Below are 55173 nucleotides of genomic sequence, written 5' to 3' on the forward strand. Positions count from 1 at the left end.
GTCGGTTGTCGGCAGTCGGCAGTCGGCGGTCGGCGGTCGGCAGTCGGCAGTCGGCGGTCGGCAGTCGGCGGTCGGCGGTCGGCGATCGGCAGTCGGCGGTCGCCAGTCGGCGGTCGGCGGTTGGAGCCGACAGCCTGCTCCGCCCCCGACTGCCCAGCGGCCCGCAGGGCCGCGAACTGCCGACTGCCGACTGCCTCCTACTCCGCCTTTCGCTCCGCCGCCCGCCCCAGAAGCGTGATCGACAAGAAGCCGCCGATCCACGATCCGGCCGCGGCGAACAGGACATAGGCCCAGTTGGAGGTGTAGCTGATGACGGCGAAGGCCGACAGCAGGTACCATGCGCTGCTCCAGGTCGCCGCGGCGAATCGCCGGCGCGCGGCGACATTGGCGGTGAACATCACGTAGACCGCGTCGGTCAGCGCCGTCGAGACGACGACGCCGGCGGCGATCAGCGGATCGAGGCTCGGCAGAATCATGGATCCTCCCTTCGGGCGGCAGAGCGCCCCGGCGAGGGCGGGGCCCATGGTCATGGTAGCCGATCGGGCCGGGAAGTCCGCCGCCCAGCGCCGGCGACGGGGGCTTGCGTCGCCGACGGCGGCGCGGGAAAACCAACGCGGACGCTGTGTGCGACGAGGCGGAAGGGAGGAGCGCCATGAACCTCGATCCGCGGCGAGACTGCGAAGCGCCGCTCGATGTGCTGATCGTCGGCGCCGGCCTCTCCGGCGTCGGGCTCGCCTGCACGCTGGCCCGGGACGCGCCGCACAAGACCTATGCGATCGTCGAGACCAGGGCCGCGCTCGGCGGCACCTGGGATCTGTTCCGCTACCCGGGCGTGCGCTCCGATTCCGACCTGTTCACCTTCGCCTACGACTTCAAACCGTGGAAAAGCCGCAAGGCGATCGCCAGCGGCGGCGAGATCCTCGCCTACATCCAGGAGGCCGCGGCGGAGCACGGGGTTCTCGACCATATCCGCTTCCGCTGCACGGTCGTCGCCGCCGACTGGGACGGCGCCTCGGCGCTCTGGTCGGTGCGGGTGCGTCCTGCGGACGGCGCCGAGACGATCGTCCGCTGCCGCTGGTTGTTCGGCGCGACCGGCTATTACGACTATGATCAGGGTTATCGCCCCCGCTTTCCCGGCGAGGAGACCTTTGCCGGCCCGATCCTGCATCCGCAGGCGTGGCCCGACGATTTCGACCCCGCGGGCAAGCGGATCGCGGTGATCGGCAGCGGCGCGACGGCGGTGACGCTGGTCCCGGCGCTGGCCGAAGCCGGGGCCGAGGTCACGCAGATCCAGCGCACGCCGGGCTACGTCCTGCCGATCCCGTCGGGGGACGCGATCGCCGACTTCCTGCGCCGCTGGCTGTCGGCGAAGCGCGCGCATGCGCTCGCGCGGCGCAAGAACGTCCTGCGCCAGAAGTGGGTCTACGCCCTGTGTCGGCGCTATCCCAAGACCGCGCGCCGCCTGATCCGCTGGGTCAACCGCAAGGCGTTGCCGGAAGCCTATCCGGTCGACGTGCATTTCAACCCGCCCTACGACCCGTGGGACCAGCGGCTGTGCGTCGTGCCCGACGGCGACCTGTTCAAGGCGATCGCCAACGGCCGGGTCGCGATCGTGACCGGCGCGATCGAGCGCTTGACCGCGACCGGCGTCCGGATGGCCTCGGGCGAGGACATCGCCGCAGACGCGATCGTCACCGCGACCGGGCTCCGGCTGAAGATGTTCGGCGGGATCCGCCTGACGGTCGACGGCGCCCGCGTCGACCCGGCGCAAAAAATCGTGTTCAAGGGGACGATGCTCGACGGCGTGCCGAACTTCTGCTTCGCCGTCGGCTACACCAACTCGTCGTGGACCCTGAAGGTCGGCCTCTTGTGCCGGTGGTTCTGCCGCCTGCTGAACGAACTCGACGCCCGCGGCATGGCGGTGTGCGTAGCCGAGCGGCCGAAGGGCGAGACCGGCGCCCGCCCGCTGCTCGACTTCGGGGCCGGCTACATCAAACGCGCGCTGCACGAACTGCCGCGGCAGGGCTCGGGCTATCCCTGGGTGATGACCTTCGACTACGTCTCCGACGAGAGGCTGCTCACCCGCGGCGCGGTGGTCGATCCGGCGATGCGGCTGACTCCCGCCCCCTCTGCCGCGCGCGCCGTCGCCGTCGGCGAGGCCCCGGCGACCGTCGCGGGCCGCGCATGAGCCCGCTCTCCCGCAAGGCCGCCGTCGCCGGGGCGGGCTCGGGCATCGGGCGGGCTCGCCGCGCGCGGCGCGCGTCGTTCTGGACGGCGTCGGGCGCGGGCGAACCGGCATCGTGGTCACCGCCAGGGCGGTCTGGCTCGACCGCCGATCCGGCTGTTCCCCGCCGCCTGTGTGCGCGGCGTCCCACGGCGGTTCAGACCTTCGGGGGCGAGCGCCGTCGGCATGGCGAAATTGCGATTGCGAGCGCGCACAGGCGGCTTATGTAAGGCTGCGGCGGGGCCGGCCCGGGAAGCGAGGGGCGCCGGCCGCCGCCTTTGAGGATCACGCTGGTCGACCACGATCGGAGGGTTTGTCATGGCCGCCAAGGAAGTCAGATTTTCACAGGACGCGCGCGAGCGCATGCTCCGCGGCGTCGACATTCTCGCCAACGCCGTCAAGGTGACGCTCGGCCCCAAGGGGCGCAACGTGGTGATCGAAAAGTCCTGGGGCGCGCCGCGCATCAGCAAGGACGGCGTCACCGTCGCCAAGGAGATCGAGCTCGCCGACAAGTTCGAGAACATGGGCGCGCAGCTCGTGCGCGAGGTCGCCTCGAAGCAGAGTTCGATCGCCGGCGACGGCACCACCACCGCCACCGTGATCGCGCAGGCGATCGTCAAGGAAGGGATCAAGGCGGTCGCCGCCGGTGCGAACCCGATGGACGTCAAGCGCGGCGTCGACCTGGCGGTCGAGGCGGTGGTCGCGGAACTGGGCAAGCACAGCCGCAAGGTGACCAAGTCCGACGAGATCGCCCAGGTCGGCTCGATCTCGGCCAACGGCGACAAGACGATCGGCAAGATGATCGCCGACGCCATGGACAAGGTCGGCAAGGAAGGCGTGATCACGGTCGAGGAGGCGAAAACCGCCGTCACCGAGCTCGACGTGGTCGAGGGCATGGAGTTCGACCGCGGCTATCTCTCGCCCTATTTCGTCACCAATTCCGAGAAGATGATCGCCGAACTCGACGACGCCCTGATTCTGATCCACGAGAAGAAGCTGTCGTCGCTGCAGGCGCTGCTGCCGGTGCTGGAGCAGGTGGTGCAGTCGGGCAAGCCGCTCTTGATCATCGCCGAGGACATCGAGGGCGAGGCGCTGGCGACGCTGGTGGTCAACAAGCTGCGCGGCGGCCTGAAGATCGCCGCCGTCAAGGCGCCCGGCTTCGGCGACCGCCGCAAGGCGATGCTCGAGGACATCGCGGTGCTGACCGGCGGCACGATGATCGCGGAAGATCTCGGCATCAAGCTCGAGAACGTCACGCTCGCGATGCTCGGGCGGGCGAAGCGGGTCCGGGTCGAGAAGGACTCGACCACCATCGTCGAGGGCGCCGGCGAGAAGGCCGACATCGACGGCCGCATCGGCCAGATCAAGGCCCAGGTCGAGGAGACGACGTCCGACTACGATCGCGAGAAGCTGCAGGAGCGGCTCGCCAAGCTCGCCGGCGGCGTGGCGGTGATCCGCGTCGGCGGCGCGACCGAGGTCGAGGTCAAGGAGAAGAAGGACCGCGTCGACGACGCGCTGCACGCCACGCGCGCCGCGGTGGAGGAGGGCATTCTCCCCGGCGGCGGCGTGCCGCTGTTGCGCGCGACAAGAATCCTCGCCGAGGTGAAGGTCGACAACGCCGACCAGAAGACCGGCGTCGAGATCGTGCGCCGGGCGATCCAGTGGCCGGCTCGGTTCATCGTCGACAACGCCGGCGTGGACGCCTCCACCGTGGTCGGCAAGCTGCTCGATTCCGACGATTACGCCCACGGCTACGACGCCCAGACCGGCGAATACGGCGACCTGTACAACCTCGGCATCATCGACCCGACCAAGGTCGTGCGCACCGCGCTCCAGGACGCGGCGTCGGTGGCGGGCCTCTTGATCACCACCGAGGCGATGGTGGCCGAGAAGCCGAAGAAGCCGGCGCCGGCGCCGGCGGCGCCGGGCGGCGGCGACATGGACTATTGACGAGGCGCCGGGGCGCGGCGGACACGTCGCGCTCCCGGCCGACGAAAACCCGACTTTGGAGCCTTCATGACGACCCGCACCTGGACCGGCATCTTGGGCGTCGGCGCGCTCGCGCTGGCCGTGTCGCTTGCGCTTCCCGCGACCGCCCAGACGACGGCCCCGGCTCCCTCGGCGCACAAGGTCCCGATGCATCCGAGCGCGCTGACGCTCGGGTCGCACCGGACGCGGCCGCATCACCAGGGCGTCGGCCGGCTCGGCAACACGCGCGGCCGCCAGCTTCACACCACGCCGATCCACGGAACCATGGCCGGCCCGCGGATCTGAGGCGCGCCGCACGGCGACCGAAGGCATCGGTCAAGCGGCGACGGCGACGATTTTGCGACGGATGCTCGCGGCGACGAGGCCCGTGAAGCCCATGACCAGCATCATCCAGGTCGCGGGCTCCGGCGCGCCGGGGTCCGGGGTGGCGAGAAATGCGTGCGCCTGGCCGTTCGCGTCGATCGTTTGGCCGATGATCTGGTCGAGGTCGTTGACGCCCATCAGCCACGTCTGGCCCGAAGCGTTCGGGTCCGCAATCGTGACGGGCCCGGCGCCAGTGTAGAGATATCCAAGGACGGCGCCGGTGTCAGTGTAGTACGTACCGACGAATTGACTTCGGTCGTTGATCCCGGCGCCGAACCAATCATAAGCACCAGGAAACGGACGGGTCGTCATACCGCTTTTGTCGTAGACGATGGCGTGAGACGCTACGTAGGTGAATTCCGTTCCGACGAATTGTCCAAAATTGTTAAGTCCGCTCAGAGTCGTATAGGTGCATTCCGGACTTCTGCATTTGACGACCTGTAAAATCTGTTTGAACGCTCCGCGCTGGTAAATATAGTAGGTGTTGTCGGTTTCGGATTCAACGTCGAGACCAAGGACTTGCCCGCGGTCGTTGATGCCGATTGGGTCGAATGCATTCACGCTGGCGACGGCGCCCGGCATCTTGAAGTTCGTGAACCGGCCGAAGGAATAGAGGAAACTCAGTTCGGTTCCGCTGTCGTCGTCATAGGTCCCGACGATCTGACCCCGGTCGTTGATTCCGACCAGGGACGTGCCCGCGCTCCCGGGGACGTCGAACGTCGCGTATCGCCCGTCCCGATAGACGAAGCCGTGCGAGACATTCCCGACCGTGTCGTAGGTTCCGACGACCTCGCCGACATTGTTGATCCCGCTGACGGAGGTGCTCCCCGGAATGGATCCGGGGACGGCAATTCCGATGAAATTCCAGGTTGCCGCGCCGGCCGCGCCGGGCGACGCCGCGGCGATCAGGCCGGAGAAGGCGGCAGGGAGAAGGGCGGTCCGTCGCATGATGGGCCTCCTGATCGAACAGGCGCTCAGACCCCGCTCCAAGGGCGCGGAGAGCGGGTCGATCAACGGCCTTCGAAAACGCCGCGAGGGCCGAGCGTTGCGAACAAGTCGCGTGCCGTTTCGATTGTCGACTGGACAGCGAAGAGAGCTGCGCCTTTCGTGGGACGGCGGTCTCGGCGCCGACCCGAAGGCGCAGCGTTTCGTCGCCGCATGACGCAATGGCGATGGTTGCCCACGGTAGGCGGCGATGTCCGCCGCGGTCAACCAAAAAAACATGTTGACGTTGTCATAGAACGGCGACGGAAAACCGCATGGCGCGCGCGGGGGGCCACCAGCCGCGCGGTCCGGCGCGGAGCGGCCCTCGACCCGTCGCCCCGCGTGCGCTCGGCGCCTCTGCCGGAAATGCGCAAGGAGGGCGCCCGCAGCCGAAGGAACGTCGTCGGACGCGAACTGCGACCGAAAGCCACAGGAGCGGGGCGCCCGGCCGAGGGCGCGGCCGTCGCCGCGCCGGCGCGGTGACCTTTGGCGAAGAGGCCGAAACGCCCGCTCGCAGGCTGGAAGGCCTGCGCGCCCTTGGTCCTGTGCAGCGCCGTCCCGGCCTTCGAATTGGATGGGGCCCGGGGCGGCGTCGCGACAGGGAGGCGGCGGGGGTCGATGGACGTTCTTCGGTCAAACGGCTATGCGGGCGCCCTGATCGAGGCGCTCGCCCCGCGGCCGCCCGACGCCCGGCCTTGAGCGGCGCGGGCGCAGGCGATCGAGATCGCGAGCCGATTTGTGGATCGAATAGCCCAGCTTCGCGAAACCGAAAGCCGCTGAAACTCGAATTCAATCCGAAGGAGTATGGTCCCGTGTTCGAAGCGCTCGTCGCCCAGCCGCCCGACGCCCTGCTGGGCCTGATCAAGGCCTACAATTCCGACAGCCGGGCGAAGAAAGTCGACCTCGGCGTCGGCGTCTATCGCGACGCGGACGGGAACACGCCGGTGCTGAAGGCCGTCAAGGCGGCGGAAACGATCCTGCTCGAAACGCAGGACAGCAAGAAGTACCTCGGGCCGGAAGGCGACATCGGCTTCACCACGCGGCTCGAGCCGATCGTCTTCGGCGCCCGCCACCGGCTCGCGGGCCGGCTCGCGGCGCTCCAGACCCCGGGCGGGACGGGCGCGCTGCGGCTCGGCGCCGAACTTCTCCACGCGGCGAGGCCCGGAACCAAGGTCCACCTCGGCGCGCCGACCTGGCCCAATCACGCGCCGATCTTTCGCGCCGCGGGGCTCGCGATCGAGACGCACCCCTTCGCCGATCTCGCGACGCAGGCGGTCGATTTCGACGGCGTGCGCGCCGGACTCGCCAGGGCCGCGCCGGGCGACGTCGTCCTGCTGCACGGCTGCTGCCACAACCCGACCGGCATCGATTTTTCCCGGACGCAATGGGAGGAGATCGCGGCGACGCTGGCGGCGCGGAAGCTCGTGCCGTTCATCGATCTCGCCTATCAGGGCCTCGGCGACGGGCTCGAGGAGGACGCGTGGGCGACGCGGCTCGTGCTCGACGCCGTCGACGAGGCGCTGGTCGCCTATTCCTGCGACAAGAATTTCGGCCTCTACCGCGACCGCGTCGGCGCGCTCACCGTGATCGCCCGCGATGCGCGCGAGGCGGCGACGACGGCGACCAATCTCGCGGCGCTGGCGCGGGTCGCCTGGTCGATGCCGCCCGACCACGGGGCCGCCGCGGTGCGGATCGTGCTCGAACGCCCCGACCTCGTCGCGATGTGGCGCGCAGAGCTCGATGTCATGCGCGGCCGGATCAACGCCAACCGCGCCGCGCTCGCCGACGCCGACCCGGGTCTCGCCTTCATCCGCGATCAGCGTGGCCTGTTCTCGAACCTCGCCATGACCAAGGCGCAGTCGCAGGCGCTGAGTGGCCGCCACGCGATCTATTGCACCGGTTCCGGCCGGATCAACGTCGCCGGCATGCAGCCGGGCGACGCGGGCGCGATCGTGGCCGCGCTGCGGGCGGAGGGGTGCCTCACGGAGAAGGCCGCGGCCTGAGTTCAGGGCGCCACATCGCGGGAGGGAGCGCGTCCCGCGCTCCCCGGCAGCGGGACGCCGCCGCTCCCTGGCGCGCCCAGGCGCGTCGGCCAGCCGACTTTAACCGAAGGCCGCGCGGCCGATTCGCTGGCCAAGGCCGCGACTGCGGCGGAGGCGAGGAGGAATTCGTCGACCCGGATGAACAGGACCGGCTTCGCGCCGCCTGTGGAAAAAGCCAGCCCCGACGATCCGAAACATCCGGGATGGCCGAAGGGCGAACCGAACGGGCGTGGCGGACAGTTCCGGCCCAAAGGGGACGGCGACTCGCCTGAAGGTGGACAGAACGGCGGTCCAGGCGACGGCAAGACGGGTGCGAGTCTTCAGGCAGGCGGACGCGCGTTGGCCGAGGTCATCAAGACCGGGATACGCGGGCTGATCGCCGCGGGGATGAACGCACGGGATAATGGACGACTTGTGGTGCTGCTTGCGGAAGTCGGGCTGGACGCTCGCCCGTATATCAGCGCCTATTTCGACCCGCCGAAGACGCTCCAAGCGTTGCAGAGGGCCGCGCAAGGGCCACGTGAGACGGGATATGAGGACCACCACATCGTCGAGCAGGCGACAGCGAATCCGGATGGCAGTGAACGCGCCTTGATGGATAGCCCCGATAATCTGGCGCGGATTCCAGCGGCAAAGCATTGGGATTTAAACAGATGGTATGAAACGCGTAGGGAACAGTTCGATGACTTGACGCCGCGCCAATATCTCCGAGGAAAAAGTTGGGAAGAACGACGGCGTGTCGGTCTTCGTGGGCTTCAATACGTTGGAGTTCTAAAATGAAAGAGATAGACTATTCATCAAAGTCGACAAGCGAGCTAATAAAGATATTTGAACAAGCGTGTTTGGAACAATATGACACGTACATAACTGACGATCTCGAAACATATGATAGAAATTATGATATTCAAAAACTTGTGACCAAGGAATTAGCATTTCGGGGGCAATCCGACAGAAGATCGCTATTGGCGCTGCTAAGTCACGAAAACCCAGAAGTTCGTCTTCGGGCGGCCAAGCGCGTCTATCCTGTAGCGCGTGATCAGGCTCGAAAATGCTTGGAAGCTCTCGCCGCGGCTAACTTACCGGGCACACAATCCCTCGACGCCGGGATGACGTTGTCGCGGCTGGGGGAAGTTCCGGACTGCCTTGATCATTGAATTTTTGGCGATTGCACACAGATTGCAAGCGCGTCTATCCAGTGGCTCGCGATGAAGCGCGAAAATACCTGGAAGCCCTTGTCGCGGCTGACTTACCCGACATGCAATCCCTCGACGCCGGGATGACGTTGTTCCGGCTGGGGGAAGTTCCGGACTGTCTCGATCATTGAACTATGGCGGTCTGTTCACCTGAACAACGAAGGTCGCTTCGAAGATCTTCGAGAGACCGGGGTATTGAAATGACCGAAAGCCCCTACGCGTCCGTGTCAGTCGGCGAACTTGTCAAACGATTCGAGGAGACTTGTCTGGAACAATATGACACGTATGTTACGGGCGATATTAATCTATACAATAGTGGCTATGATACGCAAGTCGATATAGTCAAAGAATTGACATTCCGCGGACCTGATGCACGCAGATCATTGATGGTGCTGCTAACGCATGAGAACCCTCAAGTCCGTCTCCGCGCCGCCAAACGCGTCTACCCAGTCGCAAGGGAAGAGGCAAGACGCTGTCTCGAGGACCTTGCGGCCTCGGGATGGCCGGATCAATCTCTCGCTGCGGGAATGACCTTGTCCCGGCTGGAAGACGTTCCGGACTGCCTCGATCATTGAATTTTGGAGTCATCAGAATCAGACGCAGATTTCAACGACGAGCATTGTCATTCTGGCAGCTGGTATGAAGCGCGCAGAACAGTTCAATGGCAGCACGGCCCCGACAATATCGCCCAAGGTGGGGGCTCGCTTCGACGCTGTCATCGCGAGGAGCGAAGCGACGCGGCGATCCAGGAGTCCGGGACGCCGACGCCTGCCGCCAGTGGAGTCCGGCGCTCCGGCAGCCGGAAGCGCAGACGGCTCCTGGATCGCCGCGTCGCCCTTCGGGCTCCTCGCGATGACGCCGGAAGAAGCCCCGCTTGGGATGCCCGGCAAGGACGGACCTCAAATCCTGCGCTACGCGGCGGCCGCCGCGCGCTCGAGGCTCGCGCGCAGCGCGCGCAGTTCGCCCGTCAGTCGGGCGAACTGCGGCGCCGGCAGGCCGACCGCGTCGAACACGCAGCGCATCACGTCGCCCGCTTCGCCCTTGGCCGCGCGGCCCTTGTCCGTCAGGGCCACGACAACCCGGCGCTCGTCCTCGTGCGAGCGGCGCCGGGTGAGGAAACCCATCGCCTCGAGCCGCTTGAGCAGCGGGGTGAGCGTGTTGGAATCGAGCGACAGCGCCTCGCCCAGCCGCCCCACCGACACCCCGTCCTCACCCCAGAGGGCGACCAGCACCAGGAACTGCGGATAGGTCACGCCGAGCCGCTCGAGCGGACGACGATAGACGCGGTTGAACGCGTGCCCGGCCGAGTAGACCGCGAAGCAGAGGAAGTCCTCGATGCGGATGTCGGCGGTTTCGGGCGGCGCGTCGGTCATGCCGCAAATTAGATCGCGGGCGATCAAATCGCAAGCGTTGACAGGCTCGCCCCCGCAACTTATAACGCCGGCGATCAAATCGCACACGATTGAAACCGCGGTTCGGTCCGGCCCATCCGGTCGTCATCCAGGATTTTTGCGAGAGGAGCGAGCCCATGTCCGTCGACGCCAAGTACAAGACGACTGCGACCGCGAGCGGCGGCGGCCGCGACGGCCACACCCAACTCGAGGACGGCACCCTCGGCTTCAATCTTGTCATCCCCAAGGAACTCGGCGGCCCCGGCGGCGACGGCGCCAATCCGGAAAAGCTGTTCGCGCTCGGTTATTCGGCCTGCTTCCTCAGCGCCATGCGCGTCGCCGCGGGCCAGACGAAGATCAAGGTTCCCGAGGGGACCACGGTGACGGCGACGATCGGCGTCGGCCCGCGCTCGGAAGGCGGCTTCGGCATCACCGCCGACCTCGACGTCTACCTGCCCGGCCTGCCCGAGGCGGAAGCCCACAAGCTGGTCGAGGTGACGCACACGATCTGCCCGTACTCCAACGCGACGCGCGGCAACGTGGACGTGAAGTCGACCACGCGGGCCTGAGCGCCGCCGCGGGCGAAAGCCGGGAGGCCGCCGGCGGGCGGCCTCTTCGCGTGAGACGCGGACCTCAGTTGTCGATGCAACCGGTGTTGCAGTCGGCGCGATCACGGCTGAGGCCATCGGTCTCCCGCCTCGGGACCACCGGGAGCGCGAGCGCCGTCGCGCCCGCCGGGATCGCCGCGTGGGCGACGCGATGGACGGGGTGGTGAACGGTGTGAGCCGGGGCCAGGGTGTCGGCGTTGCCGACGACCGGAGCGCACAAGCAAATGGCGACGGCCGAGGCCGAGATAATCAAGGACTTCATTACGAAACTCCCTGGGTTAAATCTTGTTTGCCGATGGCGTTGTTTCTCATCGACTGGATTTATCTAGAATGTGAAGATCCCGGCGTCTGTGATGGCGATCACAGGTCGCGCAATTACCTTCGCGGGATCATCTGAAACGCTGGCGCCGCCGCCTTTGGACGGACGGCGGGACGGCTCGCGTTCGCGCCGCGCCTCAGCCGTGCGCCCAAAGCTCCTCGACGTAGCCGCGGCGGATCCAGTTGCGGAACCGGTAGCGCCGGGAAAAGCCGTGTTGCGGCAGGAGCGCGCTCACCACGGACTGCCGGTTCGACGGCCCCCTGACCGGGCGCGCGGCCTCCTGGTTGATGCTGAGCAGCAGCGGCGCCCATTGCGGCAGGCGGGCGAAATAGTCGGCGCAGACCGCGTCGCCCATTTCGGGGAAGGAGTCGCAGTTGAGCGCGATGTCGGCGCGGATGGCGACGGCTTCGCCGGGCTGCGGCGCCAACACCAGATCGATCCCGTCGTCCTCGCCCAGGCGCTCGCCCGGCGACCGCAGCGTGACGCGGACGTCAGGCAGGCATCGGCGCAGGGTGAAATATTGCATCGCCGACACCGTCGGCAGGTCGACGACGACATAGCGCTTCACCCCGAGGCGATGGGCGTAGCAGGCCGCCTTGCCGAAGCCGCCGCCGATCTCGCACACGCGCGGCGATGGCAGGCCGCTCGACTCGATCGTCCGGAGCGCGGCGTAAAGCGACTGGATGTCGCGCGCGTGCACAATGCGATCGCCGATCGCGAGTCCGAACAGCCCGTCGAACACCGTCGGCGGCGCGATCGAAAAGCCGACTTTGGCGTCGATCGCGGCGACCAGCGCCGCCTGGCCGACCGCAAGCGCCTCGCCCTCGAAGTCGAGTTCGTCGCAATCGGCGCGAAAGACGCCGAGATACTGGGCGAGCGAAGCGAGCATGTCGTGGAACGGCGCCAGCGCCGCGCGCCGGCCTTCGGGCGAAGCGGCGACGAGGTCGGCCCAGGCCTCGTCGCCCTGCATCAGCCCGCGCGATTCGGGGCGCTTCTGGATGTCGACCAGACAGGCGGCGAGGGCGCCCGCGTCATCGCCGGCGAGCAGGTCGGCGAGCGCGCGGTGGCGGGTGCGGACGATGCCGCCCCACATCGTCTTCGGATCGAGGGACGCGCGCGGTTTCAGCCGGCGCCACGCCTCGATCAGCTCGGCGGCGACGCCGACGTCGTCGTCGCCGGCCGTACGGGCGCTGAAGCCGCCCTCGAGCAGGGCGAGCCCGCGGCGGGGCGCGTTGATCATCGCCGCGGATGGGCGGGAGAGCGTCGAGCGCAGCCAGAAATCGCTTCCCGCCACCCGGGCGGCGAGCGTCTCGACCGCGGTCCCGCCCTCCGGCATCGCGAAGGAAAAGCCATGCCGGCCGTCGCCGACGCCGGCATGGGCGAGGTCGTCGCGAAACAGCTCGGCGCGAACCGCGCCGAGCGGCGCGCCGGCGGCGAAGATCTCGACCACGAGCCGCTGTTTCGGCGCCAGCCGGTCGTCGGCCCAGCCGGTGAGGCGTCCGTCCTCGATCCGGTCGAGATAGCCCCGGTACTGGGGCGGAGCCTTTCGCGCAAAGATCGCCATCCCCGGGCCTCTCGAGAGCCTGCCGCGCCGCTCCGGCCGAGGACGGCGTCAAAACGTCGGCGGCGTGCAGGCGGAGACGATCACCAGGTCGTCCGCGCCGATGTTGCGGAAAGCGTGCGGCCTGCGGCTGTCGAACACGTAGGCGTCGCCGGCCTCGAGCTCCCAGCGGCGTCCGTCGACCTCGAGGCCGAGGCGGCCCCTGATCACCAGCCCCGCCTCCTCGCCCTCGTGCGACAGCATCTTGGCCCCCGATTGCGCGCCGGGCTTGTAGCGTTCGTGGATCATCTGCAGCGCGCGGCCCTTCAGGTTGGCGCCGACCTGGCGGTAGCTGACCGCGCCGCCGGCGATCTCGGTGAACTCGGCGGCCCGGTAGACGATCTGCTCGGCCGGCGCCTCGGTCCCGGCGAAGAAGTCCGCGACGCCGACCTCGAGCGCCGAGAGCACCTGCCGCAAGGCCGACACCGACGGGCTCACCCGGTCCGCCTCGATCATCGAGATCGTCGCGTTGGAGACGCCGGCGCGCCGGGCGAGCTCGCGTTGCGACAGGCCGAGGCCGGTGCGCAGCCGCCGGAGTCTCGGTCCGATCGCGAAATCGTCGGCAGCCTTGTTCATGCGTTCAGGATTTAGAACAGGACGAACAGCAGGACAACTGGACAAAGGGGAAACCGGCCGCTTATGTTCAGGAAACTGGACGGCCCCCTCGCCCGTGCAGACTGTCGAAAGACGCCCGCCAGTCGACGGGCTACGCGGGAGAGGGCCGCGGTGAGGGCAAGCGACGGCCCCTCATCCGGCATCCCCTTCATCCGGCCCGTCGGGCCGCCTTCTCCCGCGGAGCGGGAGGAGGGTCTGTCGCCGCCAAGGAGCTTTCATGACCACGCCCGCCAAACCGACCGCCGCCGCCCGCGCCGACGTCCCCAACGACCTCGAAGCCTTCTGGCTGCCGTTCACGCCCAACCGCGCCTTCAAGAAGCGCCCGCGGCTGATCGCCCGCGCCAAGGACATGCATTACTACACGCCGGAGGGGCGTGAGATTCTGGACGCGACCGCCGGGCTCTGGTGCTGCAACGCCGGCCACAGCCGCAAGCCGATCGTCGAGGCGATCCAGCGCCAGGCCGCCGAACTCGACTTCTCGCCGACCTTCGGATTCGCCCATCCGCCGGCGTTCCAGCTCGCCTCGCGCATCGCCGATCTCGCCCCCGCCGACCTCGATCACGTGTTCTTCTGCAACTCGGGCTCGGAGGCCTGCGACTCGGCGCTGAAGATCGCGCTGGCCTACCACAACGTGCGCGGGCAAGGGTCGCGCACCCGCCTCGTCGGCCGCGAGCGCGCCTATCACGGCGTCGGCTTCGGCGGCATTTCCGTCGGCGGCATCGTCAACAACCGCAAATTCTTCGGTTCGCTGCTCTCCGGCGTCGACCATCTGCCGGCGACCTACAACCGCGAGCATCAGGCCTTCACCAAGGGCGAGCCGGAATGGGGCGGGCATCTCGCCGACGCGCTCGAGGGGATCGTCGGCCTGCACGACGCCTCGACCATCGCCGCCGTGATCGTCGAGCCGATGGCCGGCTCGACCGGCGTCCTGCCGGCGCCCAAGGGTTATCTCGAGCGCCTGCGCGCGATCTGCGACAAGCACGGCATTCTCCTGATCTTCGACGAGGTGATCACCGGTTTCGGGCGGCTGGGCCACGCCTTCGCGGCCGAACGCTACGGCGTCGTCCCCGACATGATCACCTTCGCCAAGGGCGTCACCTCGGGCACGGTGCCGATGGGCGGCGTGGTCGTGCGCAAGGGGGTGTACGACGCCTTCATGAAGGGGCCGGAACACGCCATCGAATTGTTCCACGGCTACACCTACTCGGGCCATCCGCTCGCCTGCGCGGCGGGACTCGCCGCGCTCGACGTCTATCGCGACGAAAAGCTGTTCGAGCGCGCCAAGGCGCTCGAGCCCAGGTGGTGCGACGCGATCATGACCCTCAAGGGCCTGCCGAACGTGCTCGACATCCGCTGCGTCGGCCTCACCGGCGCGATCGACCTCGCCCCGATCGCCGGCAGTCCGGGCCTGCGCGGCTGGAACGCGACCGGCCATGCGTTCCACGAGGAGGGCATCATGCTGCGCCTCGCCGGCGACACGATCGAACTGACCCCGCCGCTGGTGGTGAGCGAGGCCCAGATCGACGAGATCATGGAAAAGACGGCGGCGGCGATCCGGGCGGCGGCGTGAGCGCCAACGCGCCTTGAACTCTGAACCGCGCGCCGGGGCCGCCGGCCCCGGCGCGGAAATCACCTTCGAGACAGAAGCGCCCTCAGCAGCGCGGCCGTGATGTCCGGCTTTTCGATTGGCGGCAGGTGTCCGCAGTCGGGGATGACGTGGAGAAGCGAGCCGGGCGCGAGGGCGTGAATCTCCCGGGACAGTCTGACCGGCGTCATCCTGTCCTCCGCGCCGACGATCACCGCCGTCGGGATGGCGAGAGTTGCGAGGACCTTGCGCAAGTCTCCTCTCGCGGCCAGGGCGCGATTCTGCCGGATGTAGGCGTTCCTCCCGACGCGCAGGCTCATTTGCGTCAGCTCGGCGCGGACGTCCTGCGGGGCCGAGGGATGGACGACAGAGCTCTGGCTGCGTCGCGCCAGCCCCTCGAAGTCCCTCGTCGAGGCGACGACGAGGTTGGCGAGGCGTCGATACAGTCTTTGCGCGAGCGTGTCAGGCCGCGCCTTCGTGTCGACCAGAGCCAGGTGCGTCACCCGGCTGGGCGCCGCCTTCATGATCTCCAGGGCGACCATGCCGCCCATCGAGACCCCCGCCAGAGCGAAGCTCGACGGGGCTCGATCGAGAATCCGGCGCGCCATGTCCGGCAGGGTGTCGCTGTCGAGCGTGTCGCCGACGAGGCAGCGACAGGCGTCGCCCAAGGCTGCGATCGTTCGCCGCCAGACGGCGGCGTCGCTGCCGAGGCCGGGAACCAGAACCAGAGTTTGCGTCGACATGGGAAGCGCCTTGACCGATGGGCCTCGACGCTACACCTTCAAGCGTACTTGAAGGTCAAGGGCATGCGCATCGGCGATCTGGCGAAGCGGACCGGCGTCAGCACGGCGACAATTCGCTTCTACGAAGCCCGAGGGCTTCTGCCGGCGGCGGCGCGGGCTGCGAACGGCTATCGGGACTACGATGACCACGCCGTGCAGATCGTGACGTTCATCGACCGCGCCCGACGCCTCGGCTTCAGCCTCAGGGAAGTCGGGGCGCACCTGCGTTCGCCGCGGGACGCCGGGCGCAAGGCGCGGCTGCAAGCTCAGCTCGAGCTCAAGCTTGCCGAGCTGGACGCGCACATGGAGCAGGTGCGGGCCCGCCGAGCGATCCTTGCAGGTCTCATCGAAGAGATCGCGAGCGCGCGCAGCGATCCGGAGAAGCCGGACCGAAGCCTCGAGCGGGCCCGGCGGTAGGCGCCGTCCACAAGGACACTGGCTGCGCCGCGCACGAGGGATCCGGCGCGTGAGCCCGCTGCGGCGGGATGCTGCGGCCGGCCGCTGTCCAGGGAGCCGTTCGCACCGCGGCCCCTGTCGCGCGGCGGCGCAGGGTTTTGGCCGGGGAGTCGATCGCCGAAACCCTTCACGAGCTCTTCCGCCGCTTGCTGGCAATGGAAGGCCGACGGCAAGGCCATCGTGGCGTGACAGCGAAGTCTTCGCGGCTGTCGACGTCGACCGCGCGCATCCCCGCCCCGGTCATCCGATCCGCATCGACAGCTCGACGTCCGCCGCGAACGGGGTCGACAGATAGCCGGCGGCCGGCGAGCGCACGCGCGCGAGATAATCGGGGCTGTGGTCGGCGTTGTCGGCGACGACGAAGGCGCCGGGCCGCAGACGGCCTTCGACCAGGCTCAGGATGTCGGGATAGAGCGCCTTGGCGCCGTCGAGCAGCACCAGGTCGATCGGCTCGGGAAGATCGGCGCTCAGCGTATCCAGGGCGTCGCCCGCGCGAATCTCGACGAGGTCGATCAGGCCGCCCGCGGTCAGGTTCGCCCGCGCCCGCGCGATCTTGGACGGCTCGAACTCGCTGGTGACGAGGCGGCCGCCGCCGTTGTCGCGCAAGGCCGCCGCGAGATGCAGCGTCGAGAGGCCGAACGAGGTCCCGAACTCGATGATGGTTCGCGCGCCGCATCCGCGCGCCAGCATGTACAGCAGCGCGCCGGTCTCCCGCGAGACCGGAAGCGGAACGTCCTTCAGCCGTCCGTAGAATTCGAGGTATTCGGTCTTGCTCCGCATCAGCCGCTCGCGCTCCTGGCGCGATACGCTGGCGAAGACCGCCTCGGCTCGCGCCGTCGCTTCGTCCGCCTCGGCGAACAGCCGGTCGAGAAGGGGCGCGAGCGGGGCGCTCGTCAGGGTGGTCATCGAGGTCTCCGGTCCGTGTCGTGGAGCGCGAGATTGCGCGGCCAGAGAAATACGACTAATTCGTCAGGTTTCCTATTCGCATCGCCGGCAGTCGCCATGTCCGATCGAAAAAGCGTAGAGATTTCCGTGCGAAAGGCGCCGAAGCAGGCGCGTTCGAACGAACTCGTGGCCGCCATTCTGGAGGCGGCGGTTCAGGTTCTGGCGAAGGAAGGGGCGCAGCGCTTCACCACGGCGCGGGTGGCCGAGCGGGCGGGGGTCAGCGTCGGCTCGGTGTACCAGTACTTCCCCAACAAGGCGGCGATCCTGTTCCGGCTGCAGGCCGACGAGTGGCGGCGGACGAGCGCCATGCTGCGCGGCGTCCTGGAGGACCGGCGCACGCCGCCGCTCGACCGGCTGCGCGATCTGGTTCGGGCTTTCCTCCGCTCGGAATGCGAGGAGGCCGATATCCGGATCGCCCTCGGCGACGCCGCGCCGCTCTATCGCGACGCGCCCGAGGCGCACGAGGCGAGGACGTCCGCGACGACCGCCGTCCAGGCGTTCATGCGCGAAGCGCTTCCGCGCGCGCCGGACGCGACGCGGGCGCTCGCGGCCGACGTGATCGCCGCCACGCTCAGCGCGGTCGGCAAGCGCTTTTCGCAAGCGCCCCGGACGGGCTCCGAGATCGAAGCCTACGCCGGCGCGTTGGCCGACATGGTTTGCGCCTACCTCAAGGAGCTCGATCGCGCCTGACCGGAAGGACGGTCGAGAGAGGCCGCCGGGAGCGGCGCCGCCTGCGTCATCGCGGCGTCAATTTTGTCGGCGCCGGCGCATTTCCAACCCAGCGACCCGCATGTAAGACTGTGGTTCGGTTTTCCGTCAGGAGGCCGGACCCGGACCTTGTGGCCGACGGGTCGCGTGAAGAAGAATGTGGGAGAGGGTTTGATGGGCTCGAGACTCTGGAAGTCGGTCGCGCTCGGCGCGGCCGTCGGCGCGGCGCTCGCGACCGGCGCTTACGCCAAGGAGTGGAAGACCGTCGTCATCGGCATGGAAGGCGGATATCCCCCCTGGAATCAGACCGATTCGAGCGGCAAGATCGTCGGCTTCGAGGTCGATCTGGCCAACGACCTCTGCAAGCGCGCCGGCGTCGAGTGCAAGATCATCGCCCAGGACTGGGACGGCATGATCCCGGGCCTCAAGGCTGGCAAGTTCGACGTCATCATGGACGGCATGTCGATCACCGACGAGCGCAAGAAGGAGATCGACTTCTCGAAGCCCTACGCCGCGCCGCCGGCCGCCTTCATGGCCGCCAAGGACAGCGACGTCGCCAAGAAGCTCGGCGCCGGCAAGCCGGTCAACGCCATCAAGGATCCGAAGGCCGCCGACGCGGCGATCAAGGCCGTTCAGGCCGCCCTCAAGGGCAAGACGGTCGGCGTCCAGGTGTCGACCACCCACGCCAATTTCGCCAGCAAGTACTTGAAGGACATCGCGACCGTCAAAGAGTACAAGACCACCGACGATCGCGACCTCGACCTCAAGAACGGCCGCATCGACGTCGGCCTCGACGACTACCCGACGGTCGCCGCGACCCTCGAGAGCCCTGACGCCAAGGACCTGGTCATCGTCGGGCCCGAGATCATCGGCGACGTGTTCGGCGTGGGCGAAGCGATGGGCATCCGCAAGTCCGACGCGGACCTGACCGCCAAGTTCAACAAGGCGCTCGACGCGGCCTTCGCCGACGGGTCGGTGAAGAAATACTCGCTCCAGTGGTTCAAGATCGACACCACGCCCTGACCCATTGACAAGGCGCCGCCCGCCCGCCGGACGGCGCCGAACTTGCGTGGGCAGTCGGCGTGGACATTCTGAAAATCTTCGGTTTCGGCGAAGGCGGATGGGGGCTGGCGCTGCTCGCGGGCGCCGGCATGACGTTGCTCGTCTCGGCCTGCGGGCTTCTGATCGGCGCCGTGATCGGCGCGCTGGTCGCCTGGTCGCGGCTCTCCGGCAACCGGCTCGCCGGCGCGGCCGGCGAAGCCTATGCGGCGCTGTTTCGCGGCCTGCCGGAGCTGCTGGTCGTCTATTTCGTCTATTTCGGCTCCTCGACCCTGCTGACGACGGGCGCGAAGCTGGTCGGCTACGACGGCTTCATCGGCGTGCCGTCCTTCGTCGCCGGCGCGCTCGCGGTCGGGGTGATTTCCGGCTCCTATCAGGCGGAAGTCTTTCGCGCAGCCTACCTGGCCATTGTGAAGGGCGAGCTCGAAGCCGCGGTCAGCGTCGGCATGGACCGCTGGCTGATGTTCCAGCGCATCATCGCGCCGCAGGTGCTGCGCTTCGCTTTGCCGGGCCTCGGCAATTTATGGCAGGTGGCGCTCAAGGATTCGTCGCTGATCTCGGTCACCGGCCTCGCTGAACTCATGCGCGTGAGCCAGGTCGGCGCCGCCTCGACCCATCAGCCGTTCGCCTTCTACGTCGGCGGCCTCGTGCTCTATCTCGCCATGACGCTGGTCACGACCCGCCTGTTCGACATTGCGGAAGCGCGCGCCACTCGCGGCATGCGCCGGATCGCGGGGTAGCGCCATGGACTGGGACTTCGCCGCGACCACCTTCTGGCGCCTGATGGCCGCCCTGCCGCTGACGCTGGAAGTGTGGTTCCTGTCGGTCGTGCTCGGCGGCTTGATCGCCGCCGGGGTCGTCTGGATGCGGGTCAGCGGCTCGCGGCCGCTGGAGATCCTGGCGCGCGCCTATGTCGCGATCTTCCGCGGCACGCCGCTGCTCATCCAGCTGTTTCTCGTCTATTACGGCCTCGCGTCGCTTCCCGCGGTGCGTCACAGCATCCTCTGGCCGGTCCTGCGCGATCCGCTGTACTGCGGCGTGCTCGCGCTCGGGCTGTGCACCGCGGGCTACCAGGCCGAGATCTTTCGCGGCGCGCTGCTCGCCGTCCCGCACGGCGCGGGCGAGGCGGCCAAGGCCTGCGGCATGTCGGGGCTCTTGATGTTCCGCCGGATCGTGTTCCCGATCGCGCTGAGGCACGCGCTGCCGGCCTATTCGACCGAAATGATCTCGATGGTGAAGGCGACCGCGCTCGTGTCCCTGATCACGCTGTGGGACGTGCTCAGCGTGGCGCTGAAGATCCGCAACGACACGCTCGTCACCTATCTGCCGCTGATCCTCGCCGGCGCCATCTATTTCACCATCAACTACATCCTCGGCGCCGCGTTCTTGAGCCTCGAGCGCCGCCTGTCGCCGCACCTGCGCGCGCGGCCGAGCTGAGGGAGGGTCCGTCGTTGCGAGCGATGCGAAGCCATCCCGTCGCCAGGTCGGCAGGGGGCAGTCGGCAGTCGGACTTGATTCCGACTGACGACTGCCGAAGCCCGACCGCCGCGCCTTGACGCAGAGAGGACGACGACCATGACCGCCGCCGCGACCCCCGCCCTCACCGTCAAGGACATGCGCAAGCGTTTTGGCGCGCTCGAGGTGCTGAAGGGCATTTCGGTGACCGCCAACGACGGCGACGTCATCTCGATCCTCGGCTCGTCCGGCTCGGGCAAGAGCACCTTTTTGCGCTGCATCAACCTGCTCGAGACGCCGGACGCCGGCGACGTCAGTGTCGCTGGCGAACTGATCAAGATGCGCCGCCGTGGCGACGGGACCGCCGAGCCCGCCGACCGGCGCCAGGTCGACCGCATCCGCTCAGAACTCGGCATGGTGTTCCAGAACTTCAACCTCTGGTCGCATCTGACGGTGCTGGAAAATCTGATGGAGGCGCCGGTGCACGTGCAGAAGCGCCCGCGCGCCGAATGCGCCGACGAAGCGCGGGCGCTGCTCGCCAAGGTCGGCATCGCCGACAAGTGGAACTATTACCCCGCCCATCTCTCCGGCGGCCAGCAGCAGCGCGCCGCCATCGCCCGCGCCCTCGCGATGCGGCCGAAGGTGATGCTGTTCGACGAGCCGACCTCGGCGCTCGACCCGGAACTGGTCGGCGAGGTGCTGCGCGTGATGCGCGCGCTCGCCGAGGAAGGCCGCACCATGCTGGTCGTCACCCACGAGATGGGCTTCGCCCGCGACGTGTCGACCCGAGTGATGTTCCTGCATCAGGGGCTGGTCGAGGCCGAGGGCGAGCCGGACGCGCTGTTTTCCGGGGCGACGTCGGAGCGGTTTCGGCAGTTCATTTCCAAGGAGCGGGGGTAGGGGGAGGGCTGGCGTTGGCGGCAGCACCGATTGACGTGAGATCCACATTGAGTTTCCAGTTGCAGACTGAACGGGCTTCGCATGAGCGAGAAGACGAACACGGCGAGTCGCCGGCTTGCATACGATGGCGGAATTAACGGCGGCAGCGTCATTCGCCCGTTGAGCGAGGGCTACACGCGGCGGGGAGGACAAGTCCAAGCCCCCGCCTCGGCATTGCCGCGCCCGGCTCCGCCACCGCCATTCCGTCCCGCTCCGCCGCCTGCCTCGGCTCCCGTACCGGACGGGCTGCATAAGGACAAATAGGAGTTTTCTCCTTGGTCACGGCATTCGGCGCCCGGCTTTGAAGCCCACATTCGGACCCAAGTCGCAACCGAAGCTTCTGTAAAGAAGCCGACGATTGATCGATATCCACGCAATCTGGCCATTTTCCACGAGTCTATCCGACTGCGGGGAAAAGACCCTGTGTGTTCGTCCCGCCCGCTCCCCGCGCCTTTCCTCCTGAAATCGTCTCATTTGCGGCCAAAATCCGGGGGCGCGCCCTTCCTGCGCCGCGCCGTCCTCGCGCGAATTTTTCGCCTGCCTTGCGATTTCCTCGGGAACTTCCGGCCGGGCGAGGCGTTGTCGGCGGGGCGCTGCAGCCTGCGCTCGAAAAAGGGAATCGCGCAATGAGCAGACTCGAAAAATCCGGCAACGGCGGTCAGGGCAAGGGCGCGCTGGCGACGCCGACCGACCTCAGCGAGAACGGCGTCAAGGCGATCGCCGGCGCCCTCAACGGCCTCGCCGCCGACGCCTTCGCCCTCTATCTCAAGACCAAGAATTTCCACTGGCACATGAGCGGGCCGCATTTTCGCGACTATCACCTGCTGCTCGACGAGCACGGCGAGCAGATCTACGCCATGATCGATCCCTTGGCGGAACGGGTGCGCAAGCTCGGGCAGACCACCCTCAAGTCGATCGGGGAGATCTCAAAGCTCCAGTCGATCAAGGACAACGACGAGGCGTTCGTCGGGCCGCTCGACATGCTGCGCGAGCTCGAGGCCGACAACCGGACCGTCGTCGCCTCGATGCGCAAGGCGCACGCGCTTTGCGACGACAACGGCGACGTCGCCTCGGCGAGCCTGCTCGAGGTCTGGATCGACGAGACCGAGCGGCGAACCTGGTTCCTGTTCGAGGCGACCCGCGGCGCCGACGACACCGGGCACTGAAGAGACCCTTCCCCAAACGCTCGAGCGAAACGAGCTGCACGCCTTCCCTGAAGCAGCTCTTTCGCGTGTGATCTGCATCACAGACTCACAACACCATTGCGGCTACCTCCACAGATGTTGAAGTGGATGGAGGTTACAATGGAAACTCCAGCCCCGCATTTCGTTGATCATAACATTACCGACAGCCCTTACGTTACTATCTTGTGCGCCGTCGTCGTCATGTTCTATGCGGCGAGGAAATTCAATACACCGGAAACAAATCGCACATCGACCACGCGCCTATTGTTTTTTCTGACCGGCGCTGGCTATGTTGTCACGTCGCTAGCGCTGTTCCTTTTGCTTTGTGTGGTGGTGTTGAGACCCGGGGTGCTGCCTTTTCTGGGTCTGGAGAATTTTCAAAAGGCCGTTGCGGACTACGCGGCGCCCCCCGTGCTGGCGGCGGTCTTGCTGACCACCCTGCTTCCGAACACCGTCGTCGTGAGCGCCGCCGACGCCTGGCTGCTTCAGCAGTTTCACGCGTGGGGGCGCATTCCACAGGGCGTGCGAAACCTTGCCGACAGGCTCACGCTCGACTCGCTTCGCGTGAATGACGCCGAGGTCGGGGATATACGCAATTGGATCTTCGGCTACGCTGGTCTTCCCAATGAAATTGCTGGCGAGCTGGGGGTAGACGCCGCCGATACGCCGCGAGGGAGCCTCACCCGCACCGTTCGACTTTTTCGTGAACTGCACGATCTGGCGAAACTGCCTGCCTATATCGAACCGTTTCGATACCGCCAGCGCGCCTGGGATTCGATCGAAACAAACTTCAAGGTTTACGTGGCAGAATCGCAGGCGTTCTTCGTTCTGTTCGAGAAGCTGTCGCGCCTGGACGGCGCGGCTGGACAGGGCGCCCTCAAGGAGGCGGAAAAATACTACAGCGAGATAGGCAACAAAATTCATCGTCAGATGACGGAGTTCCTGGCGCAAACGTTGCTCATCGTCGAGCCGTCTGAATCCCGGATCGACAGCAGATTGCAATCCATGGGCTATTTTCCCGCAGAGGAGGCCTATCTGCGTCTCGACGTCGGACCGATTCTCTTCATGGGCTTCCTCATGACCGTGGCAATGCTCGCGATTGTGGCCATTGCGCTTCCGCACGGCCCGTCGGCGTTGCCGCTTCCGATGATCGCGATCCTGATCGGCGCCACGCGGACGATCGGCGTCCTGACCGCGGTCCTGCCCAAATTGCGGAAGGGCAAGCCCCGCGCCGCGACGCTGCCCTATCTTCAGTGGCTCGAGTGGGCGTTTGTGGCCGGCGTCCTTTCCTTCCTTGTCGAACGAACGGCGATTGCGATGGCGCATCAGGCGATCGCGGCCGAAGTCGATTTCTCCGACTATCCGCTCTCCCCGATGGCGCCGTTGGCGTTTGCGACCAGCCTGTCGATCGCGGTCCTGTGCGACCTCGATCTTCGCCTCGGCCAGGGGTGGGCGCGGCGCCTCGCCGATGGCGTCCTGTGCGCGGTCGTCATGAGCTTCGCCATGTTCATCTGCGTCCAACTTCTCGCCCTGACCCCGGCGACCGAGGGACGGGCGCCGCCCTGGCTGCCACTCGCGGTGTCATCCTCCCTGGGGTTTCTGTGCGGATTCATCGTACCCGATCTTTATCGGCGCGCCCGCAAGGAGGAGTCTCCGATCCGGATGATTTCGCCGCAACTCGCCAGCGTCCCCTTGACGTCGGTGGTATCAAGGACTCCCTGATCGCCTCTCGCGTCCCGAGCGGGACGCAAGTCGAGTGGGTTCGAGATGCCGCGCCTGTTCACCGGACTGGAACTGCCGGACGCCGTCGCCGGCGCGGTGGCGCTGGCGCGCGGCGGCGTTCCCGGCGCGCGCTGGATCGGGCCCGCCGACTACCACATCACCCTGCGCTTCGTCGGCGACGTGGACGCGGGCGTCGCCCGCGACATCGCCGAGACGCTGAACGAGATTCGCCGCCCGCCGGTCGACGTGCGCTTCGACGGCCTGTCGTGGTTCGGCGGCGACAAGCCGCGCGCCCTGGTCGTGCGGGTGACGCCCGACCCGGCGCTGGTCGAGCTTCAGGCCGAACAGGAGCGGCGGATGCGCCGCATCGGCGTGCCGCCCGAGACGCGAAACTACACGCCGCACGTGACGCTCGCGCGTTTGCGCCGCGTCAAGCCGCGTGCGGTCGCCGAGTACCTCGCCGCGCGCGGCGCGCTGGCGGTCGACGGGTTCACGGCTGCGCGCTTCGTGTTGTTCTCCTCGCGCGACAGCGTCGGCGGCGGCCCCTACGTCGTCGAGGCGGCCTATCCGCTCGGGTAGCGGAGGAGGCGACCGCCCGCCTTCGACCAAGGGCGAAGCCGATGGGGCGCCTGCTCTGTTGTCGGCGGGGATGTAACGCGTTACGCTGGCGGCGCGAGACAGGAGCGTACGAAATGACGGCGCCTGCCGAGAGAATGAAGACGATGCGAGGGCGACGGCGCGTGCAGGGCCTGCGTGAACTGCGTCTCGTCGTGCCCGACCCGCGCTCGCAATCGGTGCGCGCGCGGGTTGCCGCTCAGGTCGCGCGCCTCTCTCCAGTCGACGAAGACGATGCGCTGGCCTGGATCGAACGGGTCTCGGAGTTCGACGGGCCCGCGCGCTCCGACGACGATGAAGCGCGGTGACGTCGTGATCGTTGCGGCCGCCGGCGATTATGGCAAACCGAGGCCGGCGGTGATCGTGCAGACTGACGCGTTTCCAAAGACCCACGCGTCGGTGGTGATCTGTCAGATGACGTCGGAACTCGTCGAGGCGCCCGACTTTCGGGTGACGATCGAGCCGAACAAGGGAAACGGCTTGCGGGCGCGCTCGCAGATCATGGCGGACAAACCCGTGACTGTGCGGCGGAACCGGGTGGGACAGCCGGTCGGCCGCCTGGACGAAGTCGACATCAGGCGCCTCAACGTCGCTCTGGCGTTCGTGATGGGGCTGGCCGACTGAGGGGGCCGAGTGTGTCGTCGAACCGGCCAATCTCATGGAAGCGCTTCGCGGCATGAGCATCGCTATCGACCCGCAATCCCGTCGCCTCCGCCTCGACCCGCGCGATCCCGTCTTCACCGACGATCCCTATCCGGCCTATGCCGCGATCCGCGCCGCGGCGCCGGCGTTCTTCTGGGAGGACTACGGCTTCTGGTGCTTTGCCGCACACGACGACGTCTCCGCCCTGCTGCGCGAAAAGCGCTTCGGCCGCCAGATCCTGCACCTGATGAGTCGCGAGCGGCTCGGCTGGCCGGCGCCGAAACGGCATCTCGCGCCGTTCGACGCGCTCGAGCGCCATTCGCTGCTGGAGATGGAGCCGCCCGGGCACACGCGGCTGAAAAATCTGATCAATCGCGCCTTCGTGTCGCGCCAGGCGGAAAAGCTCGCCCCGCGCATCGCAAGTCTCGCCCGCGAGCGGATCGACGCCCTGCGCGGCGACGGCGCGGCCGAGCTGATCGAGGCTTTCGCGACCCCCATTCCAGTCGCGATCATCACCGACCTCTTGGGCGTGCCGCGCGCGATGGGCCCGCAACTGCTCAACTGGTCGCACCGGATGGTGGCGATGTACCAGTTCGGGGTGACCCGCGACGTCGAGATCGCCGCCGCCGCCGCGGCGCAAAGATTCGCCGACTTCATGCGCGGCTACGCCAAGGCCCGGCGCGCCGACCTTCGCGACGACCTGATCAGCCAGCTTCTCGTCGCCGAAAGCGAGGAGGGCAGGCTCAGCGAGGAGGAACTCGTCACCACCTGCATCCTCCTGCTCAACGCCGGCCACGAGGCGACGGTGCACGCCATCGGCAACGCGGTCCGGACCATCCTCGATCGCAACCTCGACCCGCGCGCGCTGTTCGCCGACGCGACAACGACGGCCGCGACCGTCGAGGAGCTGCTGCGCATCGACCCGCCGCTGCACCTCTTCACCCGCTACGCGCTCGAGGACGTCGAGGCCTACGGCGTGTCGCTGAGGCAGGGCGACAAGATCGGGCTCCTGCTCGGCGCCGCCAACCGCGACCCCGCGCGCTTTCCCGACCCGGACGCGTTCGAACCGGTGCGCGATCCCAACCCGCACGTGACCTTCGGCGCGGGCCTCCACTTCTGCGTCGGCGCGCCGCTGGCGCGTCTCGAAATGACGATCGCCCTGCCGATTCTGTTCGAGCGCCTTCCCGGGCTGCGCCTCGCCGAGCGCCCGCGCTGCCGGGACGCGTATCATTTCCGTGGGCTCGAAGCGTTGCGGGTTGCGTGGGACTGAGCCGCGACGCACCGAGGATCGCCTCGACCTCTCGTCCGTCGCCTTCGGCGGCGCCCTCGCCCGGCGGAGGAGGGGGGATCCCGAAAGCGGCCCGCGATCGCCGGCCGGATGAGGGGACGCCTCGCGAGTCTCACGCAGCGTTGCCGCCCGCGCCCGGGGAGGCTATAGGCGTCGCCGACCCCGTGCGGGCGTCCGTCCTCCCCGAAGCGAGCAAGCGACGCATGGCCTCCGGCTCGCACCGCGGCGAGAGGGGAGGCCAGGCAGCGAAGGCGATCAGGCATGGTGTTTTCGTCCGTAACATTTCTGTTTTATTTTCTGCCGATCTTCCTCGCCGCTTACGTGCTGACCCCGACGGTTGCGGCCAAGAACGTCGTCACGCTGATGTTCTCGCTGGTGTTCTACGCCTGGGGCGAGCCGCGCTTCCTCCTGATCCTGCTGTTCTCGATCGCCTTCAATTACGGCGCGGCGCTTCTGATCGACGCGCGCGCCGGCGAAAGCCGCAAGTGGGCGCTGGCCGCCGCCGTCGCCGGCAACCTGCTGGTGCTCGGCCTGTTCAAATACGCCAATTTCGTTACCGCGAATTTCGCCGCCGCTCTGAAACCCCTCGGGCTCGACTTCGGCCAGACCAACATCGAGCTGCCGCTCGGCATCTCGTTCTTCACCTTCCACTGCCTGAGCTACGTCATCGACGTCTACCGCCGCCGCTTCGGCGCCAACCGCGATCCCGTCGACGTCGCGCTCTACATCTCGCTCTTTCCCCAGCTCGTCGCCGGGCCGATCGTCCGCTACAAGACGGTGGCGCGGCAGCTCGACCGGCGCCGGCAGACGCTCGGGCGCGCATCCGCCGGCGCGCGCATCTTCATCATCGGCCTTGCGCAAAAAGTTCTGATCGCCGACCTGGTGGCGCCGCTGGTCGCGGTCGCCTTCGACCACGCGCCCCACCGGACGGCGCCCGAGGCCTGGATCGGCCTCCTCTCCTACACGATCCAGATCTACTTCGACTTCGCCGGCTATTCGAACATGGCGATCGGGCTCGGAATCGTGCTCGGCTTCACCTTTCCGCGCAATTTCAATCTGCCCTACACCGCGCTGTCGATCACCGAGTTCTGGCGGCGCTGGCACATGTCGCTGTCGTCGTGGCTGCGCGACTACCTCTATGTCCCGCTCGGCGGCAACCGCGGCTCCGATCTCGCGACCTATCGCAACCTCGTCACCGTGTTCGTGCTGTGCGGGGTCTGGCACGGCGCCAACTGGACCTTCGTCCTGTGGGGCGTCTGGCACGGCGCCTTTCTGGTCGTCGAGCGGCTCGGGCTCAAGGCCCGGCTCGCGCGCCTGCCCGTGGCGCTGCGATGGGCTTACGCGCTGCTCGCCGTCATGGGCGGCTGGGTCCTGTTCCGCGCCGCCGATCTCACGACCGCCGGGGATTATTTCGCCAGCCTTCTCGGCTTCAACGGCTGGGGCGACGTCAGCTTCGACATGCACGACGCGCTCAGCGACCGTGCGGTGACCATGCTGGCGATCGGCTGCCTGATCGCGGTCCTGCCGCGTTTCCGCCCGAGGATCGCGGCGCCGGCCCTGCTGAGAGCGGCCGCCGACGCCGGCTGGACGTTCGCGCTGCTGATCGTGTCGATGATCACGGTGGCGGCGGGCGCCTACAGCCCGTTCCTCTACTTCAAGTTCTGAAGCGATGACCGAAACCATCGCCGCGGCGTCGGCGCCCGCGCACAGCAAGGCCGCGGCGCGCCCCGGCCTGATGCCCCGCCGCCGGCGCTGGTTCGCCGCGCTCGCCTTCCTGTTGCTGGCGGCCCCGCTCGTCGTCGGCCTCGTCGCGCCCGACAGTCCGGCGCTGGTCGAGCGCGAGGGACGGCGGCTCGCGCCCCCGCCCGCAGCGCCGCGCGGCCTCGCCGACTGGCAGGATCTTCCCGCCGCGACCGACGCCTTCCTCAAGGATCATTTCGGCCTGCGCCACGCGATGATCCAGCTGCACCACGATCTGACCAAGCCGATGCTCGGCTTCGGCAACGCCGACTTGCTGATGGGCCGCGACGGGCGGATGTTCTATCAGGGCGACGACCTCGTCCGGCAGAGCGCGGGCCTCGTCGTCCGCGACCAGCGGATCGCCGAGACGGTCGACATGCTGGCGCGGATGCGCGACGAGCTGAAGGCGCGCGGAATCAAGTTCCTCTTCGCCTCGCCGCCGAACTCGGCGACCGTCTACAACGACGACCTGCCGGTCTGGGCGCAGAACAAAGGCCGGCGCACCGAATACGACCTCTATCTCGCCGATCTCGCCGCGCGCGGAATCCAGGCGGTCGACCTGAGGCCGCCGCTCGCCGCCGCCAAGGCGGCCGGCAAGGCTTACTTCTTCTACGATTCGCACTGGACGGCGGCCGGCGCGATCGCGGGGTTCAACGCGGTGGCGGAGGCCGACGGCCATCCCGACTGGAGGATCGACCCGGCGACCTCGCTCGGGCCGGAGACCCGCCGCACCCACCTCGATGTGGCGCGGTATTTCGGCGTGGAGCAGGGCTTGAGCGAGCCGACGAACGAGCTCAACCTGTCCGCCGGAACGCGCGAGGCGGAGCTGTCGCCGCGGCCGATGCCCGATCACGTCCAGGTCTCCGGCAGGCCGGGACCGACGATCCTGGTGATCGGCGATTCGTTCACCACCGACCTCTTCACCACCATGCTGATGCAGCATGTGGGGCGGGCGATCTGGATCAACCACCAGCGCTGCGGCTTCGACTGGAAGTGGATCGACGTCTATCGCCCCGACGAGGTGTGGTGGATGCCGACCGAGCGGTTCATGAACTGCAAGCCGGGCTTGTGGCCGGTCGGACTGCCGCGGTGACGACAGGGTTGATCGCGCCACGGCGCCGTTATTTCGCGCTTCTCGCCGCGATCCTGATCGCGGCGCCCCTCGTCGTCGGCCTCGTGGCGCCGGACAGTCCGGCGAGCGTGATGAAGGAAGGGCGCAGGCTCGCGCCGGCGCCCGGGTGGCCCACGAGCGCAGCCCGGCTGACGGCGCTGCCCGCGGCGGTCGACGCCTGGCTCAAGGACCATTTCGGCCTTCGCCAGGCGCTGATCCGCGCCAACAAGGAGCTGACGAAGCCGATGCTCGGGTCGGGGTCCGACGGGGTGCTGGTCGGCCGCGACGGCCGGATGTTCTATCTCGGCGAGGAGGCGGTGCGGCAGAGCGCCGGGCTCGTGCTGCGCGACGAGCGCGTCGCGGCCTCCGTCGATCTCGTTGCGGCCATGAACGCGGCGCTCGGGAAGCGCGGCGTGCGCTTCCTCGTCGCGCCGCCGCCGAACGGCTCGACCGTCTATCAGGAAGCCCTGCCGGACTGGGCGCAGAATCACGGGCGGAAGACGGAATACGACCTCTTCCTGCAGGGCCTCGCCGAACGAGGCGTGCGCACGGTCGACCTCCGGCCGGTGATGGCGAGGGCGCGGACGGAAGGGCCGGCCTATTACCGGCACGACACCCACTGGACGCCGCGCGGCGCGCTGGCGGCCTTCAACGCCGTGGTCGAAGCCGACGGCCATCCCGATTGGAAGCTCGATCCGGCGACCGCGCTCGCGCCGCCGTCGCTCAAGACGGGCGGCGATCTGGCGCGCATGCTCGGGGTCCAGGACGGCGTGTCGGAGACTGTCGAGGAGCTGAAGCTGACGGACGGTCCGAAGGACCTGCTGACCGCGAAATGGTGGGAGGACTTTTCCGAGAGCTCCGGCCGGCCCGGGCCGACCGTGATGATCCTCGGCGATTCGTTCACCGGCGCGCATTTCGCGCCGATGCTGTTACAGCACGCAGGGCGCGTCGTCTGGCTCGAACATCAGCACTGCGGATTCGACTGGGGCGCGATCGAGCGGTTCCATCCGGACGAGGTGTGGTGGATGCCGGCCGAGCGGTTTCTCGTGTGCGGCCCGGGCACGCGCCCGGTCGGTTTTCAGGGGTAGGATCATGCAGGCCATCGACGTCGGCGCGCGCGCCGTTCTCGTGCTCGGCGGAGCGCGCTCGGGCAAGAGCGCCTATGCCCAGGCGCTCGCCGAATCGGCCGCGCCCGAGCGGCTCTACCTCGCGACCGCGACGGCGAGCGACGACGAGATGGCGGAGCGCATCGCGCGCCACAGGGCGGACCGCGGAGCCGGGTGGAGCACCCGCGAGGAGCCTCTCGACCTCGTCGAGGCGCTCGCCGCGGAAACGCGGCCGGGCCGGGTGGCGCTCGTCGACTGCCTGACCCTGTGGCTGACCAACGTGATGCTTTCCGGCCGCGACGTCGAGGCCGAGGTCGCCCGGCTCGTCGGCGCGATCCCGGCGCTCGCCGGCCCGGCGATCTTCGTCTCCAACGAGGTCGGATACGGGCTCGTGCCGACGACGCCGATCGGGCGACGGTTCCGCGACGCGCAAGGGCGGACAAACGCGGCGGTCGCGCGCGTGGCCGATGCGGTGGCGCTGGTCGCGGCCGGCCTGCCGACGCTGCTCAAGCCCGCGCCGCCGCTCGCATGGCGGCTGCTGTAGCCGCGCTCGTCGCGCGCGGATCGCGCCTGCGGACGCCGCAGTTCTGCTAGACTCCGAATCGGGCGGGGCGAGAGGACGTGCGGCGCTGACGATGGCCATGGGCGGAGTGTTGCGGCTGTTCGATCGCGGGCCCGAACCCGCGCATCTCGACCTCGCCCATGACGGCGAGATCTATCGCATCGAAATCAACCGCTCGGCGCGGTCGCGCCGGTTCACGCTGCGGGTGCGCTCGGCGAGCCGCGATGTGCTGCTCACCATGCCGGCGCGCGCGTCGATGAAGGCGGCGCGCGAGTTCGCCGAGCGCCACACGGCGTGGATCGGCGTACGGCTCGCCCGCCTGCCGCGGCCGGTCCCGTTCGAGCCCGACGCCAAGGCGCCGCTGCGCGGCGTCGACCACACCATCGTCCATCGGCCGGGCGCGCGCGGGGTCGTCTGGGTCGAGGCGGGCGCGCGCGGGCCCATGATCTGCGTCGCCGGCGAGCGGCCGCACGTGGCGCGGCGGGTCGGCGACTTCCTCAAGGGGGAAGCGCGCAAGGACATCGAGGCGGCCGTCGCCCGCCACGCCGCGGCGATCGGCGTGCGGCCGACGCGGATTTCCGTGCGCGATACGGTCAGCCGCTGGGGCTCCTGCTCGTCGACGGGGCGGCTCAGCTTCTCCTGGCGGCTCGTCCTCGCGCCGCCCTACGTGCTCGACTATCTCGCCGCCCACGAGGTCGCGCACATGCTGCACATGAACCACTCGCAAAAATTCTGGACGTTGGTCGGTCGCGTTTCGCCCGACGTGGACCGGGCCGAGGCGTGGCTCAAGGCGCACGGGGCGAGCCTGCACCGCTACGGGGCGACGTGAAGCGCGGCGCCGGAACCGGCCGGCAGACCCCCATCCGCGCAGCGCCGCGCAAGGCGGCGATCCAGACGAATGCGCTTGAGGGCGCTAACGCGCCCACATTGGCGGCCATGCGATCGGTGAAAATCGGCGCGGGCGGCGCCGCAGCACCGCCCCGGGCGACCCCATCGCCAAAACCTTCGTGAAGGCGGGTCGTCGTCTCGTCCCCGCCGCGGAGGCGGATCGGGGCTTCAACGAACCATCGGGGTCAGCGGAACGACGGCGGCGTCTCGGGGCCAGTGCGATTGGCGTCGGGGCCCTGGTAGGTGGAGGGGCCTCGCCCACCCGGCCTGGGGGGCAGAATCTTCTTCTTCGGCGCGGCGATCAGACCTTCGCGAATCGCCTGCTTGCGCGCGAGCTTGCGCGCCCGGCGGATGGCCTCGGCCTTTTCGCGCACCGCCTTTTCCGACGGCTTTTCGTAATGGCGCCTCAGCTTCAATTCCCGCAACACGCCTTCGCGCTGCAGTTTCTTCTTCAGGACGCGAAGAGCCTGATCGACATTGTTGTCGCGGACGAGGACCTGCAAGGGCGAACTCCATGTGCTGACGGCGGAAGCCGCAAAAAGCAAGGCTGCGCGCAGAAAACGAGACCTCCTGGCGATAAAGCCTGAGAGCCTTCTCGTCGTCGCGCGCGGCCAGTTTGTTTATTATGCTCGCAAAGGACAGCCTGCGAGGCCGATCGGAAATCTCAAGCCAGCTTGAGATTGTCCGCCGACGACTTGCCCTTGCGGGGGTCCGTCGTCAACTGGAACGAGACTCTCTGACCCTCGTTCAACGTCCCCAGTCCGGCGCGCTCGACAGCGCTGATGTGGACGAACACGTCCGCTCCGCCGTTGTCAGGCTGAATGAAGCCGAAGCCCTTCTGGGGGTTGAACCATTTGACAGTTCCAATAAGCATGAATTTCCCTTCGCGACGATAAGAACCGCGCCGAGCGAACGCGATCGTTCGCACTGATGTATCGATGTCCGGAGCTTGTGTCGTGAGCCACGCAGGGCGGGCCGAGGCATTGAGCCAAAAATCGATGCCGCTTGATGCTCGCGAAATGTGTCTTTTTCACGGTTTCCTGATCCCGCCCGTCGCGCCGACGCTCGCTTGCGACCCACACCACGCCGATTCCGCCGCGCGCTGCGCAAGATTTCGTCACTCGGGGGCGTCGCAGGCGAGTCGCCTCGCGAGCGCTTCGATGTGTCCGCCTTCGGTTCCGCAGCAGCCGCCGAGGACGCGCAGGCCGAATCGGCGCCGCAGGCGCTCGACATCGGCGGCGAAGTCGGCGGCCGGCTCGGTGACGAGGTCCTCGCTGCCGTCCAGCTCTTCGACCTCACGGTCGGCGGCGTTGGCCTGAAAGGTCAGGAGGCGCCCACAGGCGTCCGGATGCGCGGCCGTGACGGCCTCGAGCGCCGTCTCCAGCACCCGGGCGTGGACGCAGTTGACCGAAAAGCCGGCGGGCCGCCGGGGCGCCGCGGCGTCGATTCGCTCCATCGCCAGCCCGAGCGGCGTTCCGTCGAGCACGACGCCGGTTCGCCGGATCACGAAGCTGATCAGGTAGGGCAGGCCGGTGGCGGCCATCGCGTCGGCGACGCCGAGCGCCTCCTCGACGTTCGGCGCCGTCGCCAGGTGCAGGAAATCGACGTCGGCGGAGGCGAGCGCATCGACCTGGGGCGCGTGGAAGTCGCGCGCGGCGCGGCGGTCGAGACTGTCCTCGGGCTTGTAGGCGTCGCCGGAGGGACCGACCAGGCCGCCCACGAAGATCGGCGGCCCTTCGCCGAAAGTGTCCCTGAGCGCGCAGAGAAAGCGGGCGTTGTCCGGGTTGACCGGCCGTCCCGCGAACCGCGACGCTTCGACTCTCCGCCGTGAGCATCGCCAGGTGTCGGTGAAGACGAGGACCGGCAGTCCGGCTGCGCGCGCCGATCCGATGTAGCCGCCATGAATTGCGGCCAATTGCGCGCGGCCGGCCGCGTCGTAGACGAGGCCGCCGTTGAGAATGTGCGGATCGAGAGCGAGCAGCGGGTCGCGCCGCACCCGTTCGATCACCGCGCCTTCGGCGAGCGCGGCCGCGCCGGAGGCGACGAAACGGGAGAAGTCCATGCGATCTCCGGGGGTTTGCGGCGCCGTGCGGCCAGTCTAGAGTCCGGCAAGCGGGTCTCGCCCGCCGGCTGATCGAGCATCCGCTGAAGCGCCCCGAACAGCAGCGCGAGGTCCTGCGGGCGCGACAGTCGGTGGTCGCCGTCCTTGATCAGGGTCAGGGTCGCCGGGTCGCCGCCCAATCGCTCCATCAGCGCCAGCGCATGGCCGTAGGGGACGGCGTCGTCCTGCATCCCCTGAAGCACTGCGACCGGGCAATGGGTGCGGATCATGCCGCCGAACAGCAGGTGCCTGCGTCCGTCCTCGATGAGAGCGCGGGTGAAGACGTCGGGCTCCCCGGAATAAGCCGACGGCGGCCGCCACGCGCCCGTTGCCATGATCATGCGCCGCGCCTCCTCCGGCGCCCTCGCCCAGATCAGCGCCTCGGTGAAATCCACCGCGGGGGCGATCAGGACGAGGCCGGCGAGGCGCCCGCTCTCGCCCGTTTCGGCCAGGGCGCGCGCCATCAGCAGCGCGAGATAGCCGCCCATCGACGAGCCGAAGACGATTTGCGGCCCAAGAGTCTCGGCCCGGACGATCGCCAGCGTCTCCTCGAGCCAGCGCGAGATCGTCCCGTCCGCGAGCCGCCCCTCCGAAAGGCCGTGACCGGAATAGTCGAAGCGCAGGAGGCCGAGGCCGAGCCTCTCCGCCTCGGCGTCGAGCGCGCTCGCCTTGGTCGAGTCCATGTCCGAGCGATAGCCGCCGAGCCAGACGAGGCCCGGCCGCCCGTTTCCCGCTGGCGCGCGCCGGCGAAAGGCGATACCCCGTTGATACGGGGGGATCCCGACTGTGAAAACCTTCGGCTCTTGGTTCGACACGTCGCTCATCGTCCTTGCGGCGCCGCGCTTGGTCACGGGCCCTGCCGCCCTGTGCGCCCGCGTCTCTCTCTATCGCGCCGGCGCGCCCGAGCGAAGCCGCGCGTGAACGGCGAGCCGTTCTCCCCCTTCGGGCGCGGCGCCGACGCCCCGCTCGCGGGCCGCACGATCATGCAGATCGCCTCGCCCGCCTCCGCCGGCGCCGATCGGCGCGCGACGGTGGCGGTTGCGGAGGCGCTGGTCGAAGCCGGCGCCCGCGCGCTCGTCCTCTCCGAGCGGGACGAGCTCGCCAGCGAAGCCCAGGCGGTCGGCGCGCTGCACGTGCCGTTTCCCGCCTCGAGCGAAAATCCGATTTCCATGATGCTCAACGTCCGGCGGCTGGCGAGAATCCTCGCGGCCGAGCGGGTCGACCTCGTCCACGCCCGTTCGCGCTCCGCCGCCTGGGTGGCGCTCGGCGCCGCCCGGACGCTCGGGCGCGCGCTGGTGACCTCCATTCCCGGCGAGGGCCCGACGGCGCCGCCGCGCACGCGATTCGAATCGGCGATCGCCGAGGGCGATCTGGTGGTGGCGGCCTCCGACTACGCCGCCGGGCGCGTCCTCGCGATGTTTCCCGCCGCCGCGCCGCGGCTGAGACTGGTTCGGCCGGGTCTCGATGTGGCCCGCTTCTCCCCCGAGGCCATCAGCCGCCAGCGCGTCGGCAAGGCGCGCGAACGCTGGGGCGTCGCGTCGCACGAACGGGTGGTGCTCGCGCCGGGCCGGCTCGCGCCGGGGCGTGGGCAGGCGCTGATGGTCGAGGCGGCGGCGCTGCTGGCGGGCCGGGGCCTGGAGGATCTCCGCTGGGTGCTGGCGGGCGAAGGGCAAAAGCCCTCGGTCGGGCGCGAACTCGACCAGCTCGCCGTCCGCCGCGGGGTCAAGGACGCGGTGGTTCGTCTCGGGGCCGAGGTCGACCGGCCCGCCGCCTTCGTCGCCGCGAGCGTCGTGGCGTTTCCGACCCGCGACGCTGACGGCGTGACGCGCGCCGTGATCGAGGCCGCCGCCGCCGGGGCGCTCGTCATCGTCGCCGACGTCGGCGCGGCGTCGGAAGTCGTGTTCGCGCCGCCGCACGCGCCGCCCGAGCAGCGGACCGGCTGGCTCGTCCCTCCCGGCGACGCCGGCGCGCTCGCCGAGGCGATCGAGACGGCGTTGACCCTCGGCGCCTCGGCGCGCGAGGCGACGCGGCGCCGGTCGCGCGAACGAACGGCGACGTTCTACTCGGCGATGCGCATGACGGGCGACACATTGGCCGTCTATGCCGAGGCCTTGCAGCAGAGGGGATTGTGATGACGGCGGTTTCGAGCGGCTACAGCTTTCGCCAGATCGCGCTGCACTGGCTCGTCTTCGTTCTGGTGGCCTACCAGTGGTTCACCGGCGACCGGATGACCGACCTGTTCCGCGCCGCCCACGGCGGCCCTCCGGCCGCAGTCAACCCGGGCTGGGCGACGATCCACGTCGTCGTCGGCGCCGCGGTCCTGCTCCTGATGGTCTGGCGGCTCGGGATTCGCCGCTCCCGAGGCGCGCCGCCGCAGCCCGAGCAGCATCCCGCGCTGCAATGGCTGGCGAGCGCCGTCCATGTCGGGCTCTATCTCGACCTGATCGGCGGCGCGCTCGCGGGGCTCGTCGCCTGGTTCTGGCTGCCGGGCGTGGCGGGCCTGCACCACCTGATGATGCGGCCGGTCCTGCTCGTGCTGGTCGCGCTCCATCTCGTCGGCGCGCTCTGGCATCGCTTCGTGGTGAAGGACGATATCATGACGCGGATGATCAGGCCGGCGCGGTGAGACCGGGAGCGCGGCGCCGTCACGCGCCGTAAGCGAAAAAGGCCGCGGCGCTGCGCTCGGCGATCTGGACCATCAGCGGGATGTCGGAGAGCGGCGCGTCGCCGAGGACGTCCCGGCCGACCAGCGCCAGCTCGCGCCACGGCTCGGGCCGCGTCGCCTCCTTGAGCGCCAGGGCGGTCAGGGCGCATTGGCTCGCCCAGAAGGCGCGCCGCTTCGGCAGATGATGCTCGAGCAGCGCCCGCGCGCCGGCGCCGATGTCGGCGGCCGGGCGCAGGACGGCCTCGACCGCCTCGCCGGCCTCGAACCAGTTGTCCGCCGCATCCATCTCCAACACCGATTCGTGCGCCTGCTCGATCGCCGCCGGGTCGTCGCGGTCCGGGAAGTCGGCGAGAAGCGACCCGATGATGTCGGCCGGCGTCGTCTCGTCCGGGACGAGAGCCCCGAGCCCGAGCGCCTCGACGGCGCGGACGAACTCGAACGGCGGCGGCGTGTCGCCGGCGCGATTGCGCCCCAGCGCCAGCCGGACCAGGCGAAGCCACGGTTCCAGAGGGGTGTCGGCCGACGGCGTGGCGCCGCGCGCGCCTTGTTGTACCGCCTCGACCTCCTTCCGGGTGAGCTTCTCCATGACATAGGAGTCGGCCACTCCCGACGGCTTGGCCATCACCGCGACGACGTCGAACCGCGCGCCGCGCTTGACCGTCGCAATCAGGCTCGATGCGCCCGAACCGTCGCAGGCCGATGCGCTCGCGCCGACGATCGAGGCGGAAACGGGCGCGCCGGCGGCAAGGTCCGCCGGGAAGGCGCGGTCCACCGCGTCGCGCCGGGCCGCCGTCAGCCAGGGACGGATCAGCGCGATCCTTCGCCGGGCGACGGCGTCGAGGCCGCCGCCCGCGGCGGCGGCGGCCAGTCCGCGAAGCGCCGCCAGCGCGGTCGTATCGTCCGGGTCGAGCAGGAAACCGACCGCGCTCCGGCGCGCCGCTTCGTCGGCGTCGGCGGCGAAGCCCTCGACGAGGCGAGCGCGATAATCGGCCGGAAAGATCGCCGACAGGCAGCGGATCTCCTCGTGCAGGGTGAAATCGTCGGCGACGAGATTGTTCAGGAGGTCGCGATAGGCTTCGTCTCCCGGCTCGCGCAACACGCCGTGCGCGACCATCCGGCCCATCGAGGCGCGCGCCGCGTCGCCGATGTCGACGTGGGCGCCCTCGAACGCCCGGCCGAGAATCATCAGGATTCCCGGATGGATGGCGTCCTGCGCGGCCGCCTCGTCGATCATGCCCCGGGCGCGGCTCAGCGCCGCGCGGGCGCGCGGATCGCCGCCGTTGGCGTCGACGCGCAACCGATCCAGCTCTTCGGCGAGTTCGGAAATCGCTTCGCCCTCGGGCATCTCCTCGACCGAAGTCGGGTCGGCGGACAGGAACGGCTCGATCATGTCCGCGACCGACCGGTCTTCAACCGGCAGGGACTCCATCAGCAAGCGCAGCGCGTCCATGTCGACGCCCGAAAACATCGTGTCGAGCGGACCCGCGCGCTTCTTCCGGCTCTTGGCGGCGGGCTTCCTAGGCTTGGCGGCGGGCTTCTTCATCGCGTCCTCGGCGTCTTCGAAACGCCCGATCATACCGCGCCGCAGCGAGGCCCGGCCACGCCGGACCTCGCCAATTCACAGCAAATTCGCCCGGCTCAGCGCCGGATGAACGATCCGTCGCGCAGGTCCATCATCGCCTGACGGATTTCCGCGTCGGTGTTCATCACGATCGGCCCGTGCCAGGCGATCGGCTCGCGCAACGGCCGGCCTGAGACGAGCAGGAAGCGCACGCCCTCTTCGCCCGCCTGGACGACGATCTCGTCGCCGGCGCCGAACACGACCAGCGAGCGGTTGCCGACCGAATCGCGCACCAGAACGTCGCGGCCGCCGACCTCGGTCTCGCGCAGCACCCCGAATGGTTCGGAGGCGTCAGCGAAGTCGGCCGACCCCTCGAACACATAGGCGAAGGCCTGACGATAGTCCTCGACCTTCAGGCGCTTCTTTTTCCCGGCCGGAACGGACACGTCGAGGTAGCGCGGCTCGGCGGCGACGCCGTCGACGGGGCCGGTCTTGCCCCAGAACTCGCCGCAGATCACCCGCACCGTCGTGCCGTCGTCGTCGGTGACCTCCGGGATCTCGGCCGAGCCGACGTCCTGGTAGCGCGGCGCGGTCATCTTGAGCTTTGCCGGCAGGTTCGCCCACAGCTGGAAGCCGTGCATGCGGCCCTTCGCGTCGCCCGACGGCATTTCCTGATGCAGGATGCCGCGGCCCGCGGTCATCCACTGGACGTCGCCCGCCCCGAGCCTGCCCTTGTTGCCGAGGCTGTCCTGATGCTCGACGTCGCCGGCGAGCACGTAGGTGATCGTTTCGATGCCGCGGTGCGGATGCCAGGGAAAGCCGGCGCGATAGTCGGCGGGCTGATCGCCGCGAAAATCGTCCATCATCAGGAACGGATCGAAGTCGGAGGTGTCGCCGAAGCCGAAGGCGCGGCGCAGCTTGACCCCCGCGCCCTCCATGGTGGGGCGGCTGAGGGCGACGCGCTTGACGGGACGGATGGACATGGAAAGCTCCGGATTCGAGAGGTGTAACGGCCGGCCTGCGAAATACTGATCGTGATCAATGCCGAAACAAGTTTGTCTTCGCAAGCTCGTTCCTGCTGGAAATAGGAACAGCCACACGAGTATTCAAGTCTATCACGCAAGGTGAAAGATCCCATCAGCTGCGGCGAAGATGGAAAGCGCCGCCCTGACGGGAAGCGCGGCCGGTCATCACGGAGAGGTCAGCGCCGCCCCTCCGGCCTCCCCCCGACCCGCGTCGCCGCCTTCGACCCCGCCGTGACGGCGCGGTTCAAGGCGACCTCCACCTCGACGCCGTCCAGGCGCGCGGCGAGGAAGGCGGCGGCGAAGGCGTCGCCGGCGCCGGTGGTGTCGACCGCCTCCACCGCGGGCGCCTCGACGCGCCAGCGCCGCGCGCCCTCGGCCGCGACGCAGCCCGCGGCGCCGCGCTTGATCACGACCAGCCGGTAGCGTGCGGCGAGGCGGGCGCACTGCGCCTCGGGATCGCGCGTCCCGGTCAGGACTTCGGCCTCGTCGGCGTTGGGCGTCAGCAGCGCCGCGCCGCGCGTCCAGTCGAGAAAGCTTTCCGCCCCGACCTCGCGCAAAAATTCCGACGAGGCGGGATCGACGCTGATCGGGGTCGCCCCGGCCCGCGCGATCACGTCGAGCGCGGCGGCGCGCGGGGATGCGGCGAAGAAGGCGTAGCCGGACAGATGCACGTGCGCCGCGCCCGCGATCAGCGCGTCAGAAATATCCGCCGGCGCGAGCGCTTCGTTCGCGCCGCGGTCGGTGAAGAAGCTGCGCTCGCCCGACGGGTCGATCAGCGCCACCAGCCGGCCGGTCGGGCGGTCGCGGTCGCCGGCGAGATGCGCCGTGACCCCCGCGGCCGCCAGCCGCGTCCGCTCGGTCTCGACATCGTCCGCGCCGACGCGGGCGACGAAATCGACCGCGACGCCGAAGGCCGCGAGCCAGGCGGCCTGATTGGCGGCCGAGCCGCCCGGCTCGAAACGGATTCTTGCGCGCCGGTCCGATCCCTTCGCGAGCGCGCCCTCGGGCCGGACGATGACGTCGGTCATCACGTCGCCGATGACGAGGATGCGATGGGCGGGTGAGGAAACCATGCGGGTCGTCAGCAAGAGGCCGCGATCGGGCGATGAGCGGCGGGGTCTGCGGACTCTTACGCGTTCGGGCGGCGACAGGACAGCGCCGGGACGGGCGGGACCTCGTACGGGAGGACGGCCGCCCGCGCGGGACGGTCGTCAGACGGAGCGACCGAAACGCCAGGCGCCATCGTCAGTCGGTTGGCGCAGGCGAAGGCGCAGGCAGGATGTCCTGCCTCCGCAAGATTTGACGCGCGCATCCGATCCGTGGAGACCACGCGGCGCCGACCAAGACCGACCTCGAGAACTTGGAGACGATCGCGAGGACTGGACTCGAGCGTTATTGACTGAACGCGTACGGCACGAGCGGCAGAAGCGACACGCCGACCATCAGCCAGAAGGCGATCCGTTCCTGGGGCGAGCTTTCCTGATACATTTTCATGGGGTCTCACTCCTCTCGCTGCTTGTTGCCCTCTTGCTACGGGGCGGCGGGAAAGTCGGATCACCGGTCGAACTCGCCGGGCGTCGAAAATTGTTCGCGCGTCCGGCGCCCCCCTTCCTCCGCGCTCCGGGGAGGCGATCACGGGACGAACAGGTCCGCGGGCTTGTCGAGGACGATCATCAGGCCGATGGCGATCAGCAGGAAGGGCAGCGCCCGGTCGGCGATCTTCTCGAGCTTCGCCCGGAGCAGCGGATTGGTCGCGATCACGGTCGCGAGCGAACTCATCGCGATCGCGACCGAAAGCGCCGCGACCGCGCACACGACCACGAAGGCGAGCCTCAGGTCGGCGAAGATCGGCGCGAGAACGATGACGCTGTCGCTCGAGTTGGCGAGCAGCGACAGCCCGAACCCGAGATAGAGGGCCCAGCCGACGCGCGCCGGCTCGTCGTCGGCCGGCCGCTCGGCTGCGCCGCGCCCTGCGAACACGAGCGCGCCGAGCTGCCAGAGGCCGATCCCGATCGGGATGAAGCCGAGATAGCGGAGCTGGTCGGCGATCAGCGCGTCGGCCGCGCGCGCCAGCGCCAGGCTGACGCAGACCACGGTCAGGCAGACGAGCGCGAAGGTCAGCTTGACGTAAACGGGCCGGTAGCCGGATTTCGCCGAATAGGCCGACACGACCACGAAGTTGTCGAGGTTGGTCGAGGCGTAGGACGCAGCGACCAGGCCGGCGACGCCGATCGCCTCGACGATCGGGCCGGGGCCGGGGAAAGTCTCCAAGCGAATGATCCTGATGCGAGCCCGGGTCCGCCGCGGCGGTCCGCCATTCGACCCCAATTCGATCAAGGAAATGCGACGGGCCGCCGAGCGCTCCGTCCGAGCGCTCCGTCAAGGCGCCTTTGCGAGCTCGACCGCGAGCTGCGCCGCGAGAATCGCGTTGTTCTTGATCAGCGCGACGTTCGCCTCCAGGCTGCGGCCGCCGGTGAGCTCGACCACGCGTCTGAGCAGGAACGGCGTCGCTTCCTTCTTGCTGACGCCCTGCTCTTTCGCCTCCGCCACCGCTTCGGCGATCCGCTCCTCGATCATCGCCTCTTCGAGGGCGTGCGCCTCGGGCACCGGATTGGCGATCAGGAGGCCGCCCGGGCCGATCTCGCGCTGCAGGCGAATCATGCGGGCGAGGTCGACGAGGCCGTCGCAGCGATGCTCGATCCGGAAACCCGACGACCGGGCGTAGAAAGCGGGAAACTCGTCGCAGCGGTAGCCGACGATCGCCACGCCCTGGGTCTCCAGGAATTCCAGCGTCTTCTCGATGTCGAGGATGGATTTGGCGCCGGCGCTGACGACGGCGACGCGGGTGCGCGACAGTTCCACGAGGTCGGCCGAGATGTCGAAGGTCTCTACGGCGCCGCGGTGGACGCCGCCGATGCCGCCGGTGGCGAAAATCTCGATGCCGGCGAGCTGGGCGACGAACATGGTCGCGGCGACCGTCGTGCCGGCCGAGCCGCGGCGGGCGGCGACCGGCGAGAGATCGCGGCGCGACGCCTTGACCACGCCGCCGCTGAGCTGGCCGAGGCCGTCGATCTCCTTGGCCGAAAGCCCGACCCGGAACCGCCCGTTGATCACCGCGATCGTGGCGGGCGTCGCGCCGAAGGCGCGCACCACGTCCTCCACCGCCTGGGCGGTCTCGACGTTGCGCGGATAGGGCATGCCGTGGGTGACGATGGTCGATTCGAGCGCGACCAGCGGGCTGCCCTTGGCGCGCGCTTCCGCCACCTCGGGGGAATAATCGATCAGATCGGCGACGCCCATGACCACGCACTCCATTCCGTCGCGATTATCGGGAATCCGGGCCGCCGGATCAACGGGCCTGTGGGCATTCGTCGAGGTCGGCTTGGAGTCGCCGGAACGAATGGGATAGCGTCGGTCCGGGCGTCGGCGTCCGCTCGATGCGGCGGGCGGCGGCGCGAGGAGTTGCGGAAATCGACGCGATGGACGAGAAGCCGGAGTCTGGCGGGCGGCCCGATCTCGCCTCCGCGCTCCGGCGCGCGCGGATCGAGAACGCCGAGCGCGCCGACGCGGTTGCGGATTTGAGAGAGATCGAACTCGGCCGCCTGGCGCTGCTCGAGAGCGCCTTGCAGAAGGTGGTGCGCCAGGCGCCGCCCGGAGTGGACCTGTTCGACCTGACGCTTTCCCGGGGCGACCGGCCGCGCGTATTCCTCGACATGGTCGCCTTCATCGAGATGGCGCGCGACCGCCGCACCTACCGCTTCTTCCAGGACACGCTGTACGGGCGGGTGGCGATCGCCGAGAGCCCGAAGATCGAGACCATCGTCGCGGCCTGCACCAACTATGTCGCGCGCCGGCTGGTCGAGCGCGAGCGGGCGCTGGCGGCCGACGCGCCCGCGCTCGACGGCGACGACGCGGGCGCGGCCCCGGAGGACGACGGCGAGGCGGCGTTGCACGCGCCGCTGCGCGGGCTCGCCGGCAGGGCGGCCGAGCGCGCTTCGGCCGCGGACGAGGCGCCGCGGCGCGGGCTGGCGCAAAGGCTGCTCGCAGCGTTGGGGTTCTTTCTCATGGCGCTCGGCGCGTTCACGCTGCTCGGCTGCGTCCTGCTCGCGGTCTGGCTCGGCTGGACCCATCAGTTCGCGCCGCTGTGGAGCCGTCTGTCCGGCGCAGCGCCGCTCTGAGGGCGCAGAAAGCGGACTTGATTCGTCCGCCCCCGCCGCCGACAATCCGGGCTGTCCCCCTTTTGCGGTGGGACGCTTCGGTTGCTGGGGCAGGACAAACATGGACACCGCCTTCTTCTCGGACCTCCTCGCCTCGATCGCCGAGCGCGGACGCTCGGTGCTGAAGCTGAGTCCCTGGCCGCGCGACGCGGAGAACCGCGCCGCCTCGCTCGCCGATATGTGCCGCGCGCTGCTCAGCGGGCGCGGCGAAGCCTCGGGCGTGGCGCTCGCGGGCGAGATCCTCGGGCGCTACCGGACGCTGGGCGACGACGACAAGGCTGCGTTCTTCCGCGCGCTCGCCGAAGACTTCGGCCCCGATCGCGACCGGGTCGAGAATGCGTTCGCCCGCTGGAGCGCGACCGGGGGCGAGGCCGCCGCGGCCGACGTCCACTACGCCTCCGAGCCCCGCCGCCAGGAACTGTTCCGCCGGCTGAACCGCGCGCCCGGCGCGACGGCGGCGCTGGTGGCGATGCGCGCCGACCTGATCGAGGCCATGCGCGCCGACCGCGGCCTTTCCGTCCTCGACCGCGATTTCCTCCACCTGTTCGGCTCCTGGTTCAACCGCGGCTTTCTCGTGCTGCGCCGCATCGACTGGTCCTCGCCGGCGGCGATCCTCGAGAAGATCATCCGCTACGAGGCGGTGCACGCAATCGGCGGCTGGGACGACCTGAGGCGGCGGATCGATTCGGTCGACCGGCGCTGCTACGCCTTCTTTCATCCGGCGCTGGTCGACGAGCCGCTGATCTTCGTCGAGGTCGCGCTGACGCTGACGCCGCCGGCGGCGATCGCGCCCCTGCTCGCCGAGCGGCGCGCCCATGTCGCGCCCGACAAGGCGCGCGCCGCCACCTTCTATTCCATCTCCAACTGCCAGCAGGGCCTGTCGGGGGTGTCTTTCGGCAATTTCCTGATCAAGCAGGTGGTCGAGGAGATCCGGCGCGAACTGCCGCGGATCGAGACGTTCGTGACCCTCTCGCCCGTCCCTGGCCTGCGCGCCTGGGTGGACGCTTGCGACGACCCGGCGGCCGAGGCGCTCGCGGCCGCGGTGCGCGACGCCGCGCTCGACGAGGACTGGCCGACGAAGCCGGACGAGGAGGCGGCCATGCGCAAGGCGCTGGAGCCGCTCGCCGCCTACTACTTCCTCAGGGCGCGCCGCAACGACGGCCGCGTCGTCGATCCGGTGGCGCGCTTCCATCTCGGCAACGGCGCAAGGCTCGAGCGGATCAATCCGATGGGAGACTTGTCGGACAAGGGTCTCGCCGAATCCTTCGGCGTCATGGTCAACTATCAGTACGATCTCGGCGAGATCGAGCGCAATCACGAGGCTTTCGCCAACCAGGGCGTGGTGGCGGCGTCGAGCGCGGTGAAGAAGGCGGCGGCGGGCGTCAAGGCGCGCGCGACCGCCGCCGCGCTGCCTGCGCCAGGAGACTGAGCCGAACGCCGCCCGAGCGGCCAATGGCAACGCGTTTTGCGGTGGCGTCGCCCGCGGCGGCGCCATAGCCTTTCGAAACAAGCGCCCCGAGCGGCGCGCGACGTGCGGAGGGACCGATGTACGCTGCAATCCGTCAGGTGAAGGCGAAGCCCGGCATGGCGGACACGCTCGCCGACGTCATCAAGGGCGCGGTGCCGATCGTCAGCGGCGTGTCCGGCTTCATGGGCTACTACGTCGTCTATTCGCCCGACGACACGGTGACCGCGATCAGCCTGTTCAACAAGGTCGAGGAGGCGCAGGAATCGAATCGCCGCGCGCTCGCCTGGATCGACAAGCACCTCGCGCCCTACGTCATCGGACCGGCGACGGCGACGGCGGGGCCGGTGATCGTGCATTCGCTGCCGTGAGCGGCCGTCGGAGCGTGTGATCCCTCGTCGCGGCGCGAAGGCGGGGTGAACTCGACCCGGGGCGACCGTTCCGGGTCGGGCCGAATCCGACGCCGAAAGAAACGGCGGGCGCAGCGGCGAGCCGTGCCCCAGGAGCAGGCGTTCGCGGCGCCGCAGAAGAATTCATAGAACAACGGCGCGCAAGCCAGCGGGTTCGAAGTCTGCCGATTGTTTCGGGACTGCCGCCCACAGTGCGTGTTATAGCGAAAGATATTGTTTAATCCGGGATGACGGCAAGCCCTAAAGCCGCGGGGAAATAGGGGAAGATCACTTCTTTGTGAGCACGAGGTAATTCATTATGGCAATGCCACAATAGGCGCTTACATAACGACCATCTTTGGCATCTGATGCCATGCAACGGCGTTTGGCCGTTGGCTTGCGCGACGAAGAGCGCGCAGCGCTTCAATGACAGGACTGGGTCCATGATAGCCGTCGTTCGGTTGGCGCTCGCACGTCCCTACACCTTCGTCGTGATGGCGATCCTGGTGGTGATCTTCGGCGCGCTTTCGATATTCAGGACTCCTACCGACATCTTTCCCAATATCGGGATCCCGGTCATTTCGGTCGTCTGGGGCTACACCGGCTTGTCTCCGGACGACATGACCGGCCGCATCGTCTCGCCTTATGAGCGCGTGCTGTCGACGACGGTCAACGACATCCAGCATATCGAGTCCCAGTCGTTTCCCGGCATGGGCGTCGTCAAAATCTTCTTTCAGCCGAACGTCGACATCAACGCCGCTCAGGCGCAGGTCACCTCGATTTCGCAAACCATTCTGAAGCAGCTTCCAACGGGCTCAACGCCGCCGATCATCCTCGTCTATAACGCCTCGAGCGTTCCGATCATCCAACTCGCCCTGTCCAGCGACTCGCTCTCGCAAACGCAACTGTTCGACCTCGCCCAGAACTTCATCCGGCCACAGCTCACCACGGTTGCGGGCGCGCAACTTCCATACCCCTATGGCGGCTCGACTCGCCAAGTGCAGATCGACCTCGATCAGAGCGCGCTGCGCGCCCACAATCTTTCGGCCACCGAAGTCGGCGCCGCGCTCGCCTTGCAGAACCAGATCAATCCGGTCGGCACGGAGAAGATCGGCCCGTACGAATTCACCATCGACCTCAACGATTCGCCCAAGGCGGTCGCGGATTTCAACAATCTGCCGATCAAGGTGGTGAACGGCGCGGTCGTGTTCATGCGCGACGTCGCGTATGTCCACGACGGTTCGCCGCCGCAGACCAACGTCGTGCAACTCGACGGGCGCAAGGGCGTCCTGATGTCCGTCCTCAAGATCGGTTCGGCGTCCACGCTCGACATCATCCAGGGCATCAAGGCCCGCCTGCCGGGCATCGAAGCGACCCTTCCTCCCGGGGTCAAACTGACCTTCGTCGGGGACCAGTCCGAGTTCGTCAAATCCTCCGTCAACGCGGTCGTCCGGGAAGGATTGATCGCCGCCGCGCTGACCGGCTTCATGATCCTCGTCTTTCTCGGCAGCTGGCGCTCGACCCTGATCATCACGGTCTCGATCCCGCTTGCGGTGCTGAGTTCCTTGACTGCGCTCTCGCTGCTCGGACAGACCATCAACGTCATGACGCTCGGCGGCCTTGCGCTCGCGGTCGGCATTCTCGTCGACGACGCGACCGTGACGATCGAGAACATCAACCGCCACACCGAGGAGCACGGCGAGGATATTCTGACCGCCATCACCAAGGGCGCTCAGGAAATCATGCCGCCGGCGACGGTCTCCCTGTTTTGCATCTGCATCGCCTTCGTGCCGCTGCTCGCGCTCGGCGGAGTCGCGGGCTATCTGTTCCGTCCGCTCGCGATGGCGGTCGTCTTCGCGATGATCGCCTCCTACATCCTCACCTACACCCTCGTGCCGACCATGGCGCATTTTCTGCTCGCCAATCAGCATCATCATGCGGCGATCGAAGGCTCGGGCGAGGCGCGTCCCGTCGGGTTTTTCGGTCGCCTTCAGCGAGGCTTCGAAGCCCATTTCGAACGGTTTCGGCAGGGCTATCTGGGGCTCCTGCAGCTCGCGCTCCGGCGCCGGTTCGTCTTCGCCGGCGGCTTCGTCGGCGTCGCCCTGCTGTCGCTCGGCCTCGTCCCGTTCCTCGGGCAGGACTTTTTCCCCTCGGTCGACGCGGGCGCCATCAAGATCCACCTGAGGGCCCCGACCGGAACGCGAATCGAGCAAACCAATGTGCTGGTCGACCAGGTCGGCCAGAAGATCCGCGCCATCATTCCCCCGGATCGCCTGGCGAGCGTGGTCGACAACATCGGCCTGCCGGTCAGCGGGATCAACCTTTCCTACAGCAACACGGGAACGGTCGGCGTGTTCGACGCCGACATTCTCGTGACCCTGCGCGAAGGAGCGACCCCGACCGACGCATACGTCAAGACCTTGCGCGAGCAACTCCCGCGGGCGTTCCCGGGAACGACATTCTCGTTCCTGCCTGCGGACATGGTGAGCCAGATCCTCAACTTCGGCTCGCCCGCGCCGATCGACGTCCAGATCGCCGGCGCCGATCTCAAGGCGAGCCGGGCGTTCGCGACCCAGCTCCTGGCGAAGATCCGCCATGTGCCCGGGATCGCCGATCCGCGCATCCAGGAAGCTTTTCAGGACCCGGCCCTGAGGGTCGACTTCAATCGCGAACTGGCGGGCGTGGTCGGGCTCACCGAGAACGACGCCTCGACGAGCCTCCAGACCAGCCTGTCCGGCACGACACAGACGGCCTCGACCTATTGGCTGAACCCCACGAACGGCGTGTCCTACGCGATTTCCGTCCAGACCCCGCAATACGCCATCGATACGCTCGGCGACCTCCAGAACCTGCCCCTGGAGGCCGCGAACTCGCAGCAGCTTCTGGGCGGTCTGGCGACCCTGTCGCCCGAGCCGCTCAACGCCATCGTTTCTCAGTACGACATCCGCAACGTCGTGAATATCTACGCGACCACTCAGGACCGGGATCTCGGCGGTGTCGCGGCGGACGTCCAGAAGATCGTCGACGACTCCATGGGCGGTCTTCCCAAGGGGGCGACGGTCACAATCCGCGGGCAAGTCGCGACCATGGCCAGCGCCTATCAGCAGCTGATGATCGGCCTGGCCTTCTCGATCGTGCTGATCTACCTGCTGATCGTCGTCAACTTCCAGTCCTGGCTCGACCCGTTCGTGATCATCACGGCGCTCCCGGCCGCCTTGGCGGGCATCGTGTGGATGCTGTTCCTGACGAACACCACCCTGTCGGTCCCCGCCCTGACCGGGGCGATCATGTGCATGGGCGTGGCGACGGCCAACAGCATCCTTGTCGTCAGCTTCGCGCGCGAGCAGCTCGCGGAAGGAAAAAGCGCAGTCGACGCCGCGCTCGAGGCCGGCGCCACGCGCTTCCGCCCCGTCTTGATGACGGCGCTCGCCATGATCATCGGCATGCTGCCGATGGCGATCGAGCCCGGGCAGAACTCGCCTCTGGGCCGGGCTGTCATCGGCGGTCTTCTGTTTGCGACGTTTGCGACGCTCCTGTTCGCGCCAACCGTGTTCGCGATCGTTCACCGAAACCCCGCCAAGGCCAGAGCCGATGCGGCCGAGCCGCTCGCCGGCATTCCCTCTCACGCCTGATCCGGAGCCCCCCATGTCCTCTGACTCCCCACCCGCGCCGCCGAAAAAGAAGCGCCGCGTCTTGATTTTCGTCAGCGCGCTCGCGCTCTGCGCGGTCGGTCTCGCGGCCTCCGGCATCATGAATCGCGCCAGGAGCAAGCAGGAGGTCACCGCCTGGACCAACGCCCAGATCGTTCCGACGGTGCGCGTCGTGAGCCCTGAGCGCGGATCAGGCGAGCAGGACCTGATCCTGCCGGGCAACGTCGCCGCATTCGTCACCGGCTCGCTCTTCGCGCGCGCCAGCGGCTACGTCACGGCGTGGAACAAGGACATCGGCGCGCATGTGTCGAAGGGCGAGATTCTGGCGACGATCTCGGCGCCCGATCTCGATCAGCAGCTCGAAGAGGCGAAAGGGCAACTCGTCCAGTTGCAAGCCGCCGTCGAGCAGGCGCAAGCCAACGCCGACCTCGGCAGGGTGACCGACCAGCGCACCGCGCAACTTGTGACCGAGGGCTGGTCGAGCAAACAGCAGGGCGACACCGACCACCTGAACGCGGCGGCGCGCGCCGCGGCGGTGTCGGTCGCCAAGGCCAATGTGGTGGCGCAGCAGGCCGCCGTCGGCCGCCTCGTGGAATTGACCGGCTTCGAACAGATCAAGGCGCCCTTCGACGGCGTCGTGACGGCGCGCAACGTCGATATCGGCGATCTCGTCACCGCCGGCGGAACCACGGGCCGCGCGCTGTTTCAGGTGGCCGACATCCACCGCATGCGCATCTACGTGAATGTTCCGCAAGCCTTCCTCGGTAATCTCGCGCCGGGCGTCAAGGCCACGCTGCGCTTGCCCGGCCAGAAGCAGACCTTCGAGGCCGAGCTCGTGTCCACCTCGAATTCGCTGGCGGAAAGCTCGCGCACCGCGTTGATCGAGCTGCAGGCGGACAACCCGGACGGAAAGCTGTGGCCCGGCGCCTTCGCCGAGGTTCACTTCCACATTCCCGCCGATCCGGACCGGCTCTCCATCCCGCTGACCACGCTTGTTTTCGGCGCGGAAGGCATGAGAGTCGCGGCGCTCGACGACGACGACAAGGTTGTCCTCAAGCCGGTCGTCGTCGGCCGCAATCTCGGCAATCGGTTGCAGATCGAGTCGGGCCTTTCGCCGTCCGACCGTTTGGTCGACGGCGCGCTCGAATCGATCCAGACCGGCGACAAGGTGAAGATCGCCGATCCGGACCCGAACGCGGTCGCGCGCGTCAAGGCGGCGCCGACCAAATCGCCCAGCCTGTGAAGGAATGAAGCTGCTGCACGTTCAGCCGACCGGCGCTGCGGAATCGCTTCGGCGCCTCGGGGATCGCGTCGGAGCGTTCTCGCCGCCCGAGGTCACGCCAGCAGCCGCGCGCAGCACGCCGCCAGCGACGGCCGCCAGTCGGGCAGGGCGAGGCCGTATGCGCGCCTGAGCTTGCCGCAGTCGAGGCGCGAATTGGCCGGGCGGCGCGCCGCCGTCGGGTAGTCGGCGGTGGTGATCCGACGGACACGCGTCGCGCGCCGCCCGCGCTTCGCCGCCTCCGAAAAAATCGCCTCGGCGAGGTCGGCCCAGCTCGCCTTGCCCGCGTTCGTCATGTGGAAGACGCCGCGCAGAGTGGGCGACGCGTCCTCGCGCGCCCGCGCGGCCACGGCGAGCAGCCCCGCCGCGAGGTCGAGGGCCGAGGTCGGGTTGCCGCGCTGGTCGGCGACCACCGGGACCTCGTCGCGGGTCTCGTTCAGCGCGAGCATGGCGCGGACGAAATTCGTCCCGTACGGGCTGAACAGCCACGCGGTGCGCAAGATGACGCTGTTTTCGCACCGTTCGGCGACCAGCCGTTCGCCGAGCAGCTTCGAGCGCCCGTAGGCGCTGTCCGGTCCGGGCGGATCGTCCTCGCGGTAGGGGCGATCGAGCGCGCCGTCGAACACGTAATCGGTCGACAGATGCAAGAGCGGCGCGCCGATCGTGGCGGCGGCTTCGGCGACGTTGCCGGCCCCTTCGCCGTTGATGGCGACGGCGAGGCTCTCCTCGGCCTCCGCCTGATCGACTGCAGTGTAGGCGGCGGCGTTGATCACCACGTCGGGTTTGGCGGCCCTGAGGCCGGAGAGAACGGCCTTGCGATCTTCGAGCAGGAAGACGCGGCGGCCGAGCAGGACGATCTCGAACGCCCGCCCCGCCTGCTCGATCAGCGAGGTGGCGACCTGGCCCATGGACCCGGTGACGGCGATCCGCATCATGTCGACAAGTCCTGCCTTCGTCCGCGGCGGCGGCGGCTTCGCCGCAGCGCGCGCGGTTTCACGCTCCCGCCGGACGATTAGCCCCGCGCCGCGCCGCCGTCTCCGAAAATCGTCGCCGGGGCAAATTCCCGGGCGCCCGTGTAGGGCGGGGTCGCTGACCCTGCCGGCGCGCTCAACGAGCGCGCCCTACAGGGCCGCGCCCGCGAATCTGCCCCGGCTACCGAAAATCGTTCCCCTGTTCGTCATCGCTCCGGCGCCGGCAGCGGCTCGCGCTCGCCGATGTGGTCGCCGTCGAGAGCGAGGCCGCGCACCCGGGCGCCGACGCGCCAGCCGTCGCCGTCGCGCTCGAGCCGCACCAGGTGGTAGGCGGCGCGGTAGCGCGGATCGCGCGCCGCCGCCGCCGCCGAAGGCGCGCCGAGCACCGGCACGCGGCCTCCGGCGATCTTCGTCCGGGTCGAGGGCAGGGAGCGCACCATCTGCTTGTGGGTATGGCCGTGCAGGACGGCCTCGGCGCCGTGCGCCGCGATCGCCCGCTCGAAGTCGGCGGCGTCGGTGAGGCCGCGCAACGGCGGCGCGCCCCTCCACAGCGGCGGGTGATGGATGAGCACGACCCGCGCCAGATTGCGCGCGCCCGTCTCGTCGAGCAGTTTGGCGAAGGCGTCGAGTTGCGCGCGCCCGAGCCGGCCGGAGGCCATCAGCGGTCCGGTCGGCACGCCCGAGGTGAGGCCGATGATCGCGATCTCGCCGCGCACGCGCAGGTAGGGAAAGCGCGAGACGCCGTCGTCGCCGGTCGTCCAGCGCGCAAAGGTCGACGCGAGCAGCGGCATCGCCGAGCGCACGTAGGCGTCGTGGTTGCCGGGCACGAAGCTGACGTCCCTCGGGTCGCCGAGCGTCGCCATCCACTCGGCGGCGCGCCGGAATTCCGCCGGCATGGCGATGTTGACGAGGTCGCCGGTCACCGCGACGTGGTCCGGGCGCTGGGCGCCGAGGTCGGCGACGATGCGGCCGAGCAGCGCCATGTCGTTGAGGCGCTCGCGCCCGCGCTTCCAGTTGACGAAGCCCATGAAACGCTTGAGGCGGAAATGCGCGCCGAGCGGCGGCGGCGCGGGCGAGAGATGCGGATCGGTGATGTGCGCGATCGTGAAGCTCATGGCGCGCCGGGGTTTTCCTTCGAGGCGGGAACGCCGCCGTTGACGGCGCCCATTAAGGGCGGTTCAACACGATGACAACCCCGGCGCCGCCGGAAGAAAGGCTCGTTGGTCCGCATGGAGACGCTCGCCGCGCGGCTGAGGTCGCGCTTCTTCCACCTGAGTTTCCTGCTGCGCCGGCCGATGACGCTCGGCGTGCGCGGCGTCGTCGTCGACGGCGACGAATCGGTGCTGCTGGTGCGGCACGGCTACGTCCCCGGCTGGCACTTTCCCGGCGGCGGCGTCGAGGTCGGCGAGACCTTCCTGCACGCGCTCGAACGCGAACTCGAGGAGGAGGCCTGCGTGCGGGCGGCGGGATTGCCGGTCCTGCACGGGCTCTACTTCAACGGCCACGTGTCGCGACGCGACCACGTCGCGGTCTACGTGATCCGCGATTTCGCGGTTCTCGGGCGCCGCGCGCCCGACCGGGAGATCGAGGAGGCGCGCTTCTTTCCGCGCAGCCGCCTGCCGGACGGGACCAGCGCGGGCACCCGCGCCCGGCTCGCCGAAATCTTCGACGGCGCGCCGGTGTCGGCGCTCTGGTGAGCGATTGCGGGGATCCCGCCCAAGCCGCGCCGCATTTCGACCTCAAAGACAAGGTCCGGCGCGATTCCGGCGCGGTCGCGAGAGGGTTTAACGAGCGGGTAAGCGATGCGAGCGCTTCAATCCGCCGCGTGGACATTTTCGCAATGCGCCACTAGCGTTGCGCGCCAAAAACGGGGTGATGCATGACTCTGCCGTTCCGGCGTCTGGCCGCGCTCGGCCTCGCGGCCGCCGCGGGAGCGATCGTCGCAGGGTGCGACGACTCCTATCTCGACGCCGGGCCCGGCCGCGCCGAACACCCGATCACCAGCGCCACGCTCCAGGAGATGGAGAAGATCGACACGACGCCGTCGTCGCCGGTGCTGATCCGCGCCTACAAGAAGGAGGCGGAGCTCGAGATCTGGAAGATGAAGTCGGACGGGCAGTACGCGCTGCTGAAGACCTATCCGATCTGCCGCTGGTCCGGCCAGCTCGGCCCGAAGAGGACCGAGGGCGACATGCAGGTGCCCGAGGGCTTCTACGCCATCGCGCCGGGCCAGATGAACCCGAACTCCCACTATTACCTCGCCTTCAACGTCGGCTATCCGAACGCCTACGACCGCGCCCTCGGCCGCACCGGCGGCTCCGTGATGGTCCACGGCGTGTGCTCGTCGGCCGGCTGCTTTTCGATGACCGACAAGCAGGTCGACGACATCTACGCCATCGCCCGCGACGCGCTGCGCGGCGGGCAGCGCGAGATCCAGCTCCAGTCCTATCCGTTCCACATGACGCCGGAGAACATGGCGAAATACCGGCTCGATCCGAACATCGAGTTCTGGAAGGAGCTGAAGAACGGCTCGGACCATTTCGAGGTCACCAAGACCGAGCCGTCGGTGCTGATCTGCGGCAAGCACTACATCTTCGGCGCCACGGCCAGGGGCGAGGTCGCGGCCGGCGCGCCCTGTCCGGCGCTGCAGAAGGACGAGTCGGTCGAGGCGCTCGTCGCCGAGAAGGAGGCGAAAGACGCCGCCAAGGTCGCCGAACTCGCCGCCAGGGGCGTGAAGCCGATCCGCACAATCTACGCCGACGGCGGACAGAATCCGGTGTTCGCCGGCTACAAGGACACGAGCGACCCCGATGCGCTCGCCGGCGGGCCGCAGGAGATCGCGCTGGACGACCCGGGCAGGGCAGCGCCTGTCCGCGCCGCGCCGGCGGCGGCCAAGCCCGCGCCCGAGGCGGTTCAGGTGGCCACGGGCGACGCCAGTCGCGCGGCGGCGTCCGCGGCGGAAGCGGCGAAGGCCCCCGCCGAGCTCGCGTCCGCCGCCGAAACCGAGCCGGTCGCGCCGCCGCAGACGATCGCGGTCGCGGCGCCGGTCGCGAGCGGCGTCGCCGGCATGTGGGGCGCGAGCGCCGGCAGCGTGAAGAAGTGGCTGCACGTGGGCGGCGAGGACGCGCCGGCGAAGCCCGAGGCGACCGCCTACGTGCCCGACCAGCCGATTCCCTCCGACGTGCCCCTGCCTCCGCGCAGGACCGCGCCCGCGGGCAAGGCGCAGACGGTCGCGGCGAAGGCGCCGAAACCGCCGGCGAAGCCGGCGGCCGAGGATTCGGACGCGCCGGATGCGACGGGCTCGATCGCGGCCGAGCCGAACGTCCCCGCACCGCCACAGCGATAGGGGCGCGTTCGCCGCCGGCGCGCTTTCGCAAGCCGCCGTTCTGGCCTAGCCTGCCGCCACGCGCTATGCGGCGGGAGGGGTCTTTATGAACACAACCACAATCGACGCGCCGAACGGCGCCGTCGCGGTGCATCAGTCGGCCGGGCAGGGACCGGCGATCGTGCTCGTCCACGGCAATTCGTCGTCGTCGCGCGCCTTCGCAAGGCAGCTCGACGGGCCGCTCGGCGCGCGCTTCCGGCTCGTCGCCATCGACCTGCCCGGTCACGGCGCCTCGGCTGACGCCAAGGACGCGAGCCTCTATTCCCTTCGCGGTCACGCCGCCGCCGTGCGCGCCGTCGTCGACGCGCTCGGCCTCGCAGACGCGCATTTCGTCGGCTGGAGCCTCGGCG

At 68.7% G+C, this 55173-nt stretch carries 55 protein-coding genes (1 of these 55 only partly in view); 36 read left to right on the forward strand and 19 right to left on the reverse strand.

The features are described from left to right. Positions 1-197: 197 nt before the first annotated feature. Complete coding sequence (locus tag DFR50_RS08380) at positions 198-476, reverse strand: hypothetical protein (RefSeq protein ID WP_113888756.1); 279 nt, start codon at positions 474-476, stop codon at positions 198-200. A 176-nt stretch (positions 477-652) separates the two neighbouring features. On the opposite strand from DFR50_RS08380, the gene DFR50_RS08385 reads away from it, so the two are divergent. The 3 genes from DFR50_RS08385 (at position 653) to DFR50_RS08395 (ending at position 4498) form a co-directional block, all read left to right on the forward strand. Then, complete coding sequence (locus tag DFR50_RS08385) at positions 653-2188, forward strand: flavin-containing monooxygenase (RefSeq protein ID WP_113888757.1); 1536 nt, start codon at positions 653-655, stop codon at positions 2186-2188. Positions 2189-2542: 354 nt separating this feature from the next. Next, entirely contained in the window at positions 2543-4174 is a 1632-nt protein-coding gene (gene groL / locus DFR50_RS08390) for a chaperonin GroEL (RefSeq protein WP_113888758.1), read from the forward strand. Between the two features lie 66 nt (positions 4175-4240). Further along, on the forward strand, positions 4241-4498 hold the full coding sequence (locus DFR50_RS08395) for a hypothetical protein (protein WP_113888759.1): 258 nt from the start codon (positions 4241-4243) through the stop codon (positions 4496-4498). A 30-nt stretch (positions 4499-4528) separates the two neighbouring features. On the opposite strand, the gene DFR50_RS08400 is transcribed toward DFR50_RS08395, so the two are convergent. Continuing rightward, positions 4529-5524: a PEP-CTERM sorting domain-containing protein gene (locus DFR50_RS08400; protein WP_113888760.1), complete on the reverse strand. Its 996-nt coding sequence runs from the start codon at positions 5522-5524 to the stop codon at positions 4529-4531. An 848-nt stretch (positions 5525-6372) separates the two neighbouring features. On the opposite strand from DFR50_RS08400, the gene DFR50_RS08410 reads away from it, so the two are divergent. The 4 genes from DFR50_RS08410 (at position 6373) to DFR50_RS33545 (ending at position 9370) form a co-directional block, all read left to right on the forward strand. Continuing rightward, the gene (locus DFR50_RS08410) at positions 6373-7563 is read left to right on the forward strand and encodes an amino acid aminotransferase (protein WP_113888762.1); all 1191 of its coding nucleotides are present in this window, start codon (positions 6373-6375) and stop codon (positions 7561-7563) included. A 177-nt stretch (positions 7564-7740) separates the two neighbouring features. Further along, positions 7741-8382 (forward strand): hypothetical protein, encoded by a 642-nt coding sequence (locus tag DFR50_RS31305; RefSeq protein WP_147262700.1) that lies wholly within the window; start codon positions 7741-7743, stop codon positions 8380-8382. After that, positions 8379-8756 carry a DUF2019 domain-containing protein gene (locus DFR50_RS08420; protein ID WP_113888764.1) on the forward strand — a complete coding sequence of 126 codons (378 nt, stop codon included), beginning with the start codon at positions 8379-8381 and terminating at the stop codon, positions 8754-8756. The genes DFR50_RS31305 and DFR50_RS08420 overlap by 4 nt, the downstream gene beginning before the upstream one ends. 239 nt (positions 8757-8995) lie before the next feature. Then, a complete protein-coding gene (locus DFR50_RS33545; protein WP_170153114.1) occupies positions 8996-9370 on the forward strand; it encodes a DUF2019 domain-containing protein in 375 nt (124 codons plus the stop codon). Positions 9371-9706: 336 nt separating this feature from the next. Here DFR50_RS33545 and DFR50_RS08430 read toward each other — a convergent pair whose 3' ends face one another. After that, positions 9707-10168, reverse strand: coding sequence for a MarR family winged helix-turn-helix transcriptional regulator (locus tag DFR50_RS08430; RefSeq protein WP_113888928.1), 462 nt, complete (start codon positions 10166-10168; stop codon positions 9707-9709). 155 nt (positions 10169-10323) lie between these two features. On the opposite strand from DFR50_RS08430, the gene DFR50_RS08435 reads away from it, so the two are divergent. Then, complete coding sequence (locus DFR50_RS08435; protein ID WP_113888766.1) at positions 10324-10755, forward strand: organic hydroperoxide resistance protein; 432 nt, start codon at positions 10324-10326, stop codon at positions 10753-10755. Positions 10756-10819: 64 nt separating this feature from the next. Here the strand turns inward: DFR50_RS08435 and DFR50_RS08440 are convergent, their stop codons facing one another. From DFR50_RS08440 to DFR50_RS08450, 3 genes are all read right to left on the reverse strand, one after another. Continuing rightward, positions 10820-11056 (reverse strand): hypothetical protein, encoded by a 237-nt coding sequence (locus tag DFR50_RS08440; RefSeq protein ID WP_113888767.1) that lies wholly within the window; start codon positions 11054-11056, stop codon positions 10820-10822. A gap of 193 nt (positions 11057-11249) precedes the next feature. Beyond that, a complete protein-coding gene (locus DFR50_RS08445; RefSeq protein ID WP_113888768.1) occupies positions 11250-12677 on the reverse strand; it encodes a class I SAM-dependent methyltransferase in 1428 nt (475 codons plus the stop codon). Positions 12678-12725: 48 nt separating this feature from the next. After that, positions 12726-13289: a cupin domain-containing protein gene (locus DFR50_RS08450; RefSeq protein WP_113888769.1), complete on the reverse strand. Its 564-nt coding sequence runs from the start codon at positions 13287-13289 to the stop codon at positions 12726-12728. Positions 13290-13545: 256 nt separating this feature from the next. Here DFR50_RS08450 and aptA point away from each other — a divergent pair, with 256 nt between their 5' ends. Then, entirely contained in the window at positions 13546-14898 is a 1353-nt protein-coding gene (aptA, locus tag DFR50_RS08460; protein WP_113888771.1) for an omega-aminotransferase AptA, read from the forward strand. Positions 14899-14957: 59 nt separating this feature from the next. Here the strand turns inward: aptA and DFR50_RS08465 are convergent, their stop codons facing one another. Further along, positions 14958-15656: an alpha/beta fold hydrolase gene (locus tag DFR50_RS08465; RefSeq protein ID WP_113888772.1), complete on the reverse strand. Its 699-nt coding sequence runs from the start codon at positions 15654-15656 to the stop codon at positions 14958-14960. 48 nt (positions 15657-15704) lie between these two features. On the opposite strand from DFR50_RS08465, the gene DFR50_RS08470 reads away from it, so the two are divergent. Further along, positions 15705-16112 (forward strand): MerR family transcriptional regulator, encoded by a 408-nt coding sequence (locus DFR50_RS08470; protein WP_210208837.1) that lies wholly within the window; start codon positions 15705-15707, stop codon positions 16110-16112. Between the two features lie 279 nt (positions 16113-16391). Here the strand turns inward: DFR50_RS08470 and DFR50_RS08475 are convergent, their stop codons facing one another. After that, positions 16392-17057, reverse strand: coding sequence for an O-methyltransferase (locus DFR50_RS08475; protein ID WP_113888773.1), 666 nt, complete (start codon positions 17055-17057; stop codon positions 16392-16394). 96 nt (positions 17058-17153) lie between these two features. On the opposite strand from DFR50_RS08475, the gene DFR50_RS08480 reads away from it, so the two are divergent. The 16 genes from DFR50_RS08480 (at position 17154) to DFR50_RS08555 (ending at position 32056) form a co-directional block, all read left to right on the forward strand. Then, a complete protein-coding gene (locus DFR50_RS08480) occupies positions 17154-17786 on the forward strand; it encodes a TetR/AcrR family transcriptional regulator (RefSeq protein ID WP_113888774.1) in 633 nt (210 codons plus the stop codon). 192 nt (positions 17787-17978) lie between these two features. Then, on the forward strand, positions 17979-18827 hold the full coding sequence (locus DFR50_RS08485) for a transporter substrate-binding domain-containing protein (protein ID WP_113888775.1): 849 nt from the start codon (positions 17979-17981) through the stop codon (positions 18825-18827). 59 nt (positions 18828-18886) lie between these two features. Next, positions 18887-19603, forward strand: a complete 717-nt coding sequence (locus tag DFR50_RS08490) for an ABC transporter permease (RefSeq protein ID WP_113888776.1) — start codon at positions 18887-18889, stop codon at positions 19601-19603. A 4-nt stretch (positions 19604-19607) separates the two neighbouring features. Beyond that, complete coding sequence (locus DFR50_RS08495) at positions 19608-20300, forward strand: ABC transporter permease (RefSeq protein ID WP_113888777.1); 693 nt, start codon at positions 19608-19610, stop codon at positions 20298-20300. 138 nt (positions 20301-20438) lie between these two features. Beyond that, positions 20439-21218 (forward strand): ABC transporter ATP-binding protein, encoded by a 780-nt coding sequence (locus DFR50_RS08500; protein WP_113888778.1) that lies wholly within the window; start codon positions 20439-20441, stop codon positions 21216-21218. A 665-nt stretch (positions 21219-21883) separates the two neighbouring features. Then, positions 21884-22423 carry a Dps family protein gene (locus tag DFR50_RS08505; protein ID WP_113888779.1) on the forward strand — a complete coding sequence of 180 codons (540 nt, stop codon included), beginning with the start codon at positions 21884-21886 and terminating at the stop codon, positions 22421-22423. Positions 22424-22561: 138 nt separating this feature from the next. Then, positions 22562-24163 carry a hypothetical protein gene (locus DFR50_RS08510; RefSeq protein WP_147262701.1) on the forward strand — a complete coding sequence of 534 codons (1602 nt, stop codon included), beginning with the start codon at positions 22562-22564 and terminating at the stop codon, positions 24161-24163. Between the two features lie 45 nt (positions 24164-24208). Continuing rightward, the gene (gene thpR / locus DFR50_RS08515) at positions 24209-24742 is read left to right on the forward strand and encodes an RNA 2',3'-cyclic phosphodiesterase (protein ID WP_113888781.1); all 534 of its coding nucleotides are present in this window, start codon (positions 24209-24211) and stop codon (positions 24740-24742) included. 113 nt (positions 24743-24855) lie between these two features. Continuing rightward, a complete protein-coding gene (locus DFR50_RS08520; protein WP_245427461.1) occupies positions 24856-25086 on the forward strand; it encodes an antitoxin MazE-like protein in 231 nt (76 codons plus the stop codon). Then, on the forward strand, positions 25073-25402 hold the full coding sequence (locus DFR50_RS08525) for a type II toxin-antitoxin system PemK/MazF family toxin (RefSeq protein ID WP_113888782.1): 330 nt from the start codon (positions 25073-25075) through the stop codon (positions 25400-25402). The genes DFR50_RS08520 and DFR50_RS08525 overlap by 14 nt, the downstream gene beginning before the upstream one ends. A 52-nt stretch (positions 25403-25454) precedes the next feature. Next, positions 25455-26690: a cytochrome P450 gene (locus DFR50_RS08530; protein WP_113888931.1), complete on the forward strand. Its 1236-nt coding sequence runs from the start codon at positions 25455-25457 to the stop codon at positions 26688-26690. Positions 26691-26969: 279 nt separating this feature from the next. Then, the gene (locus tag DFR50_RS08535; protein WP_113888783.1) at positions 26970-28373 is read left to right on the forward strand and encodes an MBOAT family O-acyltransferase; all 1404 of its coding nucleotides are present in this window, start codon (positions 26970-26972) and stop codon (positions 28371-28373) included. A 4-nt stretch (positions 28374-28377) separates the two neighbouring features. Beyond that, on the forward strand, positions 28378-29541 hold the full coding sequence (locus DFR50_RS08540) for an alginate O-acetyltransferase AlgX-related protein (protein WP_113888784.1): 1164 nt from the start codon (positions 28378-28380) through the stop codon (positions 29539-29541). Next, positions 29538-30647, forward strand: a complete 1110-nt coding sequence (locus DFR50_RS08545; RefSeq protein ID WP_147262702.1) for an alginate O-acetyltransferase AlgX-related protein — start codon at positions 29538-29540, stop codon at positions 30645-30647. The genes DFR50_RS08540 and DFR50_RS08545 overlap by 4 nt, the downstream gene beginning before the upstream one ends. Positions 30648-30651: 4 nt before the next feature. Next, positions 30652-31209, forward strand: coding sequence for a bifunctional adenosylcobinamide kinase/adenosylcobinamide-phosphate guanylyltransferase (gene cobU / locus DFR50_RS08550; protein WP_113888786.1), 558 nt, complete (start codon positions 30652-30654; stop codon positions 31207-31209). A 91-nt stretch (positions 31210-31300) separates the two neighbouring features. Then, complete coding sequence (locus DFR50_RS08555; protein ID WP_245427463.1) at positions 31301-32056, forward strand: M48 family metallopeptidase; 756 nt, start codon at positions 31301-31303, stop codon at positions 32054-32056. A gap of 244 nt (positions 32057-32300) precedes the next feature. Here DFR50_RS08555 and rpsU read toward each other — a convergent pair whose 3' ends face one another. The 4 genes from rpsU to DFR50_RS08575 form a co-directional block, all read right to left on the reverse strand. Then, positions 32301-32618, reverse strand: coding sequence for a 30S ribosomal protein S21 (gene rpsU / locus DFR50_RS08560; protein ID WP_113888788.1), 318 nt, complete (start codon positions 32616-32618; stop codon positions 32301-32303). Positions 32619-32779: 161 nt separating this feature from the next. Further along, positions 32780-32989: a cold-shock protein gene (locus tag DFR50_RS08565; RefSeq protein WP_113888789.1), complete on the reverse strand. Its 210-nt coding sequence runs from the start codon at positions 32987-32989 to the stop codon at positions 32780-32782. Positions 32990-33232: 243 nt separating this feature from the next. Continuing rightward, a complete protein-coding gene (locus DFR50_RS08570) occupies positions 33233-34177 on the reverse strand; it encodes a homocysteine S-methyltransferase family protein (protein WP_113888790.1) in 945 nt (314 codons plus the stop codon). Continuing rightward, entirely contained in the window at positions 34120-35040 is a 921-nt protein-coding gene (locus tag DFR50_RS08575; RefSeq protein ID WP_113888791.1) for an alpha/beta hydrolase, read from the reverse strand. Before DFR50_RS08575 ends, DFR50_RS08570 begins: the two co-directional genes overlap by 58 nt. Before the next feature lie 93 nt (positions 35041-35133). Here DFR50_RS08575 and DFR50_RS08580 point away from each other — a divergent pair, with 93 nt between their 5' ends. Continuing rightward, on the forward strand, positions 35134-36348 hold the full coding sequence (locus tag DFR50_RS08580; RefSeq protein ID WP_245427469.1) for a glycosyltransferase: 1215 nt from the start codon (positions 35134-35136) through the stop codon (positions 36346-36348). Next, complete coding sequence (locus DFR50_RS08585) at positions 36348-36842, forward strand: cytochrome b (protein ID WP_113888792.1); 495 nt, start codon at positions 36348-36350, stop codon at positions 36840-36842. Before DFR50_RS08580 ends, DFR50_RS08585 begins: the two co-directional genes overlap by 1 nt. Before the next feature lie 19 nt (positions 36843-36861). Here the strand turns inward: DFR50_RS08585 and DFR50_RS08590 are convergent, their stop codons facing one another. From DFR50_RS08590 to DFR50_RS08610, 5 genes are all read right to left on the reverse strand, one after another. Then, positions 36862-38424, reverse strand: a complete 1563-nt coding sequence (locus DFR50_RS08590; RefSeq protein WP_147262703.1) for a protein kinase family protein — start codon at positions 38422-38424, stop codon at positions 36862-36864. A 95-nt stretch (positions 38425-38519) separates the two neighbouring features. Then, positions 38520-39425, reverse strand: coding sequence for a pirin family protein (locus tag DFR50_RS08595; RefSeq protein WP_113888794.1), 906 nt, complete (start codon positions 39423-39425; stop codon positions 38520-38522). Positions 39426-39643: 218 nt separating this feature from the next. After that, positions 39644-40540 (reverse strand): carbohydrate kinase family protein, encoded by an 897-nt coding sequence (locus DFR50_RS08600; protein WP_113888795.1) that lies wholly within the window; start codon positions 40538-40540, stop codon positions 39644-39646. A gap of 559 nt (positions 40541-41099) precedes the next feature. After that, positions 41100-41738 (reverse strand): cadmium resistance transporter, encoded by a 639-nt coding sequence (locus tag DFR50_RS08605; protein ID WP_170153115.1) that lies wholly within the window; start codon positions 41736-41738, stop codon positions 41100-41102. A gap of 108 nt (positions 41739-41846) precedes the next feature. Continuing rightward, positions 41847-42767, reverse strand: coding sequence for a pseudouridine-5'-phosphate glycosidase (locus DFR50_RS08610; protein WP_113888933.1), 921 nt, complete (start codon positions 42765-42767; stop codon positions 41847-41849). A gap of 179 nt (positions 42768-42946) precedes the next feature. On the opposite strand from DFR50_RS08610, the gene DFR50_RS08615 reads away from it, so the two are divergent. From DFR50_RS08615 to DFR50_RS08635, 5 genes are all read left to right on the forward strand, one after another. Beyond that, complete coding sequence (locus DFR50_RS08615) at positions 42947-43645, forward strand: hypothetical protein (protein ID WP_113888797.1); 699 nt, start codon at positions 42947-42949, stop codon at positions 43643-43645. Between the two features lie 100 nt (positions 43646-43745). Then, the gene (locus DFR50_RS08620; RefSeq protein ID WP_113888798.1) at positions 43746-45113 is read left to right on the forward strand and encodes a malonyl-CoA decarboxylase; all 1368 of its coding nucleotides are present in this window, start codon (positions 43746-43748) and stop codon (positions 45111-45113) included. A gap of 116 nt (positions 45114-45229) precedes the next feature. After that, complete coding sequence (locus DFR50_RS08625; RefSeq protein WP_113888799.1) at positions 45230-45520, forward strand: antibiotic biosynthesis monooxygenase; 291 nt, start codon at positions 45230-45232, stop codon at positions 45518-45520. Between the two features lie 461 nt (positions 45521-45981). Next, positions 45982-49170, forward strand: coding sequence for an efflux RND transporter permease subunit (locus DFR50_RS08630; protein ID WP_113888800.1), 3189 nt, complete (start codon positions 45982-45984; stop codon positions 49168-49170). Between the two features lie 13 nt (positions 49171-49183). Further along, positions 49184-50431, forward strand: a complete 1248-nt coding sequence (locus DFR50_RS08635) for an efflux RND transporter periplasmic adaptor subunit (RefSeq protein ID WP_113888801.1) — start codon at positions 49184-49186, stop codon at positions 50429-50431. A gap of 92 nt (positions 50432-50523) precedes the next feature. Here DFR50_RS08635 and rfbD read toward each other — a convergent pair whose 3' ends face one another. Beyond that, on the reverse strand, positions 50524-51399 hold the full coding sequence (gene rfbD, locus DFR50_RS08640; RefSeq protein ID WP_113888934.1) for a dTDP-4-dehydrorhamnose reductase: 876 nt from the start codon (positions 51397-51399) through the stop codon (positions 50524-50526). A 245-nt stretch (positions 51400-51644) separates the two neighbouring features. Next, positions 51645-52553 (reverse strand): metallophosphoesterase family protein, encoded by a 909-nt coding sequence (locus tag DFR50_RS08645; protein ID WP_113888802.1) that lies wholly within the window; start codon positions 52551-52553, stop codon positions 51645-51647. A 114-nt stretch (positions 52554-52667) separates the two neighbouring features. Between DFR50_RS08645 and DFR50_RS08650 the strand changes: the two genes are divergently transcribed. The 3 genes from DFR50_RS08650 to DFR50_RS08660 form a co-directional block, all read left to right on the forward strand. Beyond that, a complete protein-coding gene (locus DFR50_RS08650) occupies positions 52668-53135 on the forward strand; it encodes an NUDIX domain-containing protein (RefSeq protein WP_113888803.1) in 468 nt (155 codons plus the stop codon). A 182-nt stretch (positions 53136-53317) separates the two neighbouring features. Further along, positions 53318-54784 (forward strand): L,D-transpeptidase family protein, encoded by a 1467-nt coding sequence (locus DFR50_RS08655; protein WP_245427472.1) that lies wholly within the window; start codon positions 53318-53320, stop codon positions 54782-54784. 85 nt (positions 54785-54869) lie between these two features. Next, positions 54870-55173 carry the 5' portion of an alpha/beta fold hydrolase gene (locus DFR50_RS08660; RefSeq protein WP_113888804.1) on the forward strand. Its footprint extends 512 nt past the window's final position, so the window shows 304 of its 816 coding nt (coding positions 1-304); the start codon lies at positions 54870-54872; its stop codon lies beyond the right edge, outside the window.

Origin of the sequence: Roseiarcus fermentans (assembly GCF_003315135.1) — a bacterium.
Lineage (GTDB): Bacteria > Pseudomonadota > Alphaproteobacteria > Rhizobiales > Beijerinckiaceae > Roseiarcus > Roseiarcus fermentans.

Coding starts and splice junctions, on each gene's coding strand:
- DFR50_RS08380 (WP_113888756.1), bottom strand. CDS start 476: ATGATTCTGCCGAGCCTCGATCCGCTGATCGCCGCCGGCGTCGTCGTC.
- DFR50_RS08385 (WP_113888757.1), top strand. CDS start 653: ATGAACCTCGATCCGCGGCGAGACTGCGAAGCGCCGCTCGATGTGCTG.
- groL (WP_113888758.1), top strand. CDS start 2,543: ATGGCCGCCAAGGAAGTCAGATTTTCACAGGACGCGCGCGAGCGCATG.
- DFR50_RS08395 (WP_113888759.1), top strand. CDS start 4,241: ATGACGACCCGCACCTGGACCGGCATCTTGGGCGTCGGCGCGCTCGCG.
- DFR50_RS08400 (WP_113888760.1), bottom strand. CDS start 5,524: ATGCGACGGACCGCCCTTCTCCCTGCCGCCTTCTCCGGCCTGATCGCC.
- DFR50_RS31305 (WP_147262700.1), top strand. CDS start 7,741: ATGAACAGGACCGGCTTCGCGCCGCCTGTGGAAAAAGCCAGCCCCGAC.
- DFR50_RS08420 (WP_113888764.1), top strand. CDS start 8,379: ATGAAAGAGATAGACTATTCATCAAAGTCGACAAGCGAGCTAATAAAG.
- DFR50_RS33545 (WP_170153114.1), top strand. CDS start 8,996: ATGACCGAAAGCCCCTACGCGTCCGTGTCAGTCGGCGAACTTGTCAAA.
- DFR50_RS08430 (WP_113888928.1), bottom strand. CDS start 10,168: ATGACCGACGCGCCGCCCGAAACCGCCGACATCCGCATCGAGGACTTC.
- DFR50_RS08435 (WP_113888766.1), top strand. CDS start 10,324: ATGTCCGTCGACGCCAAGTACAAGACGACTGCGACCGCGAGCGGCGGC.
- DFR50_RS08440 (WP_113888767.1), bottom strand. CDS start 11,056: ATGAAGTCCTTGATTATCTCGGCCTCGGCCGTCGCCATTTGCTTGTGC.
- DFR50_RS08445 (WP_113888768.1), bottom strand. CDS start 12,677: ATGGCGATCTTTGCGCGAAAGGCTCCGCCCCAGTACCGGGGCTATCTC.
- DFR50_RS08450 (WP_113888769.1), bottom strand. CDS start 13,289: ATGAACAAGGCTGCCGACGATTTCGCGATCGGACCGAGACTCCGGCGG.
- aptA (WP_113888771.1), top strand. CDS start 13,546: ATGACCACGCCCGCCAAACCGACCGCCGCCGCCCGCGCCGACGTCCCC.
- DFR50_RS08465 (WP_113888772.1), bottom strand. CDS start 15,656: ATGTCGACGCAAACTCTGGTTCTGGTTCCCGGCCTCGGCAGCGACGCC.
- DFR50_RS08475 (WP_113888773.1), bottom strand. CDS start 17,057: ATGACCACCCTGACGAGCGCCCCGCTCGCGCCCCTTCTCGACCGGCTG.
- DFR50_RS08480 (WP_113888774.1), top strand. CDS start 17,154: ATGTCCGATCGAAAAAGCGTAGAGATTTCCGTGCGAAAGGCGCCGAAG.
- DFR50_RS08485 (WP_113888775.1), top strand. CDS start 17,979: ATGGGCTCGAGACTCTGGAAGTCGGTCGCGCTCGGCGCGGCCGTCGGC.
- DFR50_RS08495 (WP_113888777.1), top strand. CDS start 19,608: ATGGACTGGGACTTCGCCGCGACCACCTTCTGGCGCCTGATGGCCGCC.
- DFR50_RS08500 (WP_113888778.1), top strand. CDS start 20,439: ATGACCGCCGCCGCGACCCCCGCCCTCACCGTCAAGGACATGCGCAAG.
- DFR50_RS08505 (WP_113888779.1), top strand. CDS start 21,884: ATGAGCAGACTCGAAAAATCCGGCAACGGCGGTCAGGGCAAGGGCGCG.
- DFR50_RS08510 (WP_147262701.1), top strand. CDS start 22,562: ATGGAAACTCCAGCCCCGCATTTCGTTGATCATAACATTACCGACAGC.
- thpR (WP_113888781.1), top strand. CDS start 24,209: ATGCCGCGCCTGTTCACCGGACTGGAACTGCCGGACGCCGTCGCCGGC.
- DFR50_RS08520 (WP_245427461.1), top strand. CDS start 24,856: ATGACGGCGCCTGCCGAGAGAATGAAGACGATGCGAGGGCGACGGCGC.
- DFR50_RS08525 (WP_113888782.1), top strand. CDS start 25,073: ATGAAGCGCGGTGACGTCGTGATCGTTGCGGCCGCCGGCGATTATGGC.
- DFR50_RS08530 (WP_113888931.1), top strand. CDS start 25,455: ATGAGCATCGCTATCGACCCGCAATCCCGTCGCCTCCGCCTCGACCCG.
- DFR50_RS08535 (WP_113888783.1), top strand. CDS start 26,970: ATGGTGTTTTCGTCCGTAACATTTCTGTTTTATTTTCTGCCGATCTTC.
- DFR50_RS08540 (WP_113888784.1), top strand. CDS start 28,378: ATGACCGAAACCATCGCCGCGGCGTCGGCGCCCGCGCACAGCAAGGCC.
- cobU (WP_113888786.1), top strand. CDS start 30,652: ATGCAGGCCATCGACGTCGGCGCGCGCGCCGTTCTCGTGCTCGGCGGA.
- DFR50_RS08555 (WP_245427463.1), top strand. CDS start 31,301: ATGGCCATGGGCGGAGTGTTGCGGCTGTTCGATCGCGGGCCCGAACCC.
- DFR50_RS08565 (WP_113888789.1), bottom strand. CDS start 32,989: ATGCTTATTGGAACTGTCAAATGGTTCAACCCCCAGAAGGGCTTCGGC.
- DFR50_RS08570 (WP_113888790.1), bottom strand. CDS start 34,177: ATGGACTTCTCCCGTTTCGTCGCCTCCGGCGCGGCCGCGCTCGCCGAA.
- DFR50_RS08575 (WP_113888791.1), bottom strand. CDS start 35,040: ATGAGCGACGTGTCGAACCAAGAGCCGAAGGTTTTCACAGTCGGGATC.
- DFR50_RS08585 (WP_113888792.1), top strand. CDS start 36,348: ATGACGGCGGTTTCGAGCGGCTACAGCTTTCGCCAGATCGCGCTGCAC.
- DFR50_RS08590 (WP_147262703.1), bottom strand. CDS start 38,424: ATGAAGAAGCCCGCCGCCAAGCCTAGGAAGCCCGCCGCCAAGAGCCGG.
- DFR50_RS08595 (WP_113888794.1), bottom strand. CDS start 39,425: ATGTCCATCCGTCCCGTCAAGCGCGTCGCCCTCAGCCGCCCCACCATG.
- DFR50_RS08600 (WP_113888795.1), bottom strand. CDS start 40,540: ATGGTTTCCTCACCCGCCCATCGCATCCTCGTCATCGGCGACGTGATG.
- DFR50_RS08610 (WP_113888933.1), bottom strand. CDS start 42,767: ATGGGCGTCGCCGATCTGATCGATTATTCCCCCGAGGTGGCGGAAGCG.
- DFR50_RS08615 (WP_113888797.1), top strand. CDS start 42,947: ATGGACGAGAAGCCGGAGTCTGGCGGGCGGCCCGATCTCGCCTCCGCG.
- DFR50_RS08620 (WP_113888798.1), top strand. CDS start 43,746: ATGGACACCGCCTTCTTCTCGGACCTCCTCGCCTCGATCGCCGAGCGC.
- DFR50_RS08625 (WP_113888799.1), top strand. CDS start 45,230: ATGTACGCTGCAATCCGTCAGGTGAAGGCGAAGCCCGGCATGGCGGAC.
- DFR50_RS08630 (WP_113888800.1), top strand. CDS start 45,982: ATGATAGCCGTCGTTCGGTTGGCGCTCGCACGTCCCTACACCTTCGTC.
- DFR50_RS08635 (WP_113888801.1), top strand. CDS start 49,184: ATGTCCTCTGACTCCCCACCCGCGCCGCCGAAAAAGAAGCGCCGCGTC.
- rfbD (WP_113888934.1), bottom strand. CDS start 51,399: ATGCGGATCGCCGTCACCGGGTCCATGGGCCAGGTCGCCACCTCGCTG.
- DFR50_RS08645 (WP_113888802.1), bottom strand. CDS start 52,553: ATGAGCTTCACGATCGCGCACATCACCGATCCGCATCTCTCGCCCGCG.
- DFR50_RS08650 (WP_113888803.1), top strand. CDS start 52,668: ATGGAGACGCTCGCCGCGCGGCTGAGGTCGCGCTTCTTCCACCTGAGT.
- DFR50_RS08655 (WP_245427472.1), top strand. CDS start 53,318: ATGACTCTGCCGTTCCGGCGTCTGGCCGCGCTCGGCCTCGCGGCCGCC.